The following is a 57,671-nucleotide window of genomic DNA, read 5'->3' as shown; positions in this document are numbered from 1 at the left end:
ACAATTCCCTACGAACCGGAGATTTGCTGTTAGCAGATGTGGGTGCGGAAACATCAACGGGATGGGCGGCTGATGTGACTCGCACTTGGCCAGTTTCTGGCAAGTTTTCTCCGACTCAAAGAGCGATTTATGATGTAGTTTTGGCAGCACACGATGCTTGTATTGATAAAATTAGTCCGGGGGTGGAATATCAAGATATTCATCTATTAGCTGCTCGGATTATGGCGGAAGGATTGGTTGATTTGGGCATCTTGCGCGGCAATGTTGAAGATTTGGTAGAAATGGATGCTCACGCGCTATTTTTTGTCCACGGAATCGGACATTTAATCGGTTTGGATGTTCACGATATGGAAGATTTAGGCGATTTGGCTGGCTATGAAGAAGGAAGAACCAGAAGCAGTCGGTTTGGGTTGGGATTTTTGCGCTTGAATCGAGTTTTGCGTCCGGGAATGGTGGTATCGATCGAACCGGGATTTTATCAAGTTCCGGCAATCTTAAATAACCCAGAAAACCTCGCCAAATATGAAGATTCCGTAAACTGGGAGGATTTGGAAAAATTTGCAGATGTGCGGGGGATACGCATAGAAGATGATATACTTGTCATCAATGACGGTAGAGAAGTATTGACAGGGAAATTGCCCACAAAAGCTCCGGAGATTGAGGAGTTAGTTGCGGTAAATACGTAAGTATAACCTACTTCGATCACACATACGCAGTTCCATCAGGGGTGAAAAACAATAAATAAAGATGAATAAAGATTGGCCAACAAGTCTTTTGATATTAGTTAAAAAAGTGCTCTCGCAAGTCAGAAAATTCGCAGCAATAATACTTCCACGCAGTGTTCGTAAACCTATATCCTCGCGGCCTCCCATGCAAGCTGCACCTTTGCCCAGCAACGAAGAAGAGAGGCTAGAAGCACTTCACCGCTACAACATTCTCGACACAGAAGCCGAAGCCGCTTTTGATGACCTAACAGCTTTAGCATCTTATATTTGTGGCACTCCTATTGCTTTAGTAAGCTTAATAGATTCTAACCGACAGTGGTTTAAATCCAAAGTTGGTCTGGAAGCGCCCGAAACTCCGAGAGAATCAGCTTTTTGCGCCCACGCTATTTTAAATCCCAACGAATTGCTAGTTGTACCCAATGCTTTAGATGACGATCGCTTTGCCGCCAATCCGCTAGTAACTTCCAATCCAAATATTCGGTTTTATGCTGGAGCCCCGCTAGTAACTCCTGACGGTTATCCGATCGGCACTTTGTGCGCGATAGATACAGTTCCTCGTAATCTCACCCCACAACAGCTAGAAGCGCTGCGGACTTTAGGACGGCAAATTATCAACCACATGGAGTTGCGAATAAATCTGACTAAATTAAAGCGTGCACAGATCAAGAACAAACAAGTAGAAGAGAAACTCCGTTCTACCGACGAGCAAATTGTCAATTTTTTAGAAGGAATGAGCGATGCTTTTTTTGCTTTCGACACTCAGTGGCGATTTACTTACATCAATTACAAAGGGTCCCAATTTTTGAAGCGCTCGCAGGAAGAACTTTATGGTAAAAATTTTTGGGAAGAGTTTCCTGAATTCGTAAATTCTGATTTTTATAAAGAGTATCATGAAGCTGTAGCCAAACAAATTGGAGTGGCTTTTGAAAAATATTATCGTCCCTTAAAAGTGTGGTTGGAAGTCAGGGTTTTTCCTTCTCACGACGGCATTTCTGTGTTTTTTCATGATATAACTAAGCGCAGGCAGATCGAATCTGCACTCAGGAAAGAACAGAAAAAAACTGAAAGTTTACTGCTAAATATTTTGCCCGAACCGATCGTCGATCGGTTGAAGCACGAACCGGGGGTAATTGCAGACAAGTTTGAAAAAGCCACAATTCTTTTTGCTGACTTGGTGAATTTTACCCAAATTTCTACCACCATGTCCGCCACTAAATTAGTGTACTTGTTGAATGAAATTTTCTCAGCTTTTGACCAACTGAGTGAGAAGCACGGCTTAGAAAAAATCAAGACGATCGGGGACGCTTACATGGTAGCAGCCGGTATTCCCATTGAACGTCCAGACCACGCAGAGGCGATCGCCGAAATGGCGCTGGATATGCTAGCAGCAATTAAGGAATTAAATGTGAAGCTAGACGCGAACTTTGACCTCCGCATCGGGATTAATAGCGGCCCGGTGGTAGCGGGGGTAATTGGCACTAAAAAATTTATTTACGATTTGTGGGGAAATGCCGTCAATACAGCCAGCCGTATGGAATCTCACGGCATAACAGGTCGCATTCAAGTCAGCCACTATACTCATAAGTTGCTGCATGATAAATATGAATTTGAAGATCGCGGCGAGATCGAGATTAAAGGTCAAGGGCAAATGCAAACTTATTTCCTGATGGGGAGAAACACAGTAAGCGATCTCAAAATTGCAGAGTAAATAAAACTAAGACTGGAAAGTACCTGATTGTTGAGGAAATGCCGGAGGCTGCGATCGATCGCTTCTTCGGCGCGATCGTCCTGTGGTAGAACGGCTGCTGCAGATCAACCAAATAAGATTATGCTATAGACAGAGATATCCGAGCAATTCTATGCGCGGTACTCGAGGTTATATAAATACTAAGTTGAAGTCGTCGGAGCCTTTAATAATGGTTCAATTTCATATTCAAACAGATAGCGATATTCCAGCATCCACCCAACTATTCAATCAAATCAGGTTTGCGATCGCCTCGCGACAATTTCCGCCCGGACACCGCTTGCCCAGCACCAGACAGCTAGCCATGCAGACAGGTTTGCACCGCAACACCATCAGCAAAGTATACCGCCAGCTCGAAAATACCGGACTCGTAGAAGCGCAAGCAGGATCGGGCATTTACGTCCGCGCCCTAGGCAACGAACACGGCAACAAACTCAAATCTCCGATTCTCGAAGAATATCCCCTTGCCAACAAAATAGTGCAAGGAAGTATCGATCAACTGCTGGGACAGGGCTGTACGCTCAACCAAGCGAGGGAATTATTTTTGGCCGAAATTGACTGGCGGCTCAGGTGCAGCGCCCGCGTGGTCGTCACAGCCCCCACAGAAGACATCGGCGTGGGTGAACTGATGGCGAAAGAACTCGAACAAGCTCTTCGCATTCCCATACAGTTAGTGCCGATGGAACAGCTAGGTACTTTTTTGGATCAAATCTCTTCGGGAACTGTGATCACGAGTCGATATTTTATCGGAGAAGCAGAATCGATTTCGGCACCGCGTTCTGTGCGAGTTATTCCCGTAGACATCTACGACTACAGCCAGGAAATCCAGCTAGTCGGGAGTTTGCCCAAAGACAGTTATTTGGGTCTCGTCAGCCTGAGTCCGGGAATGCTACGATCGACCGAAGTCATCATCCACAGCATCCGGGGAGAGGATTTGCTGGTGATGACGGCTTTGGTGTCAGACGAGTACAAGATTAACTCGATCGTGCGATCGGCTAGAACAATTTTTTGCGACCAACCGAGTTTTGCTACAGTAAAAGCTGCCATCAATGCGGCTAGAGAAGATATTATTCGTCCCCCGCAACTGATATGCTCCGAAAATTACATCGGATCTAAGTCGATTAATTTGCTCAAGCGCGAGTTGGGCTTGGGGTAAGTCAGTTGACAGTTGACAGTTGACAGTTGACAGTTGACAGTTGACAGTTGACAGTTGACAGTTGACAGTTGACAGTTGATAGTTGTTGTTCTAATTTCCAATAACCAATTCTCAATTCTCGATTACCAATAACCAATTACCATTACCAATTACCAATTATCCATGACAATTGAAATCCAACCTTCAATTAATGTTAAAACCGCGATCGAAAGTCGCCGCGCCGCCCGAAGCTTCAAACCAGATCCGATTCCCCCAGCCATATTGGCAGAGATTTTGCGGTTGGGAGTGCGATCGCCCTCTGGTTACAATTTGCAGCCTTGGCGGTTTATCGTACTTCAAGACCCCGCCAGCAAACAAAAATTAAAAGCTTGCGCCTTCGATCAGCGCCAAGTGGTAGAAGCCCCAACAGTATTAATTTGCTGTGGCGATCGACGCGCCGCCGGCCCCGAAAATACCGAAGCCGTCATCGAATTGGGCAAAGCAGCAGGCGCAATGAATGACAATTTAGCCGGTTATATGCGACAAGCAATCCCGCAATTGTTCGAGAACCGTCCCTGCTTCGATTCCCTAGAAACTTGGACAAACAGACATACAATGCTCGCAGTAGCTCACTTAATGATTGCAGCTAAAAGTTTTGGGCTAGACAGTTGTCCGATGGAAGGTTTTGTCAGCGCTAAGGTGAAAGAAGCCTTTCAAATTCCAGAAGAAGTAGATGTTTGCTGTTTGCTGCCGCTTGGTTATGCAGCAGAACCTTTCAAACAATATGGCGGACGTTTTGACGTGACTCAAGTTTATTACAGCGAAAGTTATGGGCAGGCATTGCAAATTGAGATTTGAGAGTTAAGATTTTGAGAGTTAAGATTTGAGAGCTGAGAGTTGAAGGAGTCGGTACAAGTTCAAACCAATCGGAAATACCGACGATTTCGCAATCCGAAATCTAAAATCTAAAATCTAAAATTTCAAGTGGTGAGATCAGACAGAGGAGAAAATATGACAGTAGCAACGCGACAAAGCAACGCACAAATTCTAGAAGTAAAATTGCAGCAACACTTGCAAGCAGCCGGATTTAAAAACTTACCGCTTTATATTAGTTGTGATTTTCGAGATGAATCTTTAACGGTTGTGGGAGAACACCCGCGCAGTTTAGTTCTCAAAGCCAAACCGACTTTTGCGGTGCTAGAAGCAGCAATTCTTGAAATAGAACCAGAATCTATTCAACAGATTGGACTTTGCCTAAAAATTACCGGGCAAAAACAGCCTTATGCTTTCCATTCTTTTACCATGCACAACCCTGTTTTGTCAAAACCAAAAACAGTGAAGTTGTTCAAAAAAAGCGAGAATATACCCGCAGAAGAAACCGGGATAGTCTTAACAGAAAATGTTGCCGAGACGGCGGATCTAGAGGAGGAGATACCGTTAGAAACAGATGGGAAAGATACGTGGGATGAAGAATATTTCCCCAATTTGTCTGAGAGTTCCAGCAATTCCGATCCGATCGCCTTTAGGGTAGCTGCAATCCCGGCAGATATTGGAGACAATCCTTTCAATCCGCTGGATATGGAAGCGGTAACAGTTGCCCAAAAACCCAAGCATTCACCGTTTGCGATGCTGGCTGCTGCAGGAATCATCAGTGTCGCCGCGCTAGTTTTGGCAGGCGGTTATTATATGCTGAGCCGACCCTGCGTCATCGGAGGATGTAGTGCTTTAGCTAATGCCAAACAGTTGAGCGAGAATTCGACGAAGACGCTGAAAACGTCAAAAGTTGCCAACAGTCCCCAAGAAGCGCAGCGACAGTTAAAACAGGCGATCGCCCTTTTGGAACCGATTCCCTCATGGTCAATTCATCGCGGTGAAGCTCAAAGCGCCCTGGAAAGCTACCGTTCGCAAAATCAGAATTTAAACTCTGCGATCGATGCAGCGCGCCTCGCACAGTCAGCATCCCAAAAAACCCAAAATCCGCCTTATTCGGCTGAGGACGGGCAGGAAGCGCAAGCTCTGTGGCAAAGTGCGATCGCCGAACTCGGAGAAATCCCCACAGACAGTCCAGTTTATGCTTTTGCTCAGAAAAAAAAGCAGGAATACCGGAAGAATGTAGCAACAGGAAATCGGCAGTTAAGCACAGAGAAAAAAGCGGAAAAAACGCTGCTCGCCGCCAAAAGTAGAGCCCAAATAGCAGAAGCTCGCGAAGCCGTAGCTCAGACAGCCGAGACTTGGGATCAAGTGCAATCAGGTTGGGAAGACTCCCTCGACATCCTATCAGAAATTCCCACGAACACGACATCTTACCAACAAGCTAAACTGCTAGTTCCCAAATACGAAACCAAACTTTCAGAAGCTCGCGAGCGCAAAAATGTCGAAGGAATTTCGGAAAATGCGTATACTCAAGCTGTAACTTTAGCAGCGGAAGCTCAAATTTTTGAGGGCAAAAACGCCTGGTTTAAAGCATCAGAATCCTGGCGAAGAGCTTTGAGTTACGCGGAGCAAGTGCCGGCAGCAACTGCATATTCCCAGAAAGTCCAACCGCTGATCGCTTCCTACAAAACTTCATTGCAGCAAGCAGAAGTAAAGTTGCAGGAAGAAAGGAACCTGCAAAAAGCCCGCACCGATTTAGATAGAACTTGCAAAGGCAACCCCAAGATTTGCGACTATACTGTTAGCAAAGATTTGATTGCTGTGCAGATGACTCCAGGTTACGTGCAGAAACTGCAACAAACCTTCATCCAAGCAAACAACAACAATGCTGTGAAGACTCGCCAAGCTGTAGAAAAGCACGTTCAAACATTGCAAAAAGCTTTGGAGGCGATCGCCGAAAACGCCAAAATCCCGATGCAGGTGTACGATGGCGAAGGCAAGCGAATTGGGAGTCACGAACCGAAGTAGCCCGTTGAAGTGCGTTGAAGTGCGATCGTCCTATTTTTATCCTTGGCCTTGTTCGCTGTTTTAGTCCTCGACGCACGGATGGTCAGAAACCGGGTTTTTTAACCAAAATACCTCATTGCAGCCCGCAGATTCGGTAAAAAACCTGGTTTCTTGAGTCGGAGTGCGATCACCAACTGCCCTCTATACGTAGGGTGCACATTGTGCACCTTACCGCTATAAGTAGCGTGTGAAACCACTTTTTGAGTAAGTCCTGACTTCCTTCGTTAACACAGACTACAAGCTCGGCAATCAAACTGTATAAAAGGATGTTAGCAATCAAATGCTAGAAAAGGTCAAACTTCATAACTTCAAAAGTCATAAAGATACAGAACTTAGTTTAGATAGTTCAGGCCTACACGCACTCGTAGGACAAAACAGTTCTGGTAAAACATCAGTCTTGCAAGCATTACATTATCTTAGTAGACTTGCAAATTACGATAAATCATCATTTGCACATATTTTTCAGTATGAAAGAGCCCCGGAATTTCTTACAACCAGTGGAGAAAATAATATGTCTGTTACTGGCAGAGGTTTCTGGAGATATCATAATCAAAGAAAGTGGGAGGCTTCCTATCACTGGCAACAAGGGTTTAATCCTCCTTGGTTCCCGAAAGCATCATGGAAAGTCGATCAAGAAGGGAGTTTAGAAGGATGGAAAAGCTCGTTGAGCAATGCTCCAGATCCCATACCCCAATCTTTGAGATACTCAGTTCACCTGAAGCTAGTAGCTACTAACCTTGCTAAAGCAGCTTACAGTGATGCAATTACACCGCGAGTTGAGTTCGATGGTTCCGGGTTAGCACCTACCTTAGACTATCTTCGTGACGAAGCTCCAGATAAATTTCAATCTTTACAAGAAATGTTGAAACGGATTGTACCAGGTGTACGCGAGGTAGGGGTAAGGCGAGCTAAAGTTATGGTCAATCGTCAACGCTTAATCGAAGTCGATGGAAAGTCTATCTCCTACGAAGAAAGTCAGGAAATTGCAGGGCAAGAAGTTGTCCTAGACATGAATACTGGTAAGCGTATTCCAGCCCATGCCATAAGCGAAGGAACAATGCTCGCTCTCGGATTACTGACTGTTTTGATGAATCCCAATCAACCTAATTTAGTCTTACTAGATGATATTGAGCAGGGACTCCATCCCAAAGCGCAACGAGAATTGATCGCTGTTTTTAAGGAAATTATTCAAGCCAACCCCAATCTGCAAATTATTTTTTCGACTCATTCTCCCTATATTGTGGATGAACTTACGCCTTCTCAAGTTCATGTATTAAGTAACAACTATTCAGGTGTGACTCGTTGCAAACGATTGGATGAACATCCTGATGTAGAATGGGCAAAACAAACTTTAACCACCGGAGAATTCTGGGATGCGGAGGGAGAAGATTGGGTGGTTGCAGGAGAAATAAATGATTGATGAGTTTGTGGTGATTGTAGAAAGTAGCGCAGATGCACGAACCGCTACTAAATTAGCTGAGCGCCTTTTTGTGGATAAAATTGATTGGTTAGAGCATGAGACCCTGCAACACCACTTTCAATGGAGTGGTTTAGAAGCTGGTACAGAGAATTCTTGCTGGAAAAATATCGATGATATAACTAAACGTCTTTCCGATAAATTTAAATTTCCCACCATCAGATCAAATGGAAAGTTTAAAACTGATGGTCAATCAGCTTATAAAATTATGAAGTTAATCAGCTTTCTACAATACAAACAAAAGAGAGATATTAAAGCCGTTATTTTTATGCGTGATTTAGACAATCAACCTCAGCGAAGAGAACATATCGAGCAAGCACGTTTAGAACAGATCGATCAACAACCTAAATTAGCAATTATTATTGGTACACCCGACAGAATGCGGGAAGCCTGGGTTTTGAATGGGTTTGTTCCATCTAATCAAGAGGAAAAACAAATTCTTCAAGAGATAACGACCGAATTGACGTTTAATCCTTGCGAGGAGTCACACAGACTACGCTCTAACTCATTGACAGAACCCGATCGCATTAGAAATCCTAAAGTTGTTGTCGAAAAGCTAACAGGTGGCAGAATGGAGCGCGAACAACAGTGCTGGGAAGACACGCCTCTGGAATTTCTACGAAAAAAAGGTGTTCATACAGGCTTAACAGCCTATATTGATGAAATCGAGGAACGATTAATTCCCATCATTTTATCTGACTAAAAAAGTAATTCACGATTTACGCATCACCTCTATATTGCCGGTTTGCACTGCGCGCCTTACCGCTATCAGTAGCGAGTAAAATCACTTATTGCATAAGTCCTGTTCATTCAAAACTAATCGGTATCCCCAGCAGTTTTATCCGCAGTCAATCCAGCTTGAAAAACTTGTTTCGCCGTCAAATTCAACTCTGGAAAAGTTGGCGACTCAATCCTATCATTTCCCCGAAACAAACTCACCTCATACTCGCCATCAACCAACTGATAAACCGATATCGTTGGTTGCTTGGGATTCCCGATAAACCTGCGGCCGCCCAAACCGAGATAATCCACAATCCAGTATTCAGGAATCCCGATTAGTTCGTATTCGCCTACTTTTTTGATGTAGTCATCTTGCCAGTTGGTACTAACTACTTCAATAACCAGCGGAATTGATGCTCCTTGAGTCACAGTAGAGAATTTTTGCCATAAAGGTTCTGATGCTAAGTTGGGGCGATTTAAGATCGGAATATCGGGCGAATAGGCTGATTCGTTTTCCGGCGGCTTAACTAATGCTTGTTTGGGGATGAAGTACGGCAGGTTTAGGCGATCGAATTCTACAGTCAATTTTCTTGCTAAAAAACCGATAACTTCTTCATGGTCTCCTAATGGCTGTGACATTTCAACAATCTCTCCATTGTGCAGTTCATAACGTCCGTTTTCTGGCTTCCATTCCGCAAAGTCTTCAAAAGTTAGCGTTTTAGTTGCTGTTTGAATCATGGTTATTCTCCTTAGTGATGGCTAGGGCGGGCTAGAAACCCACTCCACAAAAAACTAAACTCTTGTGGAACAGGCATCTTGCCTGTTCCTAAAAATACTTCCACATACAAGTTCCTACCTACATTATATTACCAATTATCAATGCCCAATGCCCAATGCCCAATTCCCAATGCCCAATTCCCAATTACCATTTGATCAATTGTGCATCTTGATTGAAAAACTTCCGAGACAATCCCTCAGTCAACAGCAGAGTTGCGATTACAGTTGCCAGCGCTAATACAAACATAATTAAAATCTGGTAAGATGCTGCATCTAGAGGACTGACACCGCTCAGCATTTGACCTGTCATCATTCCCGGTAAAGTTACGATTCCTACCACCGTCATTGTATTTAAAAGCGGGATTAATCCAGCTTTGATCGCATCTTTGCGGTACTGCTTTACTGCTTGCTGCGGCGTCGAACCTAAACTTAAATGGGTTTCTATTTCTAACTGGCTGCTATTAACTGTACTGACAAGTCTTTCGCCCGCGATCGCCCCGGAGTTCATGGCATTGCCCAAAATCATACCTGCTAAAGGAATCAGGTATTGGGGTTCGTACCAAGGGTCAGGCTGCAAAATTAGCAAGTTTGTATAGGCGAGAGTCAAGGCCGTACTTATCAAAATTGAACCCCAAACTAAGGGCAGTAAGTTCTTGATTTTTTTGCTGATGCGGTTACTGGCAACCATGCTAGCTGTTGTCAGCATGATTGCTAAAACTGCTAAAACCAGCCAAGGATTTTTCCCCTCCGGGTCAAATATGACTGCGAGCACGTACCCGACTAAGATTAGCTGGATCAGGGTGCGCCCTGCGGCGATCGCGATCGCCCCCTCCAGCCCCAATCCCTGCCACGCCGAAAGCCCGATCGCGATCGCCACCATCCCCAAAGCCCAACCCAAATCTGTCAAATCTAGCAGAATTAACACCGGCCCACCCTTTAGATAACGTGATTGTTTGCCTGTCCAAATATAAGATATTGCAATAAAGGTTTCTGAGAAACAGTTTTGCTGCAAGAATTTGCTTTGATAATGCTTGAAATTTATGGTGTGAAGAGTGAATAATGTTCCCCCCCTCGACTTAACCCGCCAATACGCGCAGATTGGCGACGAGATAACCGCTGCAGTGCAAAAAGTGCTTGCCTCTGGCGGCTACGTAGGCGGCCCAGCCGTAAAGAGTTTTGAACGAGAGTTCGCCGACTACATCGGCGTTTCCGAGTGCGTTGGCTGCAACTCCGGCACCGATGCGCTGATTTTGGCTTTGCGTGCTCTCAAAATTGGCCCCGGCGATGAAGTGATTACCACTCCTTTTACCTTTTTTGCTTCCGCTGAGACAATTAGCGCTGTCGGCGCGACTCCAGTATTTGTCGATATTGACAGCGAAACTTTTAATCTGGATGTCGAGCTCCTCGAAGCGGCAATTACCGACAAAACTAAGGCAATTATGCCCGTCCACATCTTCGGCCAACCGGTAGACATGACTCGGCTGATGGAAATTGCGACTCGGCACAATTTAGCCGTAATTGAAGATTGCGCCCAATCTGTCGGGGCCGAGTGGCAGTCTCGAAAAGTCGGCAGCATTGGTCATGTCGGCTGCTTTAGTTTTTATCCAACCAAAAACTTAGGCGCTTGCGGTGACGGTGGCGCGGTGACGACAAATGATCCTGCCCTGGCAGCTTCGATGCGAGTGCTCAAAGAACACGGACAGTCTTCTAGGTATTTCTACGAAGAAATCGGCTACAACAGCCGTTTAGATGCCCTGCAAGCGGTGATTCTCAGCATTAAATTGCGGTATCTAGACAGTTGGAACGTCCAGCGACGTTCGATCGCCACACTTTACAGCGAATTTCTCTCCCGCGTGCCCGGAGTTGCCGTCCCCAAAGAATTGCCGTTCGCAAAAGGAGTTTGGAATCAATACACGATCCGGCTGACAAGTCCAGAAGACGCGCAAAATCCCTCTGGCGATTTTCGAGATTGGATGCGGGCTCAGTTGCAGGAAGCTGGCATCGGTTCGATGGTTTACTATCCGTTACCTTTACACCTGCAACCTGTTTACAAATCTTTGGGTTATCAAGCAGGTCAGTTGCCAAAGGCTGAGCAAGTTTGTCGCGAAGTCTTGTCTTTGCCGATGTTTCCGGAACTGTCGAGGGATCAACAAGAGCGGACGATTTATGGGCTGAAAGATTGCTTGGCAAAAGCCGATCGCATCCGGTAGCTGTGGCGCGATGGCATCAGCGAGGGAAATGCAGGAGGAGAAAAGAATTGCAGGGTTGCAGTGGTGGGAGAATGTGCAGCGGTCAGTCGATTTTAGATTTTAGATTTTAGATTTTAGATTTACCCCACAGATAAATCTGGGATCTTGAACTTTGGTCTAAAATTTTTATCTTTCCACGACTTAAGTACGTGGCACGGTATCCGTTTTTGGGCTGGGTCAGGGAGAGCTGTTAAGTATTTTGACCGATCACTTGTACTTTTATGTACTATATTTAATGAAAAGAAACAAATTTAGGCTAGCAATCCGCCTCGAACGGGTGCATTTTCCGCTCGCCTAAACCTTGCAATGCGATCGGTCAATGATGAAGAAGGAAGAAGGAAGAGGGAAGAGGGAAGAACGAAGAAGGAAGAACCAAGAACGAAAACTAAATAATATTTGAACTTTCGACTTCCCATTCCCGATGCCTGATAACTAATGCCCGATGCCCGATGGCCGATGCCCAATTCTCAATTTAACCTGTAATTTTCAGAAGATAAGGGGAAAATAAACGAGTGCCTCAGTATCAATTCACTCAGGCTAGACGCTACGATCCACAAGCGATCGCTCAGTATTACCGCAACCGTCCTTGGAAAGCAATTTGGCGCGCAATTACCGTTATTTGGTCTTTTGCAGGCTTTGTGCTGGGGATGCTGTGGGACAGTTGGCAGCACGAAGTCGCAGCACACCAGCCGGAACGGGCCGCCCACCTGCGACAAATACTCACTCGCTTGGGCCCCACTTTCATTAAAGTCGGTCAAGCCCTTTCTACCAGACCGGATTTGATCCGCAAAGACTTTCTCGAAGAATTGATCAAACTTCAGGATCAATTGCCGCCGTTTGACTCGGTGCGCGCTTTCGAGATTATTGAAGCGGAACTCGATCGCAAAATTAGCGAAACCTACAGCGAAATCTCCCCCGAACCTGTCGCCGCGGCAAGTCTTGGTCAAGTCTACCGAGCTCGCCTCCTCACCGGGGAAACAGTAGCCGTCAAGGTTCAGCGACCGAATTTGCTGCCAGTCTTGAGCCTTGACCTTTACTTAATGCGCTGGGCCGCTGGATGGTTGGGCCCGTTGCTGCCGCTGAATCTCGGTCACGACCTTTGTTTAATAGTCGATGAATTCGGTATCAAGTTGTTCGAGGAAATTGATTATATCAATGAAGGACGCAACGCCGAGAAATTTGCGACAAATTTTGCCGACGACCCGACAGTAAAAGTTCCGAGCATTTACTGGCGTTATACTTCAAATTGCGTTCTGACTCTTGAATGGATTGACGGCATCAAGCTGACAGATATGGCAAGTGTTAAAGCCGCAGGTTTGGATACCGATAGTTTAATTGAAGTCGGAGTCCGCAGCGGTTTGCGACAGTTGCTGGAACATGGATTTTTTCATGCTGACCCCCATCCGGGAAATCTGTTTGCCTTAGCGGACGGCCGCATGGCTTACATTGATTTTGGGATGATGGATCAGATGGAAGAAATAACTAAAGAAACTTTGGTTGATTCTGTCGTTCATTTGATCAACAAAGATTACTTACAATTAGCCAAGGATTTTGTCAAACTTGGCTTTTTGACGCCAGATACAGATATTATGCCGATCGTCCCGGCGTTGGAATCTGTACTGGGTGATATCGTCGGCGAAAATGTGTCAGATTTTAACTTCAAGACGATTACAGACCAGTTTTCGGAGTTGATGTACGATTATCCTTTCCGGGTGCCGGCGAAATTTGCCTTAATTATTCGCTCTCTGGTGACAGAAGAAGGTTTGGCCCTGACGCTGAATCCGAATTTCAAGATAGTCGAGGTGGCGTATCCTTATGTAGCGCGGCGTTTGTTGAACGGAGAATCTCCGGCACTGCGGCGGCGTCTGATTGAGGTATTATTCAAAGATGGCAAATTCCAGTGGAACAGGTTAGAGGACATGATCGCGATCGCCCGATCGGATCGTAGTTTCGACTTGCTCCCCACCGCCCAACTAGGCTTGCAATTTTTGCTGTCAGAGGAAGGGTCGTTTTTGAGACGCCAGCTAATGTTAGCTTTGATTGAGGACGATCGAATTCACACCGAAGAAGTTCGCAGCCTGTGGAACTTAGTCAAGGAAGATTTGCAGCCCAGTCGCCTGTTCAACGTTGCTCTAGGCGCTTTGACGGAGTTTTCCACAGCAGGAGCAGCCGCGCTAACTCGATTTTAGTCATTAGTCATTGGTCATTAGTCATTAGTCATTGGTTATTTGTTGGTTGTTAGTTGTTGGTTCTAATAACTAATTCCCCATACCCAATGCCCAATGCCCAATGCCCCATGCCCCATGCCCAATTCCCCATTCCCCCTTCCCCCAATTAAGGAATTATTCGTGTATTATTTTCCAGAACCTCCCTATTTTTTTATGTCGGCTGGATTACTAGCAGGTATGGCTTCCGGCGTAGCATTTGAAGCAACTCTCAAACAATCCGTACAACAGTGGTCTAAAAATCGTTCTACTCGCACCTTGGCTAACCTGCCAAGGCTGCAATTGGTCATACCTTTTCTGGGAATGGCTGGCGGTATTTGCGTATTTTTAGCTTCTGGAATGGAGATTTTTGGCTTCCCAAAACTACTTTGTTATGCCCTAGCTTTGCCGCTGACGGTACTCACGGGCTGGCTAGTTTGGACTCAGCTAGGTAAGCTTTTGATCGAGTTAGAACGCGGAGGTTCCCAAGCGCTGGATTTAGATTCTTTTGAACAATGAAAGCTAACTATCAACCTCTTTTGTGAGAAGCAAGGGGGTTGATAAGCTGTTACACATTTAAACCATTAACGATCCAGGTAAGGTGCGTCAGCTCGAACACTTACTATACTTGGGAAACGCTTATTTACGCTCCGCACCCTACTATCCTCTTTTAAATGCCGAACAGCTTAGTTATCTAGGATTATCCTAATTTGATGCTTTTTGAACCGCAGAGAACGCAGAGGAAGAGAAAGAAGAAGATGATAGCTTAGGCAATAATTTGTGTATTTTTTTTACAATCTAAAATCTAAAATCTAAAATCGAATGAGTATTTTAATTGTTACGGGTGCGGCGGGATTTATTGGATCTAACTTAGTAGAAACTCTTTTAAATCGAGGGGAGACGGTGATCGGTGTTGATGAGTTCAACGATTATTACGATCCGGATCTCAAGCGCAAAAATATTGCACGATTTGAAAAGTATCCGGGTTTTGAATTGGTGGAGGGCGATATTGTGTCTCTAAATTGGCGATCGCTTTTATCCGATGCTAAGGTAATATTTCATCAGGCGGCGCAAGCAGGAGTTCGTGCTAGCTGGGGCGACGGTTTTCGCAGCTACACCGAACGCAATATTAACAGCACTCAAGTATTGTTAGAAGCGGCAAAAGATGCGCCCAGATTGAAAAAGTTTGTCTATGCTTCTTCTTCTTCAATTTACGGCAATGCTGAATCTTTTCCCACGAATGAAAACGCTTGTCCCCAGCCAGTTTCTCCCTACGGAATTACGAAATTAGCTGGTGAACGTTTGTGCGGGCTTTATTACAAAAATTTTGGTCTTCCGACTACTTCGCTGCGCTATTTTACCGTTTACGGGCCCAGACAGCGCCCCGATATGGCTTTTCACAAGTTTTTTAAGTCGATTTTGTTTGACGAGGCGATTTCAATTTTCGGCGACGGATTGCAAACGCGGGATTTTACGTTTATCAGCGATTGCGTGGCGGCGAATTTAGCGGCGGCTGAGGTTGCGGAAGCTGCGGGGGAAGTTTTTAATATTGGTGGGGGAAGTCGGGTAGTTTTAAAAGAAGTTATTGATACAATACAAAGGATTGTCGATCGACCTATTCGGATAGATTTTACCGAAGCTGCGAGGGGAGACGCGCGGCACACTAGCGCGGATGTGTCTAAAGCCCAGAAAATCTTAGGTTATCAGCCACAGGTTGCTTTAGAAGAAGGATTAAGGCGCGAATGGGAGTGGATTCAGTCTGTGTACAGTTAGAGTACAGTTAGATGCTATCTATCCCAGAAATTCCGCAACTTAAATTGAACATTGTTAATTTTTTGAATTACCGAACTTTTGAGATTTTTCTGCAATCCAAATGCTGCGATTATACCATTAATTTTTATAAAAAATCGCATTTTTTGTGATTAGTAATGGCTTCGATAATTTTATTCAAAACTTTTTTAGAATCAGTCATTGTACTTAGCCAATAACTGCCTGAATGTAGCCGATGATAATAACTTAAATTACTCACCGCATACAAGCTGCCGCCACTTTTCAACCACAAATAATTAAAAGCGGCGACATCGGAAGCTTGCACGCAAATATCTTGATTATCCTCGGCACAATCCAGGTATTTCTGTACATTGACGAAGTAGTTGCCATCATTAATAAAATTGCGAAATAATTTAGGATTGGGATTATTTAGAATTAATTCTCGTGCTTTTTCAATATTGATTTCTGTATCAGAATATAATTTAAAATTAAAGTAGGGATTGGCGGATGTCGGACAGTAAATTAGCTGAGGATTCCATGCAGTTATGTGGTAGAGTCTATCGACATAAGTTTCGCTCAAGGCATTGTCAGAGTCAAGAATAATTGCCCACTCATTTTTGCAGTGGGAAATCGCCATAATTTTGCTTTTATACGCACCAAAATTTTGCTCACCTCTGCGGATAGAAATCTTAGGTGACAAGTTTGCTATATTTGCTTGCATCCTAGAAAACTCTTCGGGGGAGGAAGCATCATCGTAAATAATAATATCATCAATGCGATCGTCATACAAAGCATTGCACAATGCACCTACAACCAAACTAGAACGGTTAAAATGGGTAATAGCTAGAGATATTTTACTTCTGTTAGCCACAGACAAACGCCGAATTGAAATTAAGCGAACGCCTAGAAGGCTTGTCCGCAAGTCCATCATAATTTTGTAATACTGTTGGTAAACTTTATTTTTGAGTTGTAAACTGCGAATTTTTCTGCCAGCTTTTCGCAAAATATTCATTTCTGTATTTGCCAATCTATACCTAAAGTTGATATTTTTTTGCCTGACAAAGGTTTTGGCATTTCTGTATCCGCGCACTAGCAAACTTGGGGATTTGAGTTTGGGGCATTTTTCCGGCGACTTCAAATAGCGGTAGTGCAGAAATACATCTCGGTAGGGAATTTCAACATCTTCACCAGCACACAATTGATTAATTTTTGCAGCCGAAATACTCATGTAATGCAAATAAGTAAGCCGCCGTCCTTTATCATATAAAACATTATCTATCACATCAAATTGAGAAGACCAATGATTTCCCGTTACCTGTTCGGGTTGAGCATATGCAAAGTTGTAAAAAGATATTTTGCTGCGGGCGAGTAAATAGTTAAGTAAAGATTGGTCAGCGCCCCGTAAAGACATAATTTCTGCTTCTCCTGATGTTAAATTTTCTAAAAGTTGAGAGCAATTATTTCGATTAAAAACCCCAGCTTTTGACGCAAACCAACCCGCACAAAAAGTATGAGATTGCAGTTGGTCAATATTTAAAATTTGAGGTAATTTTGGGGAGAAAAAATCAAATATATAATTGAGATCGGATTTGTATTGAAAATCGTTTGCTACCCAATCAAAATCATCGAGTTTTTGATAAATGTAATCGAGATAACCCATTAACAGAGTGTCTGCGTCAAAATAGATAAATTTATCAAAAGGGCCGTCGAAACAACATAATTTTCGGTGCATCTCCAAACATTGAACAGGTTTCAACCCTTGAGATTTCCATACTTTTTGAGCTTTGGCATGAGTTTTCCAAGCTTGAGTTGCAAAGTCTTCCCAGAAATGAATTGAATCGGTGTTGTCAAAGAGGGTGACATTAGGACGAATTGCAATTTCTCCTCGCACTTTTTTCAGTCTATCATCATAGGGAATGATACAAACGGGAATATCTTTTGCCCCATTGACTTCGATACTGTTTAACAAAGCGACTAAGTGGTCAAAAACCACATCGTTTCCTAGAATATAAATACCATTTGTCATGATTTTTAAGTTTTTTAAATACTTTACCAAATATTCCGCTAGGGTGTGTTGGGCACTGGGGGATTATCTCGGCTTTATCGAATTTATCGAATATCAAAACAGCGCCCAATGCACCGAAATTCTCGCCCAAGTTGCCTGGGTTCCTGGCAGATATCTCAGCTTTATCAAATATTATAACAGCGCCCAACACACCATACAATATCGCATATTATAACAGCACTCAACACACCATGCAAAGAGCGAAATATTTTTTGCACTAAATTTGGTGGTTCCTCATTGAGATAACGATAATGTTTCCACAGTTTCCAATAAGGACTACCGGATTTAATTGGTATTCCCGCCCAGTGAATATATTTTAACCTTTTGCCTTTGTCATAAAGAACATAATCTATTTCTTGAAAATGCTTGGAACCAGCCCAGCTTCCCGGTTCAGTTGCTGATTTTTTAACAAGATTGCAGCGCTTGGTAATCAGCTTAAGAATGATATAATTTAGTATAGGTTGGTCTGTGACATTTTGAGTAAAGTCAAAATATTCTCGATGCTGCGAACATTCTCGCAAAATCTCATACATTTGTGATTCTGTAATAGTTCCTTTTCTGGATGCCCAAAAACCGCTGTTGAATACATCTTGAAGCTGGGAGTCGGTAAAGATATTCTGTTGTTGTACTGCAGGTGAAAATACATTTCGCAGTTTTTCGCTGAGGTGGTGGTAGTCGCAGCAAAAAAAGTCTACTTCTGATAGTTTGTTTAAGTTGGCTGCGATGTCTTCAAAGACAATGATATCGGTATCGATGTACAGAAATTCGTCAAGGGGGCCAAACCAGGCGGCGAGTTTCCGCATTTTGTTAGGAAGGGCTAAAAAGTTGCGATCGAACATTTGGCCAATTTCTCTGGTAAACTGTTCCACAAACTCCAGATTTGGGAACAATCGCACCCCGTGGAGACTGCTGAGGGCGGCTGCGACTTGCAGATAATTGTCGTCGAAGGGAACCAGAAAAACAGGTACTTGACAATTGTACAGACGTATGCTATTTAAAAGGGCGATCGCACTTTCGATCACCTTATCATTCGCAACAATATAAATACCGCGACTCATACATTTATCCTCAACCTTCTCAATACCCTTTTTAACAAATTCGGCCCAGAAACCTCAGTATAAGACTTTGGCGCTTGGGCAAAAATCGGACGCTTTTCCGGTTCGCGGAGATAGCGGTAATGCAGGAACAAATCGCGATAGGGAAACTCAATATTTTCGCCCGCACAAACTCTCCGAATTACATCCGGCGGCACGCCAATATAATGAATGTAAGTAAGTCGGTTTCCCTTGTCGTACAAAATCCGATTTTGCTCTTCAAAATGTTTGGAAGTGACGCTGCACCCGGTTTTTTCGCCATCCGGGAGGCTGTAAGCAAAATTATAGCTATTCATCCCCGTTTTCATCACCATATAATTGAGCAAAGGCTGTTCTCCCGCACCTTCATAGAGAATTTCCGCCTCGCCCGATTGCAGTTGAGATAACAGCCATTCCCTAGTATCTTGCTCAAACAATCCTTGCTTGCTGGCGTAAAATCCCGAACAAAATATTTCCGAGTCTATCCGATTTTTTTCAAAAACTTCGAGGAGTTTTGGTGACTGAATATTGTATACTTTAGTTTGGTCGCAAAATTGAAAATCATAAACCACAAAATCCGATTCCTCTAACTTCTGAAAAACCGCATCAAGGGAATTCATCACTAAAGTATCCGCATCCATATAGATAAAATTTTCAAACGGGCCGTCGAAAGCGCAAAAGCGTCGGTGTGCGCCGTAAAGCCGGAATTTTTTGCGATTCAAACGCTCTGGTGCGGCTGCTTGCATGAATTCATCCCATCGCTGGATTGATGCGCTATCTTCATAAATAAAGACGTTGGGACGGTTAACAATTTCAGCTTTGATTTGCTCTATTTGGTCGTCGAACGGATAAATACAGACGGGAATATGGGAGCCTAAGATAACTTCAATACTGTTGAGCAAGGCAATTAGTTGGTCGTAAACTGTATCGTTGGCTAGCGTGCAAATTCCATTCATATCTATAGTCTCGCGAAGGCGGACTTTGTTTGTGTCGTTGCGGTTTCAACCGCCGAATCATTTAAAGGGTAAAAAAGAGTCATCGGGGGAAAACTAAGACGAGGGAGAAAGCGACGCCATCGCTACGCGAAAACCCCCAACACTAGACCTATCGCCCGCCGAGGAAGCGCCGCGAGAGGCAGAACGGCAACCGATACACTCACTGACCCAGCAACCGCCACGGAGCACCCGGTAATCATCTTTGCCAGTTTCCCAGGAACTTCCGTCAGTTGGTGCGCCGTTATAGTCTTGGTTCCACCTATCGCTGCACCACTCCGAAACATTGCCGTGCATATCGTACAATCCAAACGGATTCGGAGGAAAACTCCCTACATCTGTTGTTTCTTTGCGATAAAGTCCTCCGGGTGTATATCCGCAGGGGTCGCTTGCGTCATAGTTGGCTATTTCCGTGGTAATGTATTCCCCAAAATGAAATGCGGTTGTTGTATCGGCACGACAGGCGTATTCCCATTCTGCTTCACTCAGAAGGCGATATTTTCTCTCGGTTTTTTCCGACAGTTTGCCACAGAATTCGACGGCATCATCCCACGATACAAATTCAACAGGACGTTTTTCACCTTTGAACTTCGATGGATTATTTCCCATTACTGCTTGCCACTGTGCTTGGGTGATAGGATATTTGGCTGCATAAAAAGCGGGTATTGTGACTCGATGCTGCGGACCTATGTAATAATATTGTCCTGTTTCGCTGCTGGGGAAACCCATCATAAATGTGCCGCCGGGAATCGATACCATTTCCAGTACAATTTCGTTCCCTAAGTCTTCGGGGAAGAAGTGAGCTGAATGACGGTGGCGACTGTTTTCTTGTGGTTCAAAATTTACTGTTATCACATCAAACTCAAAGGTAGGCAAATAGTTTTGTAGTTGATTTTGGTTTTCTGTCATGGCGCTATTTCCTAAGATGCAAAGTTAGACAGCCAATTGAGCAAGTTTAATTCGTGGAGAATGATTTGTCTAGCTTCGGCAATTTTCTCCCTCGCTTCATGCCAATAATCCACATTAGCCACAACTTCTTTAATAAATTCTACTCCTTTCTCATCCAAACTCGGCAGCCTCAGAAAACTTCCCGCCGGCAACAATTTATCCGCCGCCGAACCGCCGTAATAAATTGGCAAACACCAAGCTAACAAAGCATCCCAAAGCTTCTCGCTGACATACCAATCGTTTTCTGCATAATTTTCAATAGCTAAGTTGTAATAGTATGGTGCGACGGCGTGCCATTTATTGTTGACATTCCCGTTTCCGCGCGCCCAATTTGGCAAGTTTCGCCCGTAAAGGTCAAAATCCAATTCTTGTAATTGCAGCAATTTGATAAAGTCTAATCTCTGGCGGTGATTGGCGCTGCGGCTAACACCTGAAGTTATCCAAGAACAGGGTTTAGTTTTAGCTGGTGGCGGCATTTCATCTAGTTCTCGAAACGAGTTGCTGTGATACCAAATCGCGGGCATATAATTGGGTTTTGGTGCGAAGTCGTCGGGGCCGGAAACGTAACTGCAATAAAGTTTTGCTTGTTCGTAGTTGGCTTTGGTAATTTCAATAACTTCTGGTAATGGTGGCTCGCGGATCAGGTAAATTATGCGTTCCTTGGGGACACCGCGCAATTTTTCTCTAATGTCCTTTTCTGGATTTTGGGGGCTTGGACGGCGGATTTTGTCGATCCAGGATTGCTTTTTGGAAGGTTGGGGAAAGTCGAATTGATACATGAGTAAAAAGTCTGGTTCTGGGTGGTTGGCGAGCATTTGAATGTTGCCCCATTTGCCGAAGTTTTGGGGAGTTTGTTGCCACAGCCAGTCGCTTTGGTTCATACCTGGGTATGTGGTAATTGTGCCGATGATTTTTGGGTTCATATCTAATAATAAATCTGGTTTTTGCGTGTGGGCGGGGCGAGTTTATGAGATTATTAATTTTAGGCGTAGATAGTTGGTAAAACCCGCCCCTACGGATTTTTAAATTATCGGATATCGCACTTGCTCATCCACATACCTCAAAATTTTCTCTATCCTATTTTCCCAAGAAAACTGCTTGACAAAACCCATCGTTTCTGCATATCCTTCGCTTTTCCTCGGATATGTTGTTAAACAATCTCGAATGCTTTGCGCGAACTGCTGCGGGTTATCCGGTTCGCACCAAGTTGCTGCTATATTTCCCGATTTAAATTCCATTAAAGATGCAATCTCCGTCGCTACAATCGGAGTTCCCGATGCCATGTAATCAAAGAATTTTAAAGGAGATGTGAACGTCGCGGCCTGTGTCAAACAATGAGGGTGAGTCAAAACATCGGCTGCTTGCAGCAAGCTAGCCAGTTGATTTTGAGGGAGGTAGCCGAGAAATTTAATGTTGTTAACTTGCTTGGATTTGGCTAACTGCTGGTAGGCTGTTACTTGGGGTGAATCACCGCCCGCGATCGCAAATTGAACTTGCGGCAATTCCTGAGCCACATCCACCAACATATCCACACCTTTAAACGGGTAAAGTCCGCCCGCATAAACTGCTAAATGCTGTCTGTCATCTGTTAATAACTGCTGTCGCCAATTCTGGGCTGCTTCTATTTGTCTCGCGAGAAACAAAAGGTTAAAACCGTTGTGCAGCGTAATTACTTTTTCCCGTGGCATCCCATTCTTAATCATGCTTTCTCGGACAGTATCGGCAACAGTTACAGCAATTTGAAACAGAGGATTGCAAACGATTTCTGGTTCAAAAATTTTTTCGTCGTGGTGGTGCTGTTCGTAGATAGCGGGAATTCCATTTTTAACTGCTGCTTTGACAAAGTTCCAGTCGCGGGTGTGGACAATTTTAGTGGATTTAAGCAGGTGAATCGGTAAATAGTATTTTGATACTATTGTACTGGAACTCGTCCACTTGCTGTCCCAAAGGTCGATCGGCCACGGCATCGGTAAATCTGCTACTTTTAATTTATCTTGAATATTGTAAATATTGGCAAGTTTGTCATCGGGTTTCCTGGGTTGAAAAGGAAAAAGCAAATCAACCGGATTCAAAGCACTCCAGCCTTTGCGGAGATATACTAAAACTGCTGGTAAACCTAGATTTGCTGCGGCATTTGCAGAATGTGCAACTTGAACTAAGCTCGCTACATTGGGTTGCGGTAAGATATTTCTGGTAAAAAATACATAATATTTGGACATGGTAAGTGGTAGTTAGTAATTGGTAATTAGTAATTGTTGACTGTTGACTGTTGACTAATGATAATGACTGATGACTACTGCCAACTGCCAACTGCCAACTGACTACTTTTTAACAGCCTGACGCTTAATAGTATTTTCTATAAATTCTAAAGTAGTGAAAATATTAGCAGCAGAGTGAAATGATTCTCTGATTAACTCGTCTCTTTCTTCGGGAGAGTCTACCATTTCATCTACTAGCATTTTGAGGTAAGCTATCATGGGAGTCAGGCGAGTGCGAATTTCGTAAGAACCTCTAATTAGAGCTTCATCGCGAGCGGTTTCTTCGGCAAATTGCACTGAATACAAGCGAGTGTAGTAACCTCCTTTTGCTAGCAATTCTTCGTGGGAACCCATTTCTACTACTTGTCCGCGATCGATCACGGCGATTTTGTTGGCTTTTTGGACTGTGGAGAGGCGGTGGGCGATGACTAAGGTTGTGCGATCGCAACTCAATTTCTCGATCGCCGCTTGCACGTACCTTTCCGAAACCGTATCCAGCGAACTCGTTGCCTCATCTAAAATTAAGATTTCCGGGTTTTGCAGCAGGGCTCTAGCAATTGAAATTCTCTGACGCTGCCCTCCCGATAAAATCACGCCCCGATCGCCAATTTGAGTATCCAACCCCTCCGGCAACAGTTGGATAAACTCATAAGCATTCGCCCCCTTCGCCGCTTCCACAATTTCTTCCTCAGTCGCTTGGGGTCTAGCATAAGCAATATTTTCGCGCACTGAAGCATTAAACAAAAACGTATCTTGGCTAACAATACCCATCGCTTGTCTCAGACTTTTCAAGTCAAATTCGCGCAAATCCCTGCCATCGATCAAGATATTACCTTCAGTAGGATCGTAAAATCTCGGCAGTAAATCTGCCAAAGTTGACTTGCCAGAACCCGAAGTTCCTACCAAAGCCAAAGTAGTGCCATGAGGTAGAAATAAATCAATTCCTTGCAAAACTAAATTTTTGTGGTTAGGATAACTAAAAGATATTTTATTAAAATGAATTCCCGATCGCAAATGAGTGTAAGGCACAGAACCGTTCAGCATAAATGGCTTGTCCTCGCAGCTCAAAAAATCATTAACCACCTCTACACTAGCCGACGTATTAGCAAATTGACTGCGCCCGCTATTCAACTGTGAAATCAAAGGGATTAATCGAAAGAGTACCAATAAATAGGTTAATAAAATTGTAGCAATAGACTCTATCTCATTCGCAAATATTGTGCGACCTATAAATACAATCAAAATTATAACTATCAAATTAACAACTTCGTTAATTGGGGCGATCGCGGCATAATTTACCTGAGCCTGAAAATCTGCTTGTTCTCGCCTTTGAATTAAATGCTTGATCCGCTGATACTCTCTTTCCTCGTTCCCCGTTGACTTGACTAGCCGAATCCCACTAATCGTTTCCAGTACCCTAACCGAATAATCTTTCGACATTTCAGAAAGCATATGGCCAAAATGCTTGGAACGGTTAATAATATATTGATTTGTCCAAGCAACTAACGACAGTAAAACTGTAGCTGTCACCGTCAGTTTCCACGAGATCGAAAGTAGCAGACCCACAAACACCAAAACAGTGATTGAGGTAGTAAACATTCCGATGGCCGTACCAACTGCACTAGCAGTCCGACCAATCTCTCCGCCCAATCTATTAATTAAATCCCCGACTTTAGTTTTAGAGTAAAAATCTAAATCTACTTCTAATAACAACCGCAAACCTGCTTCTCGCAAATCAAAAGTCAAAGATCGCGTCAGAGAAGTAGCTACTAAAGTATTGATATAACTCGCAACATTTTTTAAAAAAATTGCCAGCACAATCGCCCCGGTCATCAACATTAAACGCTGATTTCCGGGCATTCCCTCAAAGGGATACATCAAAGTTTTAATTAGAGGTGGAGCACCACGGAGCTCGATAGTTTCCTCTAAAAAACTTAAAAGCACTGGTACAATCAGAGTAGTGCTGATACCGTTGAATAAAGCGCCAGAAAAGCCCAGCATCACAGTTAAAAAAATCCTGCCGGGATATCGTCTGGCAAATTTTAGGAGTAGCTTATTGGCAGACATGAAGCATTCCCAGCTAAACAGTACGGCATCTCAAAATATTCTTTAATAACAGCCAGCTTTTCTTCCTCCATTGAGTAGTTTTAAAATAACATTTACATACCTGCGATTATCTCTGAAAGTATCGGTTTCATTGCTTGAATACTATATTTTTTCACACATCTTTCCCGAGCTTTCATTCCTTGTAAATTAGCCGCTGTCAAATTTTGAAATATCCATTGAATTTTTTGTGAAATTTGAGCGGGAGAACTCGGATCGACTAAATAACCCGTTCCCCCTAAAATTGCTGGAATATCCCCCACTCGCGTAGACAAAACAGGCTTAGCCATTGCCATACCATCTGTCAGCTTGAGCGGAAACTGAGCCACGGCTGCGAGAGTTTCTCGCTGAGGAACAACGACAACATGAGCCGCTGCTACAACGGACGGCATCGTCTCCACTGGAAACCTTGGCAGTTTAATAATCCAACGCCCCCATTGTTTCACAAGTTTATCATCATAATCATCATAAGGACTGCCGCCGACGATCGCTAATTTTAAATCCGGCTCATTTAACAGTTCGAGGGCCATCAAAACATCCTCCACGCCTTTATGAGGTCGCGGTGCCCCCGGAAACATCACAACTCTATATCCGGACAAGCCGTAACGCTGTCTGCTCAATTCAGGATTGTATTTAGCAGGGTCGAACATTGCAGTATCCTTACCATTAGGCAAATATACACCACCAAAACGCTGTTTTAAAAACTTAGTATCAATGGTAACTGCATCAGCACGGTGAATTAGACTTTCCATCCACTTGAGATAGAGCGGATTATCTGGTTCTCTCAATTGACCGTTGTGTTTAAAAATATCTCGATAAAGTTGTTTAAAAGAGGGACGGTATTTCCATTCATCTCCGCCGTACCAGCTCAGTTCCCAGTCGTCTATATCTAAAATTATAAAGTGGCGAGTCGCCAGTTTTTTTAGCAGTGATAATCCAAAGCTTGTAGGTTTAGGTTTGACTGCATAAATAATATCCCCATCTATTTTTTTCCAAAGTTTTTGAGCATCCATCAAAAACCCCGGATAATTTTTACCCGGTATCGCATATACCGGGATGTCTCTGGGAGGAGTAGCGTACAATTCCTTGCCAAACTGAAATCCAACAACTTCTACATCACATTTAAGCTCTATCAAGACTTGAGCTAATAAAAAAGCACGAATTGCACCTCCTCCTGACAAATCGCTCACTACTAATGAAACTTTCACTGAGTATTTTGTTTAAAACATTTTTTTAATTTTCCTGCTTAACCGAGCTTTTGTCAAGGCGATTCTGACTCACGTACTCCCGACCACAGCAACCAGGTTTTTAACGAGGGCAAAGGGCAGCAACGAAGTATTTTAGTAAAAAAACAGAATAATGAACCCAAGACTGTTATTCTAGCCAGCAATAATTCTTCTAGGTAAATTTTCGGATATGTTGAGGCTAATTTTTTTAATTTGGGGCTGCATTTTGTTGTTTTTGATGCAGTTTGCCAACAAACTTTAATTATTTTAAACGCCAGGGATTGTTAAGTTGATTTGGTAAAAATATTTTAGCTGTGCGATCGACTATTCTAGTAAAGAGCGATCGCGTCACGTTCTTCGCGTACTGAGGGCGGTAAGGATAAGTGCAGTGCATTACTTTAATCGGTTTGTCGATCGTATAAACATCTTTCCACTTATCCAAGTAGTTGTAAACCGGGGACAAAATTGTCATTTTCGGTTTCACCGATTCCACAGCAGCCGCAAAAGCGCCCTGGTCTTTCAAGAGTAGCACATTTTGATGCGCCACTACCATATCGAAATATTTCTTAAAATGTATAAACAATTCCTGAGTTTTACTGCTTTTCGTAAAAGCGATAAATCCGCCATTGTATTGAATGCTATTTGCATTTAGCGGCAACCCGACAGACTGCAAAGTTGACAGAATATCCTGCTTAACTCTTAATAAATTTGCCGCTTTAGCAATCGCAGGCTGCACATCTTCCGTCACCAACAAATCTACCCCATCAAGAAAATCAAAAACCTCATCTATTGGCGACAGCAAACAAATATCGCAGTCCATATAAATAGTTTTCTCAAACAAAGATTCCCCGTACAAAGCCAGCTTAGCTTGTCGCGATGCTAAAACAGGATTTTCATTAGAGGGTGCAGGTTTCAATATGACATTTCCGAACACCTGAAGTAAAGGATATAAAATTAGAGGGACTCTATCTATTAAAATAATAATTGGTTCCCGGTGAAACTTCCTAACAGACGCCAGAAAATGAACGCAATCCTGGAAAGAGTAAAGACCGGTTAATATAGTAATAAATCCCTTGACTGCTAATTTATTTGAATTCATTAATTTACTTATTGATTTACTTATTTACCGAGCGTGTGTCCACTCCCAAAAGCTCTCACTCCAGTCATCTCGTTGGTGAAAAATTCCTTGCCATTCATAAAAATGTACAAAATCTTTCAGGTTAATTGTTTTATTGACATCGCGGATCATATAAAGAGGCCGATCTCCATAAAAAGAAGCCCACATAGTATAACTGCTAGGCGGCCCGACAACATAGTCGCACTCAGCCAAAGCATACATATCTTCAATTAAATGACCGCTGCCAAATCCACAGTTAAAATCCTCAAACAAACTCGGATTTTGTGGAATATTAGAACAAATCAAAAACTTGATTTTTTTGCCTTCAAATAGCCTTACCACAGAATTAATGACTTCTAAATATTGCTGAGTAGTGTAAAAGTATCTCCCCTTTTGATGCTGAGCATAATCCCCTTGACGGATGTGAATTCCGACTAGCATATCAGAGTTATCTTTTAAATTCAATATCAAACGATCTACATTGATTCTATATCGCTCTAATGGTGCAAAGTAGGCTCTAATCTGGTCGGCGTACTTGTGTAAATAGGGGAGATCTTCTACAAACCAGCCATCTCGAAATAGCCAGCCTTGAAAACAAACAATTGAACCCTGCTTGATTTGTGCGATATCCTGATATGCAAGCCAACTAAAAGGTTTTTTTCGGGTTATTTCTTGCGTTTTTAAAATTTTTTGGCTGCTTAAATACTTAATAAAATTAATATATTTGCTTCTGACAAACTTGTTACCTCCTGCGGTAAAATATGGAGGAGGATAACAACACAAAAAATCCCCTGCGGTTCCCACAAAGAATTCTGCATATTCCTCAAAAGCCGGATTGAGAACCGTCAAATTATGCTCGATCGCCCAAGAAATGAAATTAGCAAAAAGCAGCAGTCGGTTGCCGAGTTGTCCCGATTTAGCAGATATTATTAGCATATTGTATTTTTGGAGTGGGCGGGACGCCCAACCCCTACTCCCCACAAGAATTCAATCAAATTTTGCTGTAATGGTAAGGTGCGCTATAAGCACGCTACATACTAAGAGTGGTGACGCTTTTGATGCCACTGCCAAGCATGGGAGATAATATCCTTGATGTCGGGATATTATGGAGACCAACCCAAGGTTTCGATCGCCTTTTTGCTGCTGCCAACCAAAGCAGGAGGGTCTCCCGGACGCCGATCGCACTCAACAGCCTTAATCTCTTTTCCCGTCACTTGACGAGCCGTTTCTATCACCTCTTTCACCGAAAACCCGCCGCCGTTGCCCAAATTAAAGAAATCAGATTTGCCACCATTTAACAAATATTCTAATCCTAAAATGTGAGCAGATGCCAACTCGTTAACGTGAATGTAATCCCGGATGCAAGTACCGTCAGTAGTCTCGTAATCCGTGCCAAAAATCGCGATCGAATCTCGTTTACCCAAAGCTGCGAACAACACCAGTGGGATCAGGTGAGTTTCTGGATTGCGATCCTCTCCTAACAACCCGTTAGGGTCAGCCCCAGCCGCGTTAAAATAGCGAAAACAAACAGACTTGAAATCATACGCAGCGTCAAAATCCGACAAAATCCGTTCTACCATTAACTTAGTAGCACCGTAGGGATTGATCGGATTTTGTGGGTAGTCTTCTGTGAGCGGAATTTTCTCAGGTACACCGTAAGTCGCGCAAAGGGATTGTTAAGTTGATTTGGTAAAAATATTGTAGCCGTGCGATCGACTATTCTAGTAAAGAGCGATCGCGTCACGTTCTTCGCGTACTGAGGGCGGTAAGGATAAGTGCAGTGCATTACTTTAATCGGTTTGTCGATCGTATAAACATCTTTCCACTTATCCAAGTAGTTGTAAACCGGGGACAAAGTTGTCATTTTCGGTTTCACTGATTCAACAGCCGCTGCCAAAGCGCCCTGAATCTTTCAAGAATAGCACATTTTGATCGCCACTACCATATCGAAATATTTCTTAAAGTTTATAAACAATTCCTGAGTTTTACTGCTTTTCGTAAAAGCGATAAATCCGCCATTGTATTGAATGCTCTTTACATTTAGCGGCAACCCGATAGACTCCAAAGTTGACAGAATATCCTGCTTGACTCTTAATAAATTTGCCGTTTTAGCAATCGCAGGCTGCCCGTCTTCTGTTATCAGCAAATCTACTTCATCAAGATAGTCAAAAACTTCATATATTGGCGATAGCAAACAAATATCCCACTCCAGATAAATAGTTTTCTCAAAAGGAGATTGTGGATACAAAGCCAGCTTAGCTTGTCGCGATGCTAAAACAGGATTTTCGGGTTTCGGTGCGTCCTGCAATCTCACATTTCCGAACACCAAAAGTAAGGGATATAAAAATCGCGGGACTCTATCTATTAAAATAATAATTGGTTCGCGGTGAACCTTCCTGACTGAAGCTAGAAAATGAACGCAATCCTGGAAAGAGTACAATCCAATTAAAATAATGATAAATCCTCTATCCATATCTTTTCTCTAACGATAGTAAAAATCGAAATTTAATAAGGCAATTAACTGTGTTTTTAATAACCGATAGAGATATTGCCAATGGTAAAACTGTAATTTATCCCAAACTTTATCCCAAAAGGTTCTTACTTGATTTTTTTGCCAGTCCCAATGAGCAAAAGAATGCTCCATAATTTGAGCGAGTTCCTCCCACCCGTCATTACGAATATTCCACCCAACTTTAGCAGTTGCTAACCCAATGGGATTACCGTCTTTTGTTTTGACTTTTTGCACTTCAAAAAATCTTCCAATCTTTCCCCATTCTTGAATAAACTGAATTTCTTTACCATTGTCTCTCGCAATTACGAACAAGTTTTCTGGAACAAAACTTACATTTTTCAATGAAATTTCTAGCTTTTTTGCTAATTTGTGAATTGCCTCTTTTCTCCCCGGTAATGATTGATTTGGTGGATGTTCTAGAATGGGAATAAACCCTTTAGAAGTAATGCCGGACATCCATTCTCTCTCCGGCACTTTTCCTCTGATTCTTGTATCTGCATCCACAAAGATTGTCACTCGGCATAATTCTAAGGCTTTTTTTAGTGCAAATCGTTTATCATTATAACAATAATCTACACCTTCGCGACTTTTTTTAAAGGCGAAAACATTCGTTAAATTCTGAAAGTCATGTGGGTTGTCAGTACAAACAACTAGCATCGTCCCTAGAGAATGAGTTTCTAAGTCTGCTGCTAGTTGTTTGGCTAATTCGCGATACTTTTTCCCAAAAGCTAAGGTGCAAAAACAAAAATCTTTGTGACTGTTTAACATTATTTAAGACTCTATTTTTGCACTTGTTTTATTTGAGTTTATGCTAACTGTGACGCTTTTGATGCCACTGCCAAGCATGGGAGATAATGTTTTTAATGTCTGGATATTCTGGAGACCAGCCCAAGGTTTCGATCGCCTTTTTGCTGCTGCCAACCAAAGCAGGCGGGTCTCCCGGACGCCGATCGCACTCAACAGCCTTAATCTCTTTTCCCGTCACTTGACGAGCCGTTTCTATCACCTCTTTCACCGAAAAACCGCCGCCATTGCCCAAATTAAAGAAATCAGATTTGCCACCATTGAGCAAATATTCTAATCCCAAAATGTGAGCCGATGCCAAATCGTTAACGTGAATGTAATCCCGAATGCAAGTACCGTCAGGAGTCTCGTAATCCGTGCCAAAAATCGCGATCGAATCTCGTTTACCCAAAGCCGCGAACAACACCAGCGGGATCAGGTGAGTTTCGGGATTGTGATCCTCTCCTAATAATCCGTTCGGATCGGCCCCAGCCGCGTTAAAATAGCGGAAACAAACAGACTTGAAATCATACGCAGCGTCAAAATCCGACAAAATCCGTTCTACCATTAACTTAGTAGCACCGTAGGGATTGATCGGGTTTTGTGGGTGGTCTTCTGTGAGCGGAATTTTTTCCGGTACACCGTAAGTCGCGCAAGTAGAAGAAAACACAAATTTCTTCACGTCAGCAGCGATCATTGCTTCCAAAAGGGTAATAGTGCCGATGACATTGTTACGATAATATTTAGCGGGATCGGTAACAGATTCGCCCACGTAAGCGTATGCAGAAAAGTGCATTACCGCATCAATCTTGTGCGTAGCAAACAAGTTGTCTAGAAGAGTGCGATCGTTCGTGTCGCCAACTACTAACTCCACCTGCAAAGCCCGATCTACTATATCTCTGTGACCGTAAACTAAATTATCCAAAATCACCACACCGTAACCAGCGTTTTTCAGCGCTAATACCGCGTGAGAGCCAATATATCCCGCTCCGCCCGTCACCAAAATAGTTGGTTTGTCTGCACTCATTTTATTCTGCCTGTTTTTGTAGCTGGGATTGCCAAGAGCCTTGTTAATTTGAGACTTCCACATCTGAGGCTTTCACACTCGGCGTCAGCGGGAGAATTCAAGCTAAATATCTAGGCTTTGCTGTGCCCGACGGGACGATCGCACTCCTAAAAAACGCTTTTTAAACTCCAGACCGATGCTGAGGGAGCAAGTCTTTCTGTTCAATCGATAAACTTGAGGCGACCAATTTGGATATAATCAAATATCCGATTAATCTGATGTCGATCCTCTTCTGAAATTTTATCATCTGATAGGATAGCCGAAGTCAAAACTAAGTGTTCCCTGCGACTGATCTTGCCAGAGGCTACAATCCGATCGACTTTTTGAGAAATTGTTAAGTTCGATTTGTTGTGAGATGTTCGCATTTATTCGATCGCTTGTATGCTAAAATAATTAAAGCCCATTGCACTTATTGACCCAAAAATGGTGCGTACCCGACCTTAAATCACTTTGCTCAACAGCAGAAATAACGTATCAGAGTTTTACTTCCCAAGATAGATACGCGGACTTAATAAATCTGCAATCAGCCTTCGGATAGGGTTCAGAACTAATTTAATTATATAATATTTTTCCTAGAGAGGCACTTTTCTATGCAGGTTTATCGGCTTCCGGTACTGTCCGACAATTACATTTTCTTGCTGCACGACCCCGATCGCCACACAGCAGCCGTCGTCGATCCAGCACGATCGCAGCCAGTATTAGAGCAACTCCAAGCACTCGGAGCCGAATTAACCGCAATTTTCAATACCCACCACCACAACGACCACATAGGCGGCAATCAGGAACTGATCGATCGCTTTCCCCATATCAAAGTTTACGGTGGCGCAGAAGACCGAGGCAGAATACCCGGACAGCAAGTGTTTTTACAAGCGGGCGATCGAGTTTCTTTCGCCAACAGAACCGCCGAAGTCTTCTTCCTACCCGGCCACACAAAAGCTCACATCGCCTACTATTTCCCCCCCAGCAATCCCAGCGAAACCGGCGAGTTGTTTTGCGGCGACACCTTATTTGCTGGAGGCTGCGGCCGGCTCAAAGAAGGCACTCCCGCCCAAATGTTAGCCTCTCTGGGGCAACTGCGAAATTTGCCCGATAGTACGAGAGTCTGGTGCGCCCACGAATACACGCTGAACAACCTGCAATTTGCCTTGAGTGTGGATGGCGACAATCCCCACTTACAGCAGCGCTTCGCCGAAGTCAAGGAAGCGCGCAGTCGATCGCAACCTACAATACCATCATCGATCGGCCTCGAAAAAAGGACAAACCCATTTTTGCGCTGGGACTTTCCCACGATCCAATCAGCCACCAACACCCGCGATCCCGTGCCAACCTTCGCTCGATTGCGCGGCATGAAAGACCAATTTTGACCGAAAGCATCCAGGATACAAGCCCCCGGATTCATCCGTGGGGTCAATGCTTCAATTCTTTAATCTAAAATCTAAAATCTAAAATCGATTGACCTTAACGTTTTGGTTGTTTCAGGTAACTCTTAAACTTGAGTATCGGTTCGCTCAACCACCTGTCAAGTCTTTGGTATTTTACGTGAAAGCTCGACAGCCCCTTAAACTTATTTGTAATTTTTTCTAGTTCCTCCTTAAACGGTGTCTGAGACAACATATCAAGCCATAATTGATTGGGGGCGGAGCTTTCCCACGGTTTTGGTCTTGACATAAAGTGCATCACTTTACTTGACATATCATCAGTCTTGTGGTTGTTCCATCTTTGGTCTAATTGCTTCCACCTTCCCACTAAAACTGAATTTAATGCACCTTGATCGCGATCGCCCCAAACGTGGGTTCTAGCATTTTGGAGCAACTTTTCCGACAGTTGCTCTTCCTCCCAAAGCTTCATGTTGTAAACTAAAACACCACTATTGAAATAAGGGTTTCGATCTTGATAATTGTTGAGATTTCCCCAGAAGTTGGCTGCGGCTGCTATCGGCAGAGTTTGAAAATCTAGGTTCCACAGCGGCTCTAAGCTGCCCAGAACGATCGTATCGCTGTCGAGCCAAATCAGCCTTTCTGTTTCTTTGGTATATTTTTGCGGCTCCAATTTAACGTAAGGAAGTTTAGAACCTGATATCGAAAGAAGTTGGTCGTAATTAGATTGCAATTCTTGCCATTCAATCTGGTATTTGCAGCAATTCTGTAACTGTTCCTTTTGGTGTGGCTCTATCCTAGTAGATACAATGCTAATTTTTACAGGCTGCTCTCCAGATTGGCTAACATTGAGATCTACAGACTTGAGAAGTGCTGCTAACCCCAGAATATAGGTGCGATCGGCGGCTGTGAATATGTGCATAGGATTAAGTTTGTGAGATGAACGGCAAACGTGACACAAACATTGGACTGGAGGAAGCAGGCGACCCTGTATTGAAGTAAATGCGATCGCCCGTTTACCGTTGAGACGAACATTATCTTGCCTAAATTTCCGGTTAGATTTACACCAAGAAACGGGTTTTCTAAGTAGGTAGGCGCAAATAAAGTTTACTATGTAACAGAATGTAAGGCGGGCAGAACAAGAGCGATTGCTTCGTTTCACTCGCTGCTAGAGAGGGGTTATGTATTTTCAAGCTTCATCTACTTATTGATCTGTGTGCAAGTGCCATCTGTTCGCACCCGAAAACGAGTAACAGCCATGGCTAATATGCAGCAACCCGACAAATCATGAGAGGGGCTGACCTCGCATTTGAAACAGCCAGAAAATTCTCCGTCGCCTGTGCTGAATCCCGCAACTGGTTCAGACGTGGGACTCTACGATAAAATAAATTGTCTAGATATCGATATTACCGCAGAACGATCGACATCCATCTTAGGTTTGAAGTGTCACCCTGCTCAAGTCAAAAGTTCCTCTGGTTATTTCCCTATTATTGATCGCGATTTGCTTTGCCCAAAGTAAAATGAGCGTTGTTAGAAACCGATGCAAAACCCACGCAATACTGAACCCCAAGCAAAAATCGACCCCTCTGTTTCAACGGATTCTAACAAAGCCTTCTACCCAGCCCCCCCTTTGTCAAGTGATGTAGGGATGGTTCTGCAATTGGCAGATGGCAGCATTCAGGGGTGCAATTCTCACGCCCAGGACCTGTTGGGGATGACAGCAGAACAGATGCTCTTATGCACTTCAATCAACAGTCGCTGGCAGACTCTGCGTGAGGATGCCTCGGATTTTCCTGGCGAGACACATCCGGCGATGGTGGCGCTGCAAACCGGGCAACCATGTTTAAATGTCATCATGGGCTTTGATCGGCCACAGGGAGAATTGATTTGGTTGACGCTCAATTCTCAACCTTTATTTCAGGGAGATCGATCGACTCCCTATGCGGTAGTAACAACCTTCACTTCTATCGCTCAACCTCAGCCTGAACCAGTCTGTAACGCGCCCGCGCCCCAACTGTCAGACACCCTCGAAAGTATTTCGGACGGGTTCTTTGCTTTGGATCGAGACTGGCGATTTACCTACCTCAATTCGCAAGCTGCGCGATGGCTGAATCGACCCTCGAAAGATTTGATTGGCAACAGCATTTGGGAAGAGTTTCCCGAATCAGTGGGCAGTTTGTTTGAGCAGGAATATCGCCACGCCGCTACCTTCCAAGTTACGGTTAGTTTTGAATCTTTTTATCCACCGCTCAATGCTTGGTATGCGGTACGAGCTTATCCCATCCCATCAGGACTTGCCGTTTATTTTCAAGATGTCACTGAGGAGAAAGCGGCTAGGGCTGCTTATATTAAACAAGCGCAAACGGCACATCAACAACTAGCAGAAATCGAGGCGATTTATGCTAGTGCGCCGATCGGACTTTGCTTCCTTGATACTGAGTTGCGGTTTGTCCGCCTCAACGATTGGCTAGCAGAAATTAACGGAGTTCCAGCCGCCGCCCACATCGGCAAAACATTGCGCGAAATCTTGCCAGAAATGGCAGATGATTTAGAGCCGCTTTACCGACAAGTTATTGAAACTAAAGTTCCACTTCAACAGCTCGAACTTCGCAGGACGAACTCAGCACAGCCGGGAGTCGAACAGGATTGGCTGTTGAGTCTCTATCCACTCAGGGCCGAGGACGATCGCGTCCTGGGAGTGAATGTGACGGTGCTAGAAATTACCGATCGCAAAGCTACCAAAAAAGAAATTGAACGGCTCAACCAAGAATTAGAACGACGAGTCAATGAACTCGAATCGATACTTGATGCTGTACCCGTCGGTATTACGATCGCAGACGACCCCCAGTGTAAAGTAATTCGCGCTAACCGATTTGCCCAGTCGATGTTGATAGTGCCACCCGATACCAATGTTTCTGGAACCGGAGAGCAAGCCGCAGCCCTTCCGTTTAGACGATTCCGCAACGGAGAAGAAATTCCGGGAGAACAACTGCCCATGCAACTAGCCGTGGCTTCGGGCGTCGAAGTGCGAGATGTGGAAATTCAAATGGTGCGCGAGGACGGGGTTGCCTTTGATTGGTTGGTGAATGCGGTGCCGTTATTTGACGAACAGGGCGCAGTTCGTGGCTGTGTGGCCGCCTTTATGGATATTAGCGATCGCAAACAAGCTCTTGCTGCTTTGCGCCACTCTGAGGAACGCTATCGCACTTTGTTTGAGTGCCTAGACGAAGGCTTTTGCATCATCGAAATGCTGTTTGACGAAAACGAAAAGCCGATCGATTACCGCTTTTTGGAAGTCAATCCGGCTTTCTTGAAACAAACCGGGCTTGAACAAGCTGCGGGTAAAACGGCGCGCCAACTCGTTCCAGATATCGAAGATTATTGGTTTGAGATGTACGGCAAAGTCGCCCTGACGGGGGAACCCTTGCGCTTCGAGCACGGCTCGGAAGTCATGAACCGCTGGTTCGACGTTTTGGCGTTCCGCACTCCTGAGCCGCACAGCCGACAAGTCGCCATACTTTTCCAAGAAATCACTGATCGCAAACAATCCGAGAATCTCCTGCGGCAACAGGAAGAGCAACTGCGGCTGTTCGTCAAACATTCGCCTGCGGGGGTGGCGATGTTTGACCGCCAGATGCGGTATATGCTGGTGAGCGACCGCTGGCTGTCAAGTTACGGGCTCGGCACTCAAAACATTGTGGGTCGATCGCACTACGACATCTTTCCCAATTTGCCCGATCGTTTGAAACAAATCCACCAGCGCTGTCTGGCGGGATCAGTCGAAATCTGCCCAGAAGATCAGTTTCCCCGCCCTGATGGCTTAATCGACTGGGTGCGCTGGGAAATTCATCCTTGGCGAACCAACACCAATGAGATTGGCGGTATCATGATTTTTTGCGAAATCATCACCGAGCGCAAAAACGCTGAACTCGCGGTGCAAGCGGCCTCCCAGCAAGTCAGCAATATTATAGAAAGTATTACCGATGCCTTTATGGCGATCGATTCACAATGGCGCTATACCTACGTTAATGCCACAGCAGAAAAACTGCTTTCTCGATCGAGAAACGACTTACTAGGTCGATCGATCTGGGAGGTATTCCCTGCCGAGAAAGAATTTAATTCAAGGGCATATCAAGAATTTCATCGAGTTGTTTCCGAACAAGTTTCTGTCAAGTTTGAAGAGTTCTCGCCTTCGCTCCAGATGTATATAGAAGTGAGCGCCTATCCTGCGGCCGGAGGACTTACCGTTTATTGGAGCGATATTAGCGATCGCAAACGCACTGAAGAAGAACTGCGCCAAAAAAATGCGATTTTGAACGTAATTAACGAGTCAGCGCCGACGCCAATTTTTGTCAAAAATCGAGAAGGACAGATTATTTATGCCAATCCAGCCACGCTGGAAATAATGGGCAAATCTGCTTCTGAAGTAATTGGTGGTCGCGATATCGATTTATACCCAGTAACAGAACTTGCAGTCACAGTCACGGAAAACGATCGGCGCATTATGGAGTCTGGACAAACAGAAGTCCTCGAAGAATCTCACGATGGCATTCGGACATTTCTGGTAATGAAAGCTCCATACCGCAATCAAGCGGGAGAAGTCATCGGCCTGATTGGCATCTCCAGCGAAATCACAAATCGCAAACGAGCAGAAGTCGCCATGCAAGAACAAACTAAGTTACTGCAAGTCATCATTGACAGCATTGGCGATGGTTTAATTTTGGCAAACCAACAAGGGGAGTTTGTGTTGTTTAACCAAGCCGCCGTAGGAATATTCGGTCAGCTATCAAATGAAAAATCTTGTGAGGAATGGTCGAGCACTTACGGACTATTTTTGGCAGATAAAAAAACCCTCTTCCCCGCCGCTGAACTACCTCTAGCCAGAGCAATCAAAGGTGAATATGTCAATGATGTAGAGGTATTTGTCCGCCGCGAAGATTCCGAAGATCGCTGGATCAGTATCAGCGGTTATCCAGTAGTTGATACTAGCAGCGAAATCAAAGGCGGAGTGATTGTCTGTCGGGATATCACAGAACGCAAACAAGCTTTATCAGCGCTGCAAGAAAGCGAAGAACGATTCCGCAATATGGCTAACAATGCTCCTTTTATGGTATGGGTAACAGACTCCACAGGCTATTGCACTTTCTTGAGCGAAACCTGGTATGAATTCACAGGTCAAACTGAGGAAACAGGTTTGGGATTGGGTTGGATAAACGCGCTGCATCCAGAAGACCGAGAACAGGTAAAGAAGGCATTTTTGACCGCCAAGGAACGCCAGGAACGGTACAGCGTGGAATATCGCGTCGGGCGCAAGGATGGCGGATATTCTTGGGCGATAGATGCAGCAGCTCCCAGATTTTCCGAAAGCGGACAATTTGAGGGTTATATCGGCTCTGTAATCGACATTACAGAACGCAAACAAGTGGAAACCGAGCGTGATATAGTTCTCCAATTAGAACAAACTGCCCGCACGGAAGCCGAGCGAGCTAACCGCATTAAAGACGAGTTTCTGGCTGTGCTTTCTCACGAGTTGCGATCGCCCCTGAATCCGATTTTAGGCTGGTCGCAACTGCTCGTCGGTGGCAAGCTGAACGCGAGTCAAAGTGCCAAGGCTTTTGAGACGATCGAGCGCAACGCCAGACTGCAATCTCAATTAATCGAAGACTTGCTTGACGTGTCTCGGATTCTGCAAGGAAAACTCAGATTGAATGTTGCTCCGATGAATCTGGCAACCATTATTCCATCTGCTGTGGAAACCGTGCAATTAGCAGCCGAAGCTAAAAAAATTCAAATTCAAACAATTTTAAATACTGATGTCGGGCAAGTTCTGGGGGATACAAGTCGCTTGCAACAAATTGTGTGGAATTTGTTATCAAATGCTGTGAAATTTACGCCAGAAGGCGGTCGAGTAGAAGTTCGATTAGTGCAAATCGCACGCCAAGCTCAAATTCAAGTCATAGACACTGGTAAAGGCATTCTTCCTGATTTCTTGCCTTATGTTTTTGACCATTTCCGACAAGAAGACGGCGCAACAACTCGCAAATTTGGCGGCTTGGGATTGGGATTGGCGATCGTCCGCCAACTGATCGAACTTCACGGCGGAACGGTGTTTGCAGAAAGCGCCGGAGAAGGTCAAGGAGCGACGTTTACGGTGAGATTACCGCTATTAAATGATGATTCTAGAAGGCAGGAGGAGGAAGAACGTCATGGGGCTGCTTGTCCAGATCTCTCATCCTTGCCGCTAGCTGGATTGAGAATTTTGGTGGTAGATGATGAACTCGACTCGCGAGATTTTGTCGCTTTCGTGCTTGAGGAAGCGGGTGCAGAGGTGATTTCCGTGTCATCTGCTGCTGAGGCGCTAGAGTCGATCGAACAAACTGCACCGGATTTGCTCGTCAGCGACATTGGAATGCCCCAGATGGACGGGTATATGTTGATCGAGCGCATCCGCACTCAGCTTGCGCCTGAGTATCGGCAGTTGTTGGCGATCGCCTTAACGGCCTATGCTGGAGAAGCGAACGAGCGCCAAATTTTGCAAGCCGGATTTGACAAACACTTAGCCAAGCCGATCAATCCGACCCAGTTAGTTGCTACTGTAGCGCGATCGATCGCCCAGCGCCTTGAAAATAAAGCCTGAGTGCTCTGTAAGACATTCCACTGTAGTTGATTTGGCTCATTACAGCACCCCCGTTTTGCGTAATTTCAAACTGAATTTGCCCGTTAAAAATATTATCCCTGTTTCTTCCCTCGAACCTCGAATCTCAACATCTATCCGTTAAATGCGTTACATCCGCTACATAATCCGTTGCCGAACTTCCTTCTCCCTTGCGATCGCCCCTCAAACTTCGCTATTATAAAAAGTTGCAGTTAAAACCCCACAACCCACGATCATGGCCAAGCGCGTCCAATTAGTTTTAAATAAAGATGTCAGCAAACTCGGCAAAGCTGGCGACGTAGTAGAAGTAGCCCCGGGCTACGCCCGCAACTACCTAGTACCTCAAGGAATGGGATTTAGAGCCACTCCGGGCATTCTCAAGCAAGCAGAGCGCCGCCGTGAAGAAGAAAGACTGCGCCAGCTAGAGCTCAAGCAGCAAGCTGAAGTCCGTAAAACAGCCCTCGAATCGGCTGGGCCTTTCATCATCTCTAAGCAAGTTGGCGAAGCTGACGCGATTTTTGGTACTGTCACCAACCAAGAAGTAGCAGAACTGATTTTCAACTCTACCAGTCAAGAAGTCGATCGGCGCGGCATCACCCTACCCGAAATTCGCCAAACTGGTACATACAAAGCTGAAATCAAACTACACGCAGAAGTTACCGCCGAAGTTGATATTCAAGTGGTTCCGATGTAATTAAGAGTTATCAGTCATTAGTTGTTAGTCATTAGTCATTAGCTAACAACTAAGCACTGCTAAGTAAGGACTCAGTAACGCTAACTTGCAGATTGAGAACCGGAGCATCTCTGCAGAGAGTAAGAAGCATTTTTTCAGGAGTGCGAGATCGAGAGAGCGTGAGTCTGGTATAAACGCGAGCTCGCGACAGATCCCACTCCTACAAAACCTTACACTGATAATAACTAATGACCCCGCCGGAAAAACGGACACAAGCCCCGACGCTCCTGATGGTCGAACCTACAATTTTAGGATATTGTTCAAGCTCCCAGATTCATCTGTAGAGTAAATCTAAAATCTAAAATCGAAAATCGAAAATCTACAACCTAAAACCTAAAATCGAAAATCTACAACCTAAAACCTAAAGCCGAAAATCTAAAACCTAAAACAGAAAATCTAAAATCTAAAATCTAAAATCTAAAATCTAAAATCGACTGACTGAGGACTATTGACTAATGAGCGATTTGATGCCGACAAATATAGAGGCAGAAGAAGCAATTTTGGGGGGAATTTTAATTGACCCCGAAGCTATTTCCCGAATTGCCGAGCTGCTGCGACCGGAGTTTTTTGCCATCACCGCTCATCAAGTCATTTATCGATCGGCATTAGGCCTATTTTTACAGGGTCAACCTACCGATTTAATGACGGTAACAACTTCCCTAACCGACCGCAATCAGTTAGAGCAAGTAGGAGGACTAACTAAATTAGCGCAATTAGTCGATCGCACAGTTTCCGCAGTCAACATCGACCAATATGCAGTTTTAGTTGAAGACAAATATCAGCGCCGCAAATTAATCGAAGCTGGCAACAACATAGTACAATTAGGTTACGAGACGGCAACACCACTAGAAACAGTCTTAGACCGCGCCGAACAAGAAATTTTCAGCATAACTCAAGAACGTCCGCAACAAGATTTAGTGTCGATCGGCGAAACACTAAACCAAACATTTCAAGACCTAGAAAATCGCAATGAAGGCCTCACACTTCCCGGTATTCCGTGCGGTTTCTATGACTTAGATGCCATGACAGGAGGCTTTCAGCGATCGGATTTAATCATCGTTGCAGCCAGGCCGGCGATGGGCAAAACCGCCTTCTGTACCAACATCGCCCACCACATCGCCGCCGGACAGCAGAAATTGCCGGTTGCCGTTTTCAGCTTAGAAATGTCGAAAGAACAGCTAGTGCAGCGCATCCTGTCCAGCGAAGCCAAAATAGAAAGTAACCGATTGCGATCGGGTAGAATCAGTCAAAACGAATGGGAGCCCATCAGTACAGCCATTGGCAATTTATCAGAACTACCACTATTTATTGACGATACTCCCAATATTACCGTCACAGAAATACGATCGAAAGTCCGCCGCCTCCAAGCAGAACAAGGCGGCACCCTAGGATTAGTCTTGCTAGATTACCTGCAATTAATGGAAGGTACCAGCGACAACCGTGTGCAAGAACTATCTCGAATTACCAGAAGTCTTAAAGGTTTAGCCCGCGAACTCAATGTGCCGATTATTGCCTTATCTCAGTTGAGTCGGGGTGTGGAAGCGAGGACAAACAAGCGACCCATGATGTCTGATTTGAGAGAAAGCGGCTGTCTCGGTGGCGATAGTTTAGTTACCCTGGCGGATAGTGGATTAGAAGTCCCGATTCGTGATTTAGTCGGCAAATCTGGCTTTGCTGTTTGGGGATTAAATTCAGATACCCTGAAACAGGAAAAAGCGATGGTGACTAATGCTTTTTGTACAGGAGTCAAGCCCGTCTGGGAGATGACGACTTGCTTGGGAAATTCGATTACAGCAACAGGCAATCATAAGTTCTTTACATCAGATGGTTGGAAGCGGTTAGATGAATTAAAAATAGGCGATCGAATTGCTACACCTCGCTCAATTCCTTGTACTGAAGTGCAGACGATGGGTAATGCTGAATTAGCTTTACTAGGACATTTAATTGGTGATGGTTGTACTTTACCCCGACATACCATTCAGTACACGACGCGAGAATTAGATTTAGCTGAATTAGTTGCACATTTGGCTAGAGAAGTATTTGGTGATAAAATTAATCCCCGCATTAAACGCGAACGCGATTGGTATCAAGTTTATCTCTCCGCTAGTTATCGTCTCGCTCCCAATATTAAAAATCCGATTACTAAATGGCTCGAACAATTAGAAATATTTGGTTTACGTTCCCATGAAAAATTTATTCCCAGTTTAGTATTTACCCAACCGCAAGAATCGATCGCTCTTTTCCTTCGACACCTATGGGCAACTGATGGTTGTATCCGCACGAGTAAAGACAATTCCCACTATCCCAGTGTTTACTATGGATCTAGTAGCGAAAAACTAGCGCGGGGAGTTCGATTGTTATTATTAAAATTGAATATTAATGCCTCTTTTAAATCCATTTCCCAAGGAAATAAAGGACGAACTCAATATCAAGTATGGGTAGGCGGGAAGCAATGTCTAGAAAAATTTGTATATCGGATTGGTGCGGTTGGCAATTATAAACAAGAAAGTTTAGCCGCCGTCAAAATATATCTAGAAAATTCTGGACGGGCTAATACTAACCGAGATTTAATTCCCAACCAAGTTTGGCGATCCCAAGTTAATATTGCCAGAGAACGTTTGGGTTTAACAACTAAACAAATTCAAGCAAATTTGGGCGCGCGCTATTCTGGCGACAGTTCCTATCAATGTGATATCAGTAGAGAACGAGCTATGCAGTTAGCTACTCTTCTAGAATCTGAAGAAATTCAGAAAATTGCTGCTAGCGATATCTATTGGGATAAAATAAAAAAAATAGATTTCACCGGCGAAGAAATGGTTTACGATTTAACTGTAGAGAAAATTGAAAACTTCGCTACACAAGGATTGTACGCCCATAATAGCATCGAGCAAGACGCCGACTTAGTAATTATGCTCTACCGCGATGAATATTACAACCCTGATTCGCCCGATCGCGGAATTGCAGAAGTAATTATTACCAAACACAGAAACGGGCCCACAGGAATCATCAAACTATTATTTGACGCCCAATTTACCTGCTTCCGCAATCTCGCATCTCCGAAGCGATCGTAAATCAACCAGAACATACACAGAAACCCGGTTTCTTTTAAGAAACCGGGTTTCTAAACACCGTAAAAGTTTTACGTTGAATTAGATTGAGCTACCTAGCCAGCGATTCTCAACAATTCCACATCAAAAATCAGCGTAGCATTAGGAGGAATCACCCCGCCCGCACCGCGAGCACCGTAACCGAGTTCAGGGGGAATAATCAACTTGCGGCGGTCTCCAACTTTCATCGTACCGACACCTTCATCCCAACCCTTAATTACTTGACCCACGCCAATTTGGAACTCAAAAGGAGAATTGCGATCGCGCGAACTGTCAAACTTCGTGCCATCCTCCAAAGTTCCAGTGTAGTGCACAACCACCTTCTGCCCGGTTTTTGGAGTCGCCCCATTACCCTCTTTCAATTCAACATATTTCAGACCGGAATCTGTGGTGACAGTTTTCTCAGTATTATCAGTCATGTCATTGCCAGCGATAGTAGCTGGTACCTCTGGTAAAGTAGCATCAGCTACTAGCAAGCTATTTTCATTCAAAGACTGCGCTGACAACTTCTCAATAGCAGTCTCGGGTAAAAGATTGTTCAATTCGGCTGCAACTGCTTGGGATCCAGAACCGCCCATTTGAGCGACTATCAAAAACAAAAAGCAAACCAGCATTACTCCCAAGCTGACTAGAACTCCTCGCAAAATTAATCCTCCTAATACTTTTAACCGCGATATCTCAGATATCTAAGACATCTAGTACAACAAGAACTACCAAATTTTATCTGAACTTTTCCACCAAAGAACGGCAGGTGCCAGATAATTTTCCAGGCCAAAGTATGAAGTCAAAATGTTTGTTATTCTACATAAATGGCTTCTACATAAGTGCCTTTTTTTAGCATTCTGCCTTCGGGTGACAATCTTATCACAAGAGAGCAGCGAACTTCTCGCGGGCGTTAGCGAAGCTTGCAGAAGAGGATCGAACTCAGCGCCAGTTACGGTTTTCTAAATCCCGCATCTGACGTTCCAAACGATCGAGCCTTCCCCGCAACTCATCCATTTCGGACTGTCGGGGAACTCCCATATCTTGCAGCATATTCCGTAGTTGCCGCTGCAACTGCGTATCCCAATTGCCCTGTTCAGACTTCAGGTGCTCGGTCATGTCATCGACAAAGGTTTTGGCTTGCTCAGGATTGATTTTGCCATCTTTGACCCATTGCTCGCTGACTTCCTGCAATTTCTCTGCCACTAGGGAAGTAGTACCAATGCCCAGCATTACCAGTTGTTTGAGTAAGTTGCTATTGTTATCCATAGATTTTTCCTAATGTTTGCCCTTTCATACCCGATCGGCTCAGGTCGCCTGCTGTCGCTGCGAAACCATCTGTAAACTTAAAGTTACATCAGCGCACAACTACCTTTCTATTTTGGAGCATCCAGCCGCCTGATGGCGAGCCGATCGCGCATTCTCGGCGTTCGGAAAACCCGCTAATGAGCCTACCCACCACATTACCCCATCACCCTGCGGTCTATGCCTGATTGCCCCCGCTGTCACCAACCTGTAGACGCCCAAGCCCTCGCCTGTCCACACTGCAAAATCCCCCTCAAAGCTTTCGGTCATCCGGGTATCCCTCTTTATAGATCAAAACCCGAAGAATTTCTGTGCACTACCTGTATTTATCACGCAGACGACACTTGCAACTACCCGCAGCGTCCCTTTGCCAAAGAATGCACGCTTTATCACAATCAAGCTGAGCCGCTTGTACCACAGACGAGCCGTTACATCAGCGCCGGCTGGATGCAATCCATCAAAAATTGGTCTCAGCGCCATCTGGTTTGGTTAGCATTATTAGGTTTAATTATTATTAGCATTGCTCTGTCGATTTAATCGGATTGTACAAAGCGTAGAATAGAGATATCTCTGTTAATCTGGGTTGCTCTATTATTCTCTAAATTATTCATGAGCTACGTATTCGGCATCGACGGCGGCGGCACTAAAACTATCTGCCTTTTAATGGATGACAACCACCTTGTTTTAGGACGGGGTGAAGCAGGGCCGTCAAATTATCAAACCCTGGGAATTGAGACAGCAAAACTATCCATCCAATTGGCGATCGAACGAGCAGTTCTGTCCGCTAAAATCGAGACGAATAGCAATCTCAACATAGAAGCAATTGGTCTGGGACTAGCAGGAGTTGGGCGTCCCAAAGATCGTGAAATAGTGCAATTTGTAGTGCAGAACTTGCAGTTGACGAATACTTTACCAGTAACCCGATCGTTCCTGCCCAGGAATATCGTAATTTGCAGCGACTGCGCGATCGCACTTGCTGGCGGTACAGGTCATCCAGTGGGTATCGCCGTTATTTCAGGAACTGGTTCCATTGTTTTCGGGCAAAACCGTCAAGGGAAAACTAAACGAGTCGGCGGTTGGGGATATATTTTAGGCGATGAAGGCAGCGGATATAACATCGCCCTTCAGGGTTTGCAAGCTGCTTTGAAGTTCTATGACGGACGCCAAGATTTTACCACGCTTGCGGAAAAACTTCAAACGCATTTAGGCCTCAATAACCTAGAAGAATTAGTAGAAGTTGTTTACGGGCGCGGTTGGGGAGTCAAAGAAATTGCAGCTTTAGCGCCGATTGTCGATCGAGCCGCAGCAGAGGGCGATCGCGTCGCTGACTGCATTATCAATAATGCTGTAGCAGAATTAACCTATTCAACCAAAATAGCCATTTCAGCGCTATTTAACCAAACAGAAGAATTTGAAATTGTGATTGTAGGAGGTGTGTGGGGTGGAGAGGCAAATTGCCGAGGTCGGTTTGAAGCAGCCATAAGTGCGATCGCCCCAAAAGCTCAGGTTATTTCGCCCCGATACGAACCAGCTTTCGGTGCTGGATTATTAGCCTTAAACGCTCTCAACAATTAGTTGTTGACTGTTGACTGTTGAATGTTGACCGAAAGCATCCAGGATACCCGCCACGTGATTCATCCGTCCAGAAATAAAAAACCTGTATCCGATGAAACTTGCCCCCCGAATTTATTGGTGGGGTCAATGCTTCAATTCTTTAATCTAAAATCTAAAATCTAAAATCGATTGACTGTTGACTATCTTCCTTATCTTCCCGATCGCCCCTGTCTTGCGGATTTTCTCGATTTTTCCCAATTTTCAACTTCTGGATTATCAACCTTATCTTCCCAACTGGTAGAATTCCAGCCTGCCATAATCAAAATATCAGATGAATGCGAAACAAGAAACAAATTTAGCAGTAGTGCGTTCCTAAGTAAACAAAAACCGAAGCAAGGAGACAATTTATATGATTACTTCTCAAAAATGGCGTTCAGCAACAGCAGCAGTCCTCGCACTGGGCATTACAGTTGGAACCAGCGCGCCACTGGTGGTAGCTACTCCCGCAGAAGCCCAACAAAGAATTTCCCAATTTGATAGCATCCGAATTCCGTCGGGCAGTGTAATTCCAGTTAGCTATGAAAAAGACAAAATAGTTGTCACCCGCGAAGAAACTGCACCTTTAACTTTAACAGTAGCGCAAGACATCCGCACACCTCAAGGCAGAGTATTAATTCCCAGAGGCAGCCAGATAGTCGGGGCACTGCAACCTGTCAGAAGAGGCAATCAAATGGGTACTCAATTTGTTGCCAGAGAGTTAATTATCAGCCGCCGCCAACGCTATCGGATTGACGGAAATTCAGGAATTATTACCAGAACCGAAAGAGTCCAGAAAGGTGCTGGCACAGGTTCAGTAGCCCAAGGTGCAGCCTTGGGTGCAGCAGCCGCAGCCGCACTCGCAGGCATTACCGGCGACAAAGCGATCGCGACTGAAGAAGTATTGGGAGGCGTTGGGATCGGCGCTTTAGCTGGAGTATTGTTGGGGCGGCGCAGCGTTGACGTGCTCGTGATTCGCCCGGAACAAGATTTGGCAGTGAGATTGCGATCGGACATCGTACTCCGCTAATATTGGAATCTTCGGATTAATTATTTGCAGTAAAACATTGTCGATCGCTAACTTGTGGTCTCCCGATCATTGGCTAGGCATACTGTTAAGGTTGTGCCTAGCCATGTTTGTTGGCGGAATTATTGGATGGGAGCGCCAACTCAGAAACAAACCAGCGGGATTGAGAACTCATATGCTAGTTAGCATGGGTTGTGCACTGTTTGTTTTAATGCCGCTAGCAATGGGGAAAAATGAAAACGGAGGAGATGCTGTAGCGCGGGTAATTCAAGGCATTGCTGCCGGGATTGGGTTTTTGGGAGGCGGAGAAATCCTGCGGCAAAATCACCAGGAAAGAGGTAAAGTTGAAGTTCACGGACTCACCTCTGCCGCCGCTATTTGGGTGTCAGCAGCTTTAGGAACTGCTGCCGGATGCGGGTTGTGGCAACTAGCATTAATTGGCGCTTTAATGTCGTTGTTTGTTCTGAGAGTAATTAAAGAGTTAGAGCGTCGGAGTCGTAGGAAATAGTCTCAGTGATGATATAAAAGCGGGTATTATAACCCTTATTACTTTTGTAGTAACGGCGGAAGCACGAGCGAGCTTTATAAAGTCCTCACTACTAACTAATTTTATGGCGGTCGATGGAGGGGAAATAATATTAGCTGTTTCATGCTAACTCCAGTTAATCATTGATCATAAGCTGTCGTGCATTTAAATTATATATTCGGGGCGGGCTAGAAGCCCACCCACAAGAGTTTGATTGTTTTTTGACACATAATTTAAATGCCGCAACAGCTTACATAACTTTTCAAGCAGAATGCTCAACTGTTACGAAGCAAACACTTTGACTACACCTTGACAGGTCTAGTCATCCAAGCCTGACCTTTGACGAGTCAAGTCCTGACTCTCCACTTAAATATTCATTTAAATATTTATTTCAATTTTATTTAATTTGCTCAACACCCATTGAACCAAAATACCAATATTTTTTTATTTAATTAGTAGAGAACTCATCCAAATAATTATAGCTTTTTCGCGTTTATTGAGGAGAAAAATTAATACTTATCTTGCCAGATAATTGTATAAAAAATTAATTTCTATCCGCAAAATTTGGCATCTTTATTAATTCCAAAGACTCTTGCCTCACCCGACCCGCCATCGCAGCTAATTGCAAGCTCATAAAAGCGTTCAAATCTTCCAAATCACACTTGGCTGAGGAAAAAATCTTCTGCATTTCATTTTCCGCTTCCAAACTCAGATATCCAGCGGCAATAGCTTGTTTTACAACTTCACGAACCTGCACGGTAGAAATGTCCCTTACTAAATTTTAACGAATCAAAAGCCAACTAATTACTAACAAGAAGTTTCGGAAGCCGTCTCGCCAAAGATTTCAAACTTTTTTAGCTCGCGAGACTCTTGTTTCACTCCTCCGGACATAGCTGCTAGTTGCAAAGCCATAAAAGCATTTAAGTCTTCCAAGTCATACTGGGTGGTAGTTAACATCCGCCGCAGTTGATTTTCGGCTTCAAGGGTTAGATAGCCTAGAGCCAGAGCTTGCTGGGCGAGGTCGCGAATTAGTACCATAACACTTCGGGATTTTATTGGTTCAAGCCTAAGTATCAACTGTTTTCACAGAATCAGCAGTGACGGCTATTGCTCGATAGGTGTGACATTGTTACGGGCCACTCGTGACAGCCGGAGTCGCAGAGTGTGACTAAGTATTTGCACGGTTGTGACGGCGATCACGCGGGGGATGCCAGAGGATGAGTCGGAGAGTGGGGAGTCGGAGAGTGTCCGGGTGTCTGGGTGGGGGAGTCGGAGAGTGTCCGAGTGGAGGAGTCGGAGAGGAGGAGCATTTTTATTTTTCCCAGGGACTAATGACTGATGACTACTGCCTTCTACCTTCAGAAGACGCTCAACGTCTATAATCAGCAAGTTAAATATTTACTGCAAGACATATGGAAGCACCACATAAAGATTTGCTACAACAAATAGCCCGACTATCGGAAACTTATGCTAATTTGGCCGATCGCCTATCCCAAGCAGCAAAACAACTGCAAGACTCCGGTCTTCCTCCTTCTGACAGCTTGCTGCAAGAAGTAGCCGCCTACAGCCGCAACTTTGCCGCAGTCCAAAAACGAGCTCTCGAACTCAACAAATCCGCGATCGCGCCGGGGGAAATTGCTTCCCTCAAAGACATTCAAAACTTAGTCGAGACTGCAGCAGCTTCCGAAGGTAAAGCAGAAATTCGCGATGCAGCATTGAAAGTGATCGATCGAGTATTGGCGATCGCCCACCGCGAACAAAGCGACTTCGCGCCGTTACAATCAGTTCATGCCAAAGCCCGCGAACTGCAACGCGCGATTTCCGAATCAACCCCAACTCAACTGCATTCTGACGCAGAATCCTTAGTCAGTGGCAAACACCCAGTTTCAGCAGTGCTGGCCCTGGTGGAACAGCAAGACAAATTAGATGACGAACAGTGGGTCATTCTCGAAGAAACAGTCAGCGCCGCTTTTGGCAAACAAATAGCCGTAGCCATTTCCAGAGGCAAATTAACCATTGCTGAGATGGTAAAAGCAGCACCTGCACAAGTCGAACCCGCATTTAAACCAGCGCCAGAACAAAAAATCAGCGCCGAACCTTTGCCAGAAGTGATTGTCATCCCGTCAGGAAATGTGGCACCGAAACAAGTTACAGTTGCGCCACAGATCCAGATTTTGGAATCCCCCCCACCTTCTGCCCCCATGCACGAGGTAATTATTGTTCCCAGCGTGGAAGTACCTAAGTCTCTTCAGACAACCGGTTCCGGAAACATTGTTTTTGGCGCACCCCGGAACCTTCAACAACCGGTGGCAGTAGAGGGCGGTTTGGGAATCAAAGTTTTGGTGCACATTCAGGGAATTGGCGATCGAACTTTCGGCGCTCAAGAATACGCGGGTACAAAAGCTCAAGGGCGGCGTGTCGAAGGATTTGCGATTAAGATCGACCCGCTAATTCCCGGCTTAAATGTCGAGTACATGGCTCACGTCGAAGGTGTTGGCGACACTCCTTGGCTTAGTCAGGGAGAATTGGCAGGTTTTCGGGGTCAAGCGAAACGCATTGAAGGATTTGCAGTGCGATTGAGCGGGCCGCAAGCTGATAAGTACGACGTATTTTATAACGCTCACATTCAGAATATCGGCGACACCTCGGTGTCCTCCAATGGCGAATATTGCGGTACTCGCGGCAAAGCTTTGAGAATAGAGGGTATCAAAGTTTGGATCGCGCCGTCTGCGAGTTCCCAAACAGTGGCGCCTGTGGGTTTAAAAGTGTTGGCGCATATTCAAGGAATTGGCGATCGAACTTTTAGCGATCGAGAATATGCGGGTACTAAAGCTCAAGGCCGTCGCGTCGAAGGATTTCAAATTAAAATAGAGCCTCCCGTTGCCGGTTTAAATTTGCAGTACATGGCTCACGTTGAAGGAGTGGGCGACACTGCTTGGATCTCGGAAGGAGAGTTAGCTGGATTCCGGGGCAAAGCCAAGCGCATTGAGGGATTTGCAGCGCGACTGACAGGGCCACAAGCTGATAAGTATGACGTATTTTATACGGCTCACATTCAGAATGTGGGCGATACTCCTGTTACTGCTAACGGTCAATATTGCGGCACTCGCGGCAAAGGTTTGAGGGTTGAGGGGATGACGGTTTGGGTTGAGCCGAAAGCGTAAGAATAGAGAATGAATGGAAAATTAGCAGTGGCATTTTCCATTCATTTTGTGTTGTTATATTAGGTTTGATTGGTTGGTTTTTGATAATTTGCGGGATAATAGGGGCTGGTTTTACCAAGCATCTACGCCAAAAACTAATAATCCCATAAACCCGCCCCCTCTCTCAACGGTAAACGTCAATGTACATTTTTTCCCTTCGATAAAAGTCAAGGTTGATATAGGTTATTAGTTGTGGGGGGCGGGTTTATGAGATTGTTTGTGTGCGTCAAAGATTATTGGTAAAACCAGCCCCTACAGCATCAAAAACACTTGCACAACTTACGCTAGCAGACACGATATTAATGGTGTAGCACGTGCAACAAGCCTTCTACCACATGACCGATCGCACTTGGAGCAGATTCGCAAGCTGCAGCTTCGGCGGCGCAGTGGCCGGCATGGAGTGCGTTTCCGACAGCCTGACTCCCTCCCTCCACCGCATCGGCACCAAATTGACCGCGATATGTTTCTTTGACCATTTCAGCTTGAATTTTGCTGGTAGTTTCTTCGGGATTCGTTTCCCAATTGCGGATTGTTTGGACAATCTCGAAGCCAGCCCCAATTAACATTCCGAGGACGATCGCAGCAATAAAGTATCCCATAGCTTTCTTTATAGTTTGAGGTTTGCTGTATCTAATCTAGGGTGGCATTTGAAGGCAGACAGGATGAAAACCATTGCTATTGAGTGCGGATTTCCACCTGCTAGAACCGTCGTTATTTGCTAAATTGAGGACTAGAGTTTTCACTCAAACAATGGCAACATGGCATAACTTACCCTTCCAAAGCCGCCAAAAGACACAGCAATAAAGCCTCCGTCCACTCGACTACAGCACCGTAAGTATCGCCCGTGTGGCCGCCCAAACGGTGGTTAAACCAGGCTCCGGCAAAAATTCCGATCGCACTTCCCCCCAAAGCCATCCCCACCGCCAACAGCCACCGATCGCCCTCCAAGACAACTTGCACCACGCTCAAACTCAGCAGCAACAGCACTCCGGGGATAAAATCAAAAGGAGAATAAATCGATTCCTTGTGAAAAGCTCCCTTACCCTCTGCCCGGAGATAGGGATAGCGGGCGATCGCCACCAGTTGGGCCCATCTCCCCCAACCCGCCACACCCATCAAAGCCAGCCACCGATAGTTATTCAAGTCCGACAGAGCGGCAGTTTTCAGCAGCACGATCGCGATCGCAGCCATCGCCCCAAAGGCTCCTGTAACGCTGTCCCGCATGACTTCCAGCCTGCGTACCGGGTCTGGTACAGCCAGCCCGTCCGCCGCGTCCATTGCCCCGTCTAGGTGCAGCCCGCCAGTCACGGCGATGCCCAAGACTACCACCAAGGCCGATCGAGTCAGAGCAGGCATTCCCAACAACTGCAACCCAACATCCCCCAGTCCCAGCATCCCCCCAATCAAAAGCCCGATCGCCGGTGCCAAGCGGGCAATGCCCCGAAACTCCAAAGTCCAAGACACCGGTACCGGCAAACAAGTATAAAAAGCGACTGCGGCTGCGATGGCAGCGCCTTGATTCCGGAAAAAGTCGATCGTAGAGCGAACCCATTTATCATGCACCATAAGATAGAAAATTTTTCATCTGGTATGCAGTTGTCAATCGATTAGCGTGTGCCAGAATTGGACTGTAACACCCTAGTTTTTTGGATCGAGCATTCCTCCTGTCGCCGGCTCTTTTCCCCGGAAAACCTCTGTCGGCAGCGATCCCCAAGCTCCCTATCTAAAATGACTAAACTCAAGATCCGCGTTTCCCTTCCCAAGAATTCTAGCTAACTCCCTGATGTTCAAGACGGGAAAATACTACAACAGAGGCTTTTACTCCATGAGTCACGATCAATTGAATAACAGGGTAGTTGCTCCTTGCATCATCGATACAGGGATTGTCGTCAACAAACGCGATATCAAAAGATTGCTGTTTGATTTAGGACGTGTCCGCTACCTTCACATACAAGATGGCCAGATTTATAGCGAAGGGGAAGGTTATGTGCTCGAAGTCTTCGCCAACCCCCACCGTTCTACCCTGATTGCCAACCATGCGCTTTATTTGAACGTGTATAGTTTTGATTACCTGGAACTGAAACAGTCGCCTGAAGATGGTGCTTATTTTGACCTGATTCAAGATGGACGGCAGTTGCGGTTAATTCCCCTCTCCAATCCTTTGCAAGAGCAATTCGCCCGGAATTTAAATGCTGCGGCATTGGATGCGGTGGTCGATCAGGTACTCTCAGGCAACTGGGATCTACAATTGGACGACGATGATTCCCCGTTTTAATCGTCAGTCAGTCGATTTTAGATTTTAGATTTTAGATTTTAGATTTACTTGCAGCGCCGTGAATCTGGGAGTTAGAACTAAGGTCTAAAATTTTTTGCCCTCCACGACGATTGTCGGAAACTTGTCTCCGTTTTTGGGCGGGGTCATGGTTTTTTTTGTCGCGATGTCATCAACAATAGATTAAATAACACGGACGGCCGAGTAGCGGTTAACGAGCATCGGGGACTAATGACTGACGACAAGGCGAAATTTTCTTTTAAATGCCAGGCTAATTGCAGCCATACCCAAGCGCGTGCAGGGGTTTTTGCTACTCCCCACGGTGTTGTGGAAACGCCTAAATTTATGCCGGTAGGGACACTAGCTAATGTCAAAACTTTGACCCCGGCACATCTTGAGGCGGCGGGTTCTCAAATGGTTTTGGCAAATACTTATCACTTGCACTTGCAGCCGGGGGAAGCAATTGTCGCAGGCGCCGGCGGATTGCATAAATTTATGGCTTGGCCGGGCCCGATGCTGACGGATTCGGGTGGCTTTCAGGTGTTTAGCTTGAGCCAAATGCGGACTATTTCTGAGAATGGGGTGACTTTTCGCTCTCCCCGCGATGGCCGCATGATTAATTTGACACCGGAACGATCGATCGAAATTCAGAATGAGTTGGGCGCTGATGTGATTATGGCCTTTGACGAGTGTCCCCCTTACCCCGCTACGCGGGAGGAGGTGGAGGCGGCGACAAATCGCACTTACCGCTGGCTGCAACGCTGCATGCAAGCTCACTCGCGCCCGGATCAAGCTTTGTTTGGGATCGTCCAGGGGGGCGTTTTCCCCGATTTGCGATCGCGCGCGGCGAACCAGTTGGTAGATTTGGATTTACCAGGCTACGCCATCGGCGGCGTTAGTGTGGGGGAATCGGGGGATTTGATCGCAGAGATTGTGAAGGTGACTGCGCCTCTGTTGCCGGCAAATAAACCGCGTTATTTGATGGGGATTGGGACTTATCGGGAAATGGCGTTGGCGGTGGCGAGTGGCGTAGATATGTTTGACTGCGTGATTCCGACTCGGCTGGCCCGCCACGGAACGGCTTTTGTTCGTGGGGAACGCTGGAATTTGAAAAATGCTCGGTTCCGGGAGGATTTTGCTCCGCTGGATGAGTCTTGCCCTTGTTATACCTGCCAAAAATTCAGTCGGGCTTATTTGGCCCATTTGGCGCGGGCTAATGAAGTGCTGGGGTATACTTTGCTGGCGCTTCACAATGTGACGGAGTTGATTCGCTTTACGGGGAGGATGCGGGAGGCGATTTTGGCGGATAGATTTACTGAAGAGTTTGCCTACTGGCTTGCACCGAGAGTCGATCAATCATGATTGCCGTGGGTAAAGATATGCGACAATTATGAAAATTCTGTTGGATAGGTAGGTTGATTCATGGAAGCTGCATTACTCTTAGCAAAACTGCCCGAAGCTTATTCGATTTTTGAGCCTTTGGTTAATGTTTTGCCGGTCATTCCCGTATTTTTCTTGCTGCTGGCTTTTGTTTGGCAGGCGGCTGTCGGATTTAGATAAGTTTGATTTCATCAAAAGCAGGGGCAATTCACAAATTGCCCCTGCTTTTAGGTATTAAGTTTTGTTTCGTTCTTCTTTCTGGTTTCAGCTACCGCCGATCGCACTTTTGAATGCCGGTCTTTCTGAGATCCGCTTGATGTAATCTACAACAGCCGGATAAGCACTGAGGTCTAGTTTTAGCATCATTGGAATGTAGGCTAAAATTGACCCGACTGCTGCGTCGGCGACGCCGAATTCATCACCCATTAAAAACGGCTGTTTCTCGAAAATTTCATTTAACGGTTTTAACAACTTGGGAGTTTCGCGATCGCGAGTTGCTTCTGTAAATATTCCCGGCCCCAGGGTGGCGTTAGCAAACGTGACCCACTGCACGATTTGAGCTTGCTGCTCCAAAGTGTCTGGCATTTTACCATATTTTTGAGCTAAATACAGCAGAATTGCGCCGGATTCCCAAAGTTTAAAATCTCCGTCGGCGATCGCGGGTACTTTGCCGATCGGGTTAATTTCGAGATACTCTGGCTGCAAGTGTGCCCCTGCTTGCATATCTAGGGTGACGAATTCGTAGGGAACTCCTATTTCTTCTAGATACCACTTGACAATTGAGGCCCGGCTGCGGGCTCCGCCGTAAAGTTTCAGCACGAAATTTTTTATCCTTTAACGCAATATTGCTGTTATAGCATTTTTTGGGAATTGGTAATTGGTAATTGCAACCACCAGAGACTTTGATGTCACTGTTCCACTAATAACTACTGACTAATGACTACTGACTAATTGCCGATAACTAATGGCACTTCTGTCAAGTGCATAAACAAGATTCTGCTGCCAATGAAAATCAAAATTGCTCCACCCAATATCTCAATTTTATTAGCAAACAAGTTGCCGCACTTGTGTCCGATAAACACCCCTGCAAAGGCTAAAAAGAAAGTAATAAATCCGATCGCAGTAACCGCAGGAGCAATAGAATCTTTCAGAACAGCAAATCCGAGGCCAACTGCGAGAGCATCAATACTCGTCGCCACCGACAGCGTTATCAAAGTTCCCGTATCTAAGGGATTGAACTTTTTCTCGCATTCTTCGCTTTGCAGCGATTCATAAATCATTCTTCCGCCAATGAAACTCAAAAGCCCAAAAGCTATCCAATGGTCGATCGGTGTTATCAAAAAACTAAAACTAAGACCGATGAGCCATCCTATTACGGGCATTAAAGCTTGAAAACCTCCGAAAAATAAGGCGATTTTTAAAGCTTTATTGACCTTCATATGTTTGATTGCTAAACCGCTCGAAACAGCAACAGCAAAAGCATCGGCTGCTAGTCCTAATGAAAGTAAAACGGTAGTCGCTGCATCCATTTTTGTAAAATGTTAGGTGTTATAAATAAAGTATTCCTCTTGACTGTTTTAGTTTACACTAAATTTTAATATAATTGCGTTTTTATCATAATCTATTCATTTTTGACTCACATTTATTTCACAATTGGCGAGGGTTGAAAAAATCAGCGGTTAGCTGTATTCTCTAAAAGATTATTTATCAAGTAGCAGAATTGACTATGCCGCCATCTAGACCCTACCAGCCATTGCTGCTCAGATTACTGCATGGGGTTAACGCTGCGATCGCCCTTTTAGCAATTTTGAGCGCATTTCTGGTTTACAACACCTACGATGGGCGGCTTGGCAAAGTCCCCGTGCCTCAGATTGCAGATATTATCGGGATTCACGGCACTTTTGGCAAGATGTTGCTGTTAGGAATAATGCCAGCTTTTGCATTGTACAGTTTCCACGCAGGTCAAAAACGCTTGGTGCAGCCGGATTCTTTTGGCAAACTAACGCAGTTGGGAAAACCGATTTGGTGGTACAGTTTGCACCGGATTGTGAATACGTTGATGTTGCTGGCACTGACTTGGGCGATCGCTTCTGGCAGTATGGTTAAGGAAGAATGGCTGCCGGCTGGGGAATTGACGCAGGTTTGGTATTATTTACACGCTTCTGGTTGGATGGTATTGGTGTTTTGTCTGGCAATGCACTTGTTGATGAGTGCGAAGGTGGGGGGTTTGCCGCTAATTTTGTCGATGTTTGATGCCGCATATCGCCCGGAAGATTCGCCGGCGGCTTGGTGGAAGAAAATTCGCTCTTTGGTCGATCGCTCTTAATGTGAAAGTGCTTAAAGTGAAAATGCTTAAAGTGAAAATGCTTAAAGTGAAAATGCTTAAAGTGAAAATGCTTAAAGTGAAAATGAACAAAAATATTTTATTAATTGTTGTGGAAGTCTTGGTAATGGGAGGTTTGTTGTTTGCGGTGGTTGCACCTTTATTATTTCCCTAATCCTATCATATCAAGTTTGGTTAAAAAATGATAATCAGGTTTGTAGTGAGGACTTCAGTCCAATGGCACTGAAAAAGGCTTAATCACACCCTCCGTTTAGCTTTCAAGACAGAACGAGGTTCCTGCATTCGAG

49 protein-coding genes and 1 pseudogene (1 of these 50 running past the window's edge) are annotated in these 57,671 nt (G+C 44.7%); 24 read left to right on the top strand and 26 right to left on the bottom strand.

Going from position 1 to position 57,671, the window contains the following annotated elements; all coding sequences use genetic code 11:
* The 7 genes from Q5691_RS11830 to Q5691_RS11800 form a co-directional block, all read left to right on the top strand.
* A protein-coding gene (locus Q5691_RS11830; RefSeq protein ID WP_333344945.1) for an aminopeptidase P family protein crosses the window boundary here: on the top strand, window positions 1-686 show its 3' end. It extends 703 nt beyond the left edge of the window; 686 of the gene's 1,389 nt are visible here — the last part of the coding sequence; its start codon lies off the left edge, out of view; it ends in the stop codon at window positions 684-686.
* Between the two features lie 184 nt (window positions 687-870).
* The gene (locus Q5691_RS11825; protein WP_333344943.1) at window positions 871-2,433 is read left to right on the top strand and encodes an adenylate/guanylate cyclase domain-containing protein; all 1,563 of its coding nucleotides are present in this window, start codon (window positions 871-873) and stop codon (window positions 2,431-2,433) included.
* A 208-nt stretch (window positions 2,434-2,641) separates the two neighbouring features.
* Window positions 2,642-3,625 (top strand): GntR family transcriptional regulator, encoded by a 984-nt coding sequence (locus Q5691_RS11820; protein ID WP_333084831.1) that lies wholly within the window; start codon window positions 2,642-2,644, stop codon window positions 3,623-3,625.
* A gap of 162 nt (window positions 3,626-3,787) precedes the next feature.
* Window positions 3,788-4,462, top strand: a complete 675-nt coding sequence (locus Q5691_RS11815; RefSeq protein WP_333208699.1) for a nitroreductase family protein — start codon at window positions 3,788-3,790, stop codon at window positions 4,460-4,462.
* Between the two features lie 153 nt (window positions 4,463-4,615).
* The gene (locus Q5691_RS11810; protein ID WP_333311141.1) at window positions 4,616-6,505 is read left to right on the top strand and encodes a hypothetical protein; all 1,890 of its coding nucleotides are present in this window, start codon (window positions 4,616-4,618) and stop codon (window positions 6,503-6,505) included.
* Window positions 6,506-6,824: 319 nt separating this feature from the next.
* Window positions 6,825-7,964, top strand: a complete 1,140-nt coding sequence (locus Q5691_RS11805) for an AAA family ATPase (RefSeq protein ID WP_333344941.1) — start codon at window positions 6,825-6,827, stop codon at window positions 7,962-7,964.
* Window positions 7,957-8,724 carry a hypothetical protein gene (locus tag Q5691_RS11800; protein ID WP_333208704.1) on the top strand — a complete coding sequence of 256 codons (768 nt, stop codon included), beginning with the start codon at window positions 7,957-7,959 and terminating at the stop codon, window positions 8,722-8,724. The genes Q5691_RS11805 and Q5691_RS11800 overlap by 8 nt, the downstream gene beginning before the upstream one ends.
* A 113-nt stretch (window positions 8,725-8,837) precedes the next feature.
* Here Q5691_RS11800 and Q5691_RS11795 read toward each other — a convergent pair whose 3' ends face one another.
* Both Q5691_RS11795 and Q5691_RS11790 read right to left on the bottom strand, forming a co-directional pair.
* Complete coding sequence (locus Q5691_RS11795) at window positions 8,838-9,479, bottom strand: Uma2 family endonuclease (protein WP_333344939.1); 642 nt, start codon at window positions 9,477-9,479, stop codon at window positions 8,838-8,840.
* A 184-nt stretch (window positions 9,480-9,663) separates the two neighbouring features.
* Entirely contained in the window at window positions 9,664-10,443 is a 780-nt protein-coding gene (locus tag Q5691_RS11790; protein ID WP_333344937.1) for an ABC transporter permease, read from the bottom strand.
* A gap of 127 nt (window positions 10,444-10,570) precedes the next feature.
* Between Q5691_RS11790 and Q5691_RS11785 the strand changes: the two genes are divergently transcribed.
* From Q5691_RS11785 to Q5691_RS11770, 4 genes are all read left to right on the top strand, one after another.
* Window positions 10,571-11,728 carry a DegT/DnrJ/EryC1/StrS family aminotransferase gene (locus Q5691_RS11785; RefSeq protein ID WP_333208710.1) on the top strand — a complete coding sequence of 386 codons (1,158 nt, stop codon included), beginning with the start codon at window positions 10,571-10,573 and terminating at the stop codon, window positions 11,726-11,728.
* A 551-nt stretch (window positions 11,729-12,279) separates the two neighbouring features.
* Window positions 12,280-13,956: an AarF/ABC1/UbiB kinase family protein gene (locus Q5691_RS11780; protein WP_333208712.1), complete on the top strand. Its 1,677-nt coding sequence runs from the start codon at window positions 12,280-12,282 to the stop codon at window positions 13,954-13,956.
* Between the two features lie 114 nt (window positions 13,957-14,070).
* Window positions 14,071-14,490 (top strand): hypothetical protein, encoded by a 420-nt coding sequence (locus Q5691_RS11775; protein ID WP_445252173.1) that lies wholly within the window; start codon window positions 14,071-14,073, stop codon window positions 14,488-14,490.
* A gap of 303 nt (window positions 14,491-14,793) precedes the next feature.
* Window positions 14,794-15,744 (top strand): NAD-dependent epimerase/dehydratase family protein, encoded by a 951-nt coding sequence (locus tag Q5691_RS11770; protein ID WP_333208714.1) that lies wholly within the window; start codon window positions 14,794-14,796, stop codon window positions 15,742-15,744.
* A gap of 124 nt (window positions 15,745-15,868) precedes the next feature.
* On the opposite strand, the gene Q5691_RS11765 is transcribed toward Q5691_RS11770, so the two are convergent.
* The 15 genes and pseudogenes from Q5691_RS11765 to galE all read right to left on the bottom strand — a co-directional run bounded on the left by Q5691_RS11765 (window position 15,869) and on the right by galE (window position 31,845).
* The gene (locus Q5691_RS11765) at window positions 15,869-17,767 is read right to left on the bottom strand and encodes an Npun_R2821/Npun_R2822 family protein (RefSeq protein ID WP_333344935.1); all 1,899 of its coding nucleotides are present in this window, start codon (window positions 17,765-17,767) and stop codon (window positions 15,869-15,871) included.
* A gap of 164 nt (window positions 17,768-17,931) precedes the next feature.
* Window positions 17,932-18,864, bottom strand: a complete 933-nt coding sequence (locus Q5691_RS11760) for an Npun_R2821/Npun_R2822 family protein (RefSeq protein WP_333208718.1) — start codon at window positions 18,862-18,864, stop codon at window positions 17,932-17,934.
* Window positions 18,861-19,835: an Npun_R2821/Npun_R2822 family protein gene (locus tag Q5691_RS11755; protein WP_333208720.1), complete on the bottom strand. Its 975-nt coding sequence runs from the start codon at window positions 19,833-19,835 to the stop codon at window positions 18,861-18,863. The genes Q5691_RS11760 and Q5691_RS11755 overlap by 4 nt, the downstream gene beginning before the upstream one ends.
* 93 nt (window positions 19,836-19,928) lie before the next feature.
* Window positions 19,929-20,780 (bottom strand): formylglycine-generating enzyme family protein, encoded by an 852-nt coding sequence (locus Q5691_RS11750; protein WP_333208721.1) that lies wholly within the window; start codon window positions 20,778-20,780, stop codon window positions 19,929-19,931.
* 11 nt (window positions 20,781-20,791) lie between these two features.
* Window positions 20,792-21,742 (bottom strand): glycosyltransferase family 10 domain-containing protein, encoded by a 951-nt coding sequence (locus Q5691_RS11745; RefSeq protein ID WP_333208723.1) that lies wholly within the window; start codon window positions 21,740-21,742, stop codon window positions 20,792-20,794.
* Between the two features lie 99 nt (window positions 21,743-21,841).
* Complete coding sequence (locus Q5691_RS11740; protein ID WP_333344932.1) at window positions 21,842-23,038, bottom strand: glycosyltransferase; 1,197 nt, start codon at window positions 23,036-23,038, stop codon at window positions 21,842-21,844.
* Between the two features lie 102 nt (window positions 23,039-23,140).
* Entirely contained in the window at window positions 23,141-25,144 is a 2,004-nt protein-coding gene (locus Q5691_RS11735; RefSeq protein ID WP_333208727.1) for an ABC transporter ATP-binding protein, read from the bottom strand.
* Between the two features lie 92 nt (window positions 25,145-25,236).
* A complete protein-coding gene (locus tag Q5691_RS11730; RefSeq protein ID WP_333311123.1) occupies window positions 25,237-26,388 on the bottom strand; it encodes a glycosyltransferase family 4 protein in 1,152 nt (383 codons plus the stop codon).
* Between the two features lie 280 nt (window positions 26,389-26,668).
* Window positions 26,669-27,505, bottom strand: coding sequence for a hypothetical protein (locus Q5691_RS11725; protein WP_333344930.1), 837 nt, complete (start codon window positions 27,503-27,505; stop codon window positions 26,669-26,671).
* A 24-nt stretch (window positions 27,506-27,529) separates the two neighbouring features.
* Window positions 27,530-28,459, bottom strand: coding sequence for an alpha-1,2-fucosyltransferase (locus tag Q5691_RS11720; RefSeq protein ID WP_333344929.1), 930 nt, complete (start codon window positions 28,457-28,459; stop codon window positions 27,530-27,532).
* A gap of 170 nt (window positions 28,460-28,629) precedes the next feature.
* Window positions 28,630-29,196, bottom strand: a pseudogene (locus Q5691_RS11715) (NAD-dependent epimerase/dehydratase family protein); the annotation flags it as partial.
* Complete coding sequence (locus Q5691_RS11710) at window positions 29,103-29,387, bottom strand: hypothetical protein (RefSeq protein ID WP_333208735.1); 285 nt, start codon at window positions 29,385-29,387, stop codon at window positions 29,103-29,105. The pseudogene Q5691_RS11715 and the gene Q5691_RS11710, both read right to left, overlap by 94 nt.
* A 48-nt stretch (window positions 29,388-29,435) precedes the next feature.
* A complete protein-coding gene (locus tag Q5691_RS11705; RefSeq protein WP_333311121.1) occupies window positions 29,436-29,996 on the bottom strand; it encodes a hypothetical protein in 561 nt (186 codons plus the stop codon).
* A gap of 9 nt (window positions 29,997-30,005) precedes the next feature.
* Window positions 30,006-30,803, bottom strand: a complete 798-nt coding sequence (locus Q5691_RS11700) for a hypothetical protein (protein WP_333208737.1) — start codon at window positions 30,801-30,803, stop codon at window positions 30,006-30,008.
* A gap of 43 nt (window positions 30,804-30,846) precedes the next feature.
* Window positions 30,847-31,845, bottom strand: a complete 999-nt coding sequence (gene galE / locus Q5691_RS11695) for a UDP-glucose 4-epimerase GalE (protein WP_333208739.1) — start codon at window positions 31,843-31,845, stop codon at window positions 30,847-30,849.
* Between the two features lie 629 nt (window positions 31,846-32,474).
* Here galE and gloB point away from each other — a divergent pair.
* On the top strand, window positions 32,475-33,248 hold the full coding sequence (gene gloB / locus Q5691_RS11690; protein WP_333208741.1) for a hydroxyacylglutathione hydrolase: 774 nt from the start codon (window positions 32,475-32,477) through the stop codon (window positions 33,246-33,248).
* Between the two features lie 94 nt (window positions 33,249-33,342).
* On the opposite strand, the gene Q5691_RS11685 is transcribed toward gloB, so the two are convergent.
* Window positions 33,343-34,182: a glycosyltransferase gene (locus Q5691_RS11685; RefSeq protein ID WP_333344927.1), complete on the bottom strand. Its 840-nt coding sequence runs from the start codon at window positions 34,180-34,182 to the stop codon at window positions 33,343-33,345.
* 618 nt (window positions 34,183-34,800) lie between these two features.
* On the opposite strand from Q5691_RS11685, the gene Q5691_RS11680 reads away from it, so the two are divergent.
* The 3 genes from Q5691_RS11680 (at window position 34,801) to Q5691_RS11670 (ending at window position 43,719) form a co-directional block, all read left to right on the top strand.
* Window positions 34,801-39,897 (top strand): PAS domain-containing protein, encoded by a 5,097-nt coding sequence (locus tag Q5691_RS11680; RefSeq protein ID WP_333344926.1) that lies wholly within the window; start codon window positions 34,801-34,803, stop codon window positions 39,895-39,897.
* 253 nt (window positions 39,898-40,150) lie between these two features.
* On the top strand, window positions 40,151-40,609 hold the full coding sequence (gene rplI / locus Q5691_RS11675; protein WP_333175112.1) for a 50S ribosomal protein L9: 459 nt from the start codon (window positions 40,151-40,153) through the stop codon (window positions 40,607-40,609).
* A 494-nt stretch (window positions 40,610-41,103) separates the two neighbouring features.
* Complete coding sequence (locus Q5691_RS11670) at window positions 41,104-43,719, top strand: replicative DNA helicase (RefSeq protein WP_333344923.1); 2,616 nt, start codon at window positions 41,104-41,106, stop codon at window positions 43,717-43,719.
* A 92-nt stretch (window positions 43,720-43,811) separates the two neighbouring features.
* Here the strand turns inward: Q5691_RS11670 and Q5691_RS11665 are convergent, their stop codons facing one another.
* Complete coding sequence (locus tag Q5691_RS11665; RefSeq protein WP_333311117.1) at window positions 43,812-44,399, bottom strand: FKBP-type peptidyl-prolyl cis-trans isomerase; 588 nt, start codon at window positions 44,397-44,399, stop codon at window positions 43,812-43,814.
* Window positions 44,400-44,679: 280 nt separating this feature from the next.
* Entirely contained in the window at window positions 44,680-45,006 is a 327-nt protein-coding gene (locus Q5691_RS11660) for a phasin family protein (protein ID WP_242723321.1), read from the bottom strand.
* A 216-nt stretch (window positions 45,007-45,222) separates the two neighbouring features.
* On the opposite strand from Q5691_RS11660, the gene Q5691_RS11655 reads away from it, so the two are divergent.
* The 4 genes from Q5691_RS11655 to Q5691_RS11640 all read left to right on the top strand — a co-directional run bounded on the left by Q5691_RS11655 (window position 45,223) and on the right by Q5691_RS11640 (window position 48,167).
* Window positions 45,223-45,579, top strand: a complete 357-nt coding sequence (locus Q5691_RS11655; protein ID WP_333208750.1) for a zinc ribbon domain-containing protein — start codon at window positions 45,223-45,225, stop codon at window positions 45,577-45,579.
* Window positions 45,580-45,651: 72 nt separating this feature from the next.
* Complete coding sequence (locus Q5691_RS11650; RefSeq protein WP_333311115.1) at window positions 45,652-46,617, top strand: BadF/BadG/BcrA/BcrD ATPase family protein; 966 nt, start codon at window positions 45,652-45,654, stop codon at window positions 46,615-46,617.
* 388 nt (window positions 46,618-47,005) lie between these two features.
* Window positions 47,006-47,662: a hypothetical protein gene (locus tag Q5691_RS11645; protein ID WP_333208753.1), complete on the top strand. Its 657-nt coding sequence runs from the start codon at window positions 47,006-47,008 to the stop codon at window positions 47,660-47,662.
* Window positions 47,663-47,765: 103 nt separating this feature from the next.
* Window positions 47,766-48,167, top strand: a complete 402-nt coding sequence (locus Q5691_RS11640; protein WP_333085418.1) for an MgtC/SapB family protein — start codon at window positions 47,766-47,768, stop codon at window positions 48,165-48,167.
* Between the two features lie 562 nt (window positions 48,168-48,729).
* Here the strand turns inward: Q5691_RS11640 and Q5691_RS11635 are convergent.
* Together Q5691_RS11635 and Q5691_RS11630 are read right to left on the bottom strand one after the other, a co-directional pair.
* Window positions 48,730-48,942 carry a hypothetical protein gene (locus tag Q5691_RS11635; RefSeq protein WP_333085419.1) on the bottom strand — a complete coding sequence of 71 codons (213 nt, stop codon included), beginning with the start codon at window positions 48,940-48,942 and terminating at the stop codon, window positions 48,730-48,732.
* A gap of 50 nt (window positions 48,943-48,992) precedes the next feature.
* A complete protein-coding gene (locus tag Q5691_RS11630; protein WP_242723336.1) occupies window positions 48,993-49,223 on the bottom strand; it encodes a hypothetical protein in 231 nt (76 codons plus the stop codon).
* Between the two features lie 374 nt (window positions 49,224-49,597).
* On the opposite strand from Q5691_RS11630, the gene Q5691_RS11625 reads away from it, so the two are divergent.
* Window positions 49,598-51,349 (top strand): hypothetical protein, encoded by a 1,752-nt coding sequence (locus Q5691_RS11625; RefSeq protein ID WP_333208755.1) that lies wholly within the window; start codon window positions 49,598-49,600, stop codon window positions 51,347-51,349.
* Window positions 51,350-51,687: 338 nt separating this feature from the next.
* Here the strand turns inward: Q5691_RS11625 and Q5691_RS11620 are convergent, their stop codons facing one another.
* Both Q5691_RS11620 and cobS read right to left on the bottom strand, forming a co-directional pair.
* Window positions 51,688-51,987 carry a hypothetical protein gene (locus Q5691_RS11620; protein WP_333208757.1) on the bottom strand — a complete coding sequence of 100 codons (300 nt, stop codon included), beginning with the start codon at window positions 51,985-51,987 and terminating at the stop codon, window positions 51,688-51,690.
* 169 nt (window positions 51,988-52,156) lie between these two features.
* A complete protein-coding gene (gene cobS, locus Q5691_RS11615; RefSeq protein ID WP_190732248.1) occupies window positions 52,157-52,954 on the bottom strand; it encodes an adenosylcobinamide-GDP ribazoletransferase in 798 nt (265 codons plus the stop codon).
* Between the two features lie 259 nt (window positions 52,955-53,213).
* On the opposite strand from cobS, the gene Q5691_RS11610 reads away from it, so the two are divergent.
* From Q5691_RS11610 to Q5691_RS11600, 3 genes are all read left to right on the top strand, one after another.
* Window positions 53,214-53,663, top strand: a complete 450-nt coding sequence (locus tag Q5691_RS11610) for a hypothetical protein (protein ID WP_333085519.1) — start codon at window positions 53,214-53,216, stop codon at window positions 53,661-53,663.
* 228 nt (window positions 53,664-53,891) lie between these two features.
* A complete protein-coding gene (gene tgt, locus Q5691_RS11605; RefSeq protein ID WP_333208758.1) occupies window positions 53,892-55,022 on the top strand; it encodes a tRNA guanosine(34) transglycosylase Tgt in 1,131 nt (376 codons plus the stop codon).
* A gap of 60 nt (window positions 55,023-55,082) precedes the next feature.
* The gene (locus tag Q5691_RS11600) at window positions 55,083-55,220 is read left to right on the top strand and encodes a photosystem II reaction center protein K (protein WP_006634808.1); all 138 of its coding nucleotides are present in this window, start codon (window positions 55,083-55,085) and stop codon (window positions 55,218-55,220) included.
* A gap of 84 nt (window positions 55,221-55,304) precedes the next feature.
* Here the strand turns inward: Q5691_RS11600 and Q5691_RS11595 are convergent, their stop codons facing one another.
* Both Q5691_RS11595 and Q5691_RS11590 read right to left on the bottom strand, forming a co-directional pair.
* Window positions 55,305-55,859 (bottom strand): glutathione S-transferase family protein, encoded by a 555-nt coding sequence (locus tag Q5691_RS11595; RefSeq protein ID WP_333208760.1) that lies wholly within the window; start codon window positions 55,857-55,859, stop codon window positions 55,305-55,307.
* A 128-nt stretch (window positions 55,860-55,987) separates the two neighbouring features.
* Window positions 55,988-56,569 carry a manganese efflux pump MntP family protein gene (locus Q5691_RS11590; protein WP_333208762.1) on the bottom strand — a complete coding sequence of 194 codons (582 nt, stop codon included), beginning with the start codon at window positions 56,567-56,569 and terminating at the stop codon, window positions 55,988-55,990.
* A gap of 197 nt (window positions 56,570-56,766) precedes the next feature.
* Here Q5691_RS11590 and Q5691_RS11585 point away from each other — a divergent pair, with 197 nt between their 5' ends.
* Window positions 56,767-57,366: a cytochrome b/b6 domain-containing protein gene (locus Q5691_RS11585; RefSeq protein WP_333208763.1), complete on the top strand. Its 600-nt coding sequence runs from the start codon at window positions 56,767-56,769 to the stop codon at window positions 57,364-57,366.
* Window positions 57,367-57,671: the final 305 nt, after the last annotated feature.

It is taken from the genome of Microcoleus sp. w1-18aA5, assembly GCF_036701705.1.
GTDB lineage: Bacteria > Cyanobacteriota > Cyanobacteriia > Cyanobacteriales > Microcoleaceae > Microcoleus.
The sequence above is the reverse complement of the archived record's forward strand: the minus strand, read 5'-3'. Positions and strand labels throughout refer to the sequence as shown.

Coding starts and splice junctions, on each gene's coding strand:
- Q5691_RS11725 (WP_333344930.1), bottom strand. CDS start 27,505: ATGAATTCAAATAAATTAGCAGTCAAGGGATTTATTACTATATTAACC.
- Q5691_RS11610 (WP_333085519.1), top strand. CDS start 53,214: ATGAGTCACGATCAATTGAATAACAGGGTAGTTGCTCCTTGCATCATC.
- Q5691_RS11820 (WP_333084831.1), top strand. CDS start 2,642: ATGGTTCAATTTCATATTCAAACAGATAGCGATATTCCAGCATCCACC.
- Q5691_RS11735 (WP_333208727.1), bottom strand. CDS start 25,144: ATGTCTGCCAATAAGCTACTCCTAAAATTTGCCAGACGATATCCCGGC.
- Q5691_RS11600 (WP_006634808.1), top strand. CDS start 55,083: ATGGAAGCTGCATTACTCTTAGCAAAACTGCCCGAAGCTTATTCGATT.
- Q5691_RS11775 (WP_445252173.1), top strand. CDS start 14,071: ATGCCCAATTCCCCATTCCCCCTTCCCCCAATTAAGGAATTATTCGTG.
- Q5691_RS11805 (WP_333344941.1), top strand. CDS start 6,825: ATGCTAGAAAAGGTCAAACTTCATAACTTCAAAAGTCATAAAGATACA.
- Q5691_RS11765 (WP_333344935.1), bottom strand. CDS start 17,767: ATGACAAATGGTATTTATATTCTAGGAAACGATGTGGTTTTTGACCAC.
- Q5691_RS11815 (WP_333208699.1), top strand. CDS start 3,788: ATGACAATTGAAATCCAACCTTCAATTAATGTTAAAACCGCGATCGAA.
- Q5691_RS11680 (WP_333344926.1), top strand. CDS start 34,801: ATGCAAAACCCACGCAATACTGAACCCCAAGCAAAAATCGACCCCTCT.
- Q5691_RS11625 (WP_333208755.1), top strand. CDS start 49,598: ATGGAAGCACCACATAAAGATTTGCTACAACAAATAGCCCGACTATCG.
- cobS (WP_190732248.1), bottom strand. CDS start 52,954: ATGGTGCATGATAAATGGGTTCGCTCTACGATCGACTTTTTCCGGAAT.
- Q5691_RS11655 (WP_333208750.1), top strand. CDS start 45,223: ATGCCTGATTGCCCCCGCTGTCACCAACCTGTAGACGCCCAAGCCCTC.
- Q5691_RS11590 (WP_333208762.1), bottom strand. CDS start 56,569: ATGGATGCAGCGACTACCGTTTTACTTTCATTAGGACTAGCAGCCGAT.
- tgt (WP_333208758.1), top strand. CDS start 53,892: ATGACTGACGACAAGGCGAAATTTTCTTTTAAATGCCAGGCTAATTGC.
- Q5691_RS11585 (WP_333208763.1), top strand. CDS start 56,767: ATGCCGCCATCTAGACCCTACCAGCCATTGCTGCTCAGATTACTGCAT.
- gloB (WP_333208741.1), top strand. CDS start 32,475: ATGCAGGTTTATCGGCTTCCGGTACTGTCCGACAATTACATTTTCTTG.
- Q5691_RS11705 (WP_333311121.1), bottom strand. CDS start 29,996: ATGGATAGAGGATTTATCATTATTTTAATTGGATTGTACTCTTTCCAG.
- galE (WP_333208739.1), bottom strand. CDS start 31,845: ATGAGTGCAGACAAACCAACTATTTTGGTGACGGGCGGAGCGGGATAT.
- Q5691_RS11670 (WP_333344923.1), top strand. CDS start 41,104: ATGAGCGATTTGATGCCGACAAATATAGAGGCAGAAGAAGCAATTTTG.
- Q5691_RS11800 (WP_333208704.1), top strand. CDS start 7,957: ATGATTGATGAGTTTGTGGTGATTGTAGAAAGTAGCGCAGATGCACGA.
- rplI (WP_333175112.1), top strand. CDS start 40,151: ATGGCCAAGCGCGTCCAATTAGTTTTAAATAAAGATGTCAGCAAACTC.
- Q5691_RS11740 (WP_333344932.1), bottom strand. CDS start 23,038: ATGTCCAAATATTATGTATTTTTTACCAGAAATATCTTACCGCAACCC.
- Q5691_RS11720 (WP_333344929.1), bottom strand. CDS start 28,459: ATGCTAATAATATCTGCTAAATCGGGACAACTCGGCAACCGACTGCTG.
- Q5691_RS11645 (WP_333208753.1), top strand. CDS start 47,006: ATGATTACTTCTCAAAAATGGCGTTCAGCAACAGCAGCAGTCCTCGCA.
- Q5691_RS11745 (WP_333208723.1), bottom strand. CDS start 21,742: ATGAACCCAAAAATCATCGGCACAATTACCACATACCCAGGTATGAAC.
- Q5691_RS11770 (WP_333208714.1), top strand. CDS start 14,794: ATGAGTATTTTAATTGTTACGGGTGCGGCGGGATTTATTGGATCTAAC.
- Q5691_RS11795 (WP_333344939.1), bottom strand. CDS start 9,479: ATGATTCAAACAGCAACTAAAACGCTAACTTTTGAAGACTTTGCGGAA.
- Q5691_RS11640 (WP_333085418.1), top strand. CDS start 47,766: ATGTTTGTTGGCGGAATTATTGGATGGGAGCGCCAACTCAGAAACAAA.
- Q5691_RS11650 (WP_333311115.1), top strand. CDS start 45,652: ATGAGCTACGTATTCGGCATCGACGGCGGCGGCACTAAAACTATCTGC.
- Q5691_RS11750 (WP_333208721.1), bottom strand. CDS start 20,780: ATGACAGAAAACCAAAATCAACTACAAAACTATTTGCCTACCTTTGAG.
- Q5691_RS11620 (WP_333208757.1), bottom strand. CDS start 51,987: ATGGGATACTTTATTGCTGCGATCGTCCTCGGAATGTTAATTGGGGCT.
- Q5691_RS11700 (WP_333208737.1), bottom strand. CDS start 30,803: ATGTTAAACAGTCACAAAGATTTTTGTTTTTGCACCTTAGCTTTTGGG.
- Q5691_RS11825 (WP_333344943.1), top strand. CDS start 871: ATGCAAGCTGCACCTTTGCCCAGCAACGAAGAAGAGAGGCTAGAAGCA.
- Q5691_RS11630 (WP_242723336.1), bottom strand. CDS start 49,223: ATGGTACTAATTCGCGACCTCGCCCAGCAAGCTCTGGCTCTAGGCTAT.
- Q5691_RS11755 (WP_333208720.1), bottom strand. CDS start 19,835: ATGAATGGAATTTGCACGCTAGCCAACGATACAGTTTACGACCAACTA.
- Q5691_RS11710 (WP_333208735.1), bottom strand. CDS start 29,387: ATGACAACTTTGTCCCCGGTTTACAACTACTTGGATAAGTGGAAAGAT.
- Q5691_RS11810 (WP_333311141.1), top strand. CDS start 4,616: ATGACAGTAGCAACGCGACAAAGCAACGCACAAATTCTAGAAGTAAAA.
- Q5691_RS11660 (WP_242723321.1), bottom strand. CDS start 45,006: ATGGATAACAATAGCAACTTACTCAAACAACTGGTAATGCTGGGCATT.
- Q5691_RS11685 (WP_333344927.1), bottom strand. CDS start 34,182: ATGCACATATTCACAGCCGCCGATCGCACCTATATTCTGGGGTTAGCA.
- Q5691_RS11760 (WP_333208718.1), bottom strand. CDS start 18,864: ATGAGTCGCGGTATTTATATTGTTGCGAATGATAAGGTGATCGAAAGT.